We start from the raw sequence: 57,671 nt of genomic DNA on the forward strand, positions 1-57,671 counted from the left end.
GTTCTTCGGCGTTGCGTAGGGGTGACGGAACGTAGCCCCTGGGCCCTGCCGAACCCTATGAAGGCTACGTTCCGTACCTGTTCCTCACATTCAGCTCTTCTACGGTCGGTGACGATCCGATCACCGACCACAGGGGAGCCTCATGGACACCCCCGCCATGCCCACGCTGGCGTTCATCTACGACCGGCACGCCACGCTGACGACCGCCGCTCTCGATGAGCGCATAGAGCGGTGCCGCCGGTACGCCGACGAGCGGAACTGGGTGGTCGCTGGCGAGTGGGTGGACCGCGGGGACCCCGCGCTCACGAACTGGCCGCGACCGCAGTGGGACGCGCTCACCTACGCCATGCGGCAGGCCGCCACGCGCCCGGTGTGCCTGGTCGACTCGTGGGACCGCATCAGCCGGGACCGGGAGGGCCGCGCGGTCCTGCGCCGGGCCGTCCACAAGGTCGGCGGGTACTGCGCCACCGCGGCCGGGGAGGACGACCGCGAACTGGGCCACGGCAGCGTCACCGTCACCGCGCCGCTGTCGCTGCGGGGGCGTGCGTGAGCGCCGACGAGCAGCCCGAGATCCGCCGCGGCTGCCCCCGGTGGACCGGCGACCGCGCCGGCCCGCGCTCGCGGGCCTGAGCGAGGCGCCGGACTGGCGCGGCTACCCGCCCGGACGGATGCTCGCCGGCCAGGTGCACGTAACTGGGCAGAAGTCGGCCAGTGGTGGCTAGTTTGTCCCAGTTTGCGGGGAAGGTCGAGGAAGGTCGGGGCGGGTTCGACCAGTTACGTGCACCCGGTCAGTCGCGTACGGCCCGGACCTCGACCGCGTACAGCGAATAGCCGAACTTCGTCGCCCGCTCCACGCCCTGCACCCGCACGTATCGCACCTCGCGCTCGTCCATCCGCACCGACTCGCGCCCGCCTCCGCCGTCGTCCACCGCCGCCGCCGTGCGCCAGCGGCGGCCGTCGGCGGAGACCTGCACGCGGTAGCGCTTGGCGTACGCGCTCTCCCAGGCGAGTGCCACCTCGCCGACCCGCGCCGGCTCCGCCAGCCGCACCTGCACCCACGCGCCGTCCTCGACCGGCGACGACCACCGCGTCTCCGGGTCGCCGTCCGCCACTGCCGCCGCCGGGAAGTCCGGCGTCTCGTCCGCCGACGACGACGCGCGGCCGGCGCGCGCCAGGTCGGGGCCGCCCACCGGCGGGTGGGCGTGCACGGTGACCGTGCGGACCTGGGTGGAGTCGCCGTCCTCCAGGCGCACCGGGATCTCGTACGTGCCGGCCCGCACGTCGTCCGTCGCGCGGATCTCGATCGGGGCCCGGGCGGTCGTGCCGCGGGGTATCCGCACCTCGCCGGGGAACTCGGCCGTCAGCCCCTCCGGCGCCTTCGCGGTCACCGTGCCGCCCGCGTCGCCCGGCCGCCGCGCGGACAGCTCCGCGTCCACGATGACCGGTTCGCCGCCGATGGTTAGGTCGGCCTCCTCGCGGGAGAGCGAGAGCCGGGCAGCGGGCTCGTCGGCGGACCACGGCACCACCTCGTGCACGACCGGCGCCGTGGTGTCGGCGGCCCATACGAGCCGTACCGCGTCGGCCTCGGCGCGCTTCGCGGCCAGCTCCGTCCAGCCGCCGCCGTCGAGTTCGCCGAGTGGGCGCCACGTGGTCCGGCCCCCGTCCCGTACCCGGATCTGCACCTCGGCCCGGGTGCCGGTGCCGGGCTGGGTCAGTACCGTCACCGCCTGCAGCGGCCGGCGCCGGTCGAACTCCACCACCAGCGCCTCGCGGGTGCCGGGTGACGGCGGGCGCGCGGCCTCGTACGACGTCGCCGGCCTGCCGTCGGCCGCCGCCGGCACCGACGAGCCGGGCAGCGGCTCCGCGCCGCCGGCGGCGGATGCCCCACCGCCCGGGCCGCCGCGCTTGGCGGCGTCGCCCGCGCCCAGCCAGGAGTCCGAGTCGGTCAGCGCCCGGCTGAGGAAGGAGTCGAGCACGCCCGCGCCCACCACCCCGCTGCCAGGGCCGGGGCGCCCCGCCTCGCCGGCGAGGCGCTGCAGCTCCAGCCGCGCCTGCCACGCCTCGCCGTGGCGCCCGTCGGCCTGCGCGGTGACCATGTCCACCGCCCGCTCGCCGGCCTGCCCGTACCGCGCCAGCTGCGCCAGCCACGGCCGCACCTCGGCGCCGAACGTGCCGTCCGCCAGCGGCGCCAGCTCCTCCGGCGCCCGGCGCATCACGGTGAACGCGTCCCGCAGCCGCCGCGCGGCCTGCTGTGCGTCCTCCGCGCCCCGCCGCCCGCCCGACGCGCGTTCCCGCTCCCGCCAGAAGTCCGCGATCAGCGGCCGCAGGTACGCCGACTCCGTGGCGCCCAGCTCCGACGACGCGGAGTTCCCGGCCAGCGCCGCGAGCGCGGCGCCCGCGCGCTGCGGGTCGGGGGCGTCCGCGGCGAGGTCGCGGACGGCGGCGCGCCAGGCGGTGGCCGGATCGTACGCGCGCGGGTTCCAGGCGTAGTCGGCGACCGTGAAGAGCGGGATGCGCGAGGCGGCGGGCTGCTCCATGGCGCCGGCCAGCAGGCCCGCGGAGCCGGCGGCGACCGCCGGGTCGCGGCCGTCGTACGGGCCGAGGAAGATGCGGTCCCGGGCGTAGTCGTTGACGGGGTAGTTGTCCTGCGTGACCAGCGGGTGGCCGCCGAACGCGGCCTGGGCGGCGCGCAGTTGGCCGCCGCTGATCTCCCTGGGTACGGCGCCGACGCCGGACCACGCGACCTCCACCCGCTCGTCCAGCTCGCCGGCGAGCGCGGTGCGGTAGTCGGTGGCGCCGTCCTGGTAGTACTCGGTCGGCAGCAGCGACAGCGGGGGCGCGCCCGGGTGCCGGCGGGACAGGTGCGCGGCGAGCGCGTTGGCGGTCTCGGCCTGCGCGCGGGCGGCGGCCTCCGGCCCCGAGCCGTACTCGTCGGCGTCCTCGTCGCAGGCCCACTCGCTGTAGCTGACGTCCTGGAACTGCAGCTGGAACGCCCGTACGCCCAGCGCCCACATGGCGTCCGCCTTGGCCAGCAGGTCCTTGCGGTCGCGGCCGGAGGAGAAGCAGAAGTTCTGGCCGGGCGCCACCGCCCAGGCGAGCGTGACGTGGTTGGCGCGGGCCCGCTCGGCCAGCTCGCGGAAGCGGGCGCGCTGCTCGGCCGGGTATGCCTCGCGCCAGCCGGCCTGGCGGTACGGGTCGTCGCCGGGGGAGTAGAGGTAGCGGTTGAGCTTCGTACGGCCCATGAAGTCGAGCTGCGCCAGGCGCTGTTCGTGCGTCCAGGGGCGGCCGTAGTGGTTCTCGGCGATGCCGCGGACGGCGGTGCCGGGCCAGTCGCGTACGGACAGGGCGGGCAGCGTGCCCTCCGTACGGGCGGCGCGGGCCGCCTCGCGCAGCGTCTGCACGCCGTGGAAGAGGCCCTCGGCGTCGGTGCCGGCCAGGGCGACGACGTCGCGCCCGTCGTGCTGCCCGGCGGCCAGCCGGTAGCCGCCGGCGGGCAGGTCGGCCTGCTCGCCGGCGCCCAGCGCGCGCAGCGCGGCGTCGGCGGGGGAGCGCCGGGGCGGCGGACCCGCGACGCCCGCGGGGCCGGACGGCGACTCCTCGGCGTAGACCACCAGACCGGTGGCGGGCAGCGCGGCGCCGGGGCGTACCTGCGTGAACTCCCGTACGCCGACGGCGCGCAGCACCTCGCGCAGCTCGGCGAGCGCCCGCGCGTCCGCGCCCTCGGGGGTGACGAGCACCGCCTGCCCGCCCGCATGCACCTCGCCGTCGCGGGCGCGCAGCTGCTGCGGGCGCGGCCACACCGCGTCGTTGAGCGCCGCCTCCGCGGCCGGGGTCTCGGCCGACCCGGCCGACCCCGCCGACCCGCCGCCGCCGTCCGGCTGCCGCGGCTGGGCGGCGGCGTCCGACGCCCGGCCGCCGAGCAGCCCGCCGATCACGGCGGCGGACAGCGCCGTCGCCGTGGCCACCCGCCGCCTGGCAGCTCCGCCCAACTCCGCCCGCCCTCCGTCCGCTTCCGGTGCCGTACGCCGCGTCCCGGCCGGCTCTCCGACCGTAACGCCAACGCTTTCGGCAGCCCAACGCCACGGCGTTTCACCGCTGTTACGAATTCCGCTTCCGCCCCGCGGCGCGTTCGCGTGTGGGGCGCAGCGGAGAGCCCACCATCGCGGCACCGCCGCTGTCAACGCGCCGGGCGGCCCCGATCCGTCCAGCGAGCGGACCGGGGGCGTCCGCGGCGTCACGGCGCGGAATCGGCGACGCGCTCCTCGATGCCGACGTAGTGCTGCCGCACGGCCTCCCTGGCCTGCTCGGGGTCGCCGCTGAGCACCGCGTCGAGGATGCGGGCGTGCAGCTGGTGGATCACCTCCGGGTCGCGGTGCGGGGCGGTGGGCGCGGCCCGGTGGTACGCCACCCAGAACAGGTCGAAGAGCTGCAGCAGCATCGAGTTGCCGAGGTCGGCGAAGAGCAGGCGGTGGAACTCCCGGTCCAGCTCGGCGATCTCCTCCTGCCGGTCCGCCGCCGCGCGCATCCCGGCGAGCACCTCGCGCAGCGACGTGACGCTCTGCGGCGTCAGCGCCCGCATCGCGTCGGCGACCATGCCGGACTCCAGAGCCTTGCGCAGCGCGACCAGCTCGCCGAGGGCGCGGGGCCCCTGCATCAGCCCGTACGGGAGGTTGTCGAGCAGCGGGGTGAAGGAGAAGTCCCGGATGAACACGCCGCTGCCGCGGCGGGTTTCGAGCACGCCCGTGGACTCCAGGGCCTTCACCGCCTCCCGGACGGAGTTGCGGCTGACGCCGAAGAGGCGGGCCAGCTCGGCCTCCGGCTTGAGCGGGTCGCCGGGCCGCAGCCCGCGCTTGATGATGTAGTGCCTGATCTCGTCCTGCACCGTCTTGTGCAGCGGGGGCACGGTCTCCACCCGCTTGAACGCTGGTTGCACCGACGACTCCCGCCTTCTTCGCTCATCCACTCTCGAATCCCCGTCCTACCACGGCTCTTGACAGCGGCGCACCGTCAACCTACGTTCCCGAACTTGTAGGATATCTTGCAGACTCCGAACGTTCCCATAGGGGGAGCCGGTGGCCACAGACACGGGGTCGGCCCTGAGTATCAGGGACCTGACCGTTGAGTTCGACACCGCGGCCGGCGTGGTGCGCGCGGCGGACGGCGTCAGTTACGACGTCGCCGCCGGCGAGACCCTCGGCGTCGTCGGCGAGACCGGCTCCGGCAAGAGCGTCACGGCCCTGGCCGCACTGGGGCTGCTGTCCGCCGGGAACGTGCGGCGGGTGACCGGGCAGGCGCTGCTTGGCGGCACGGACCTGCTGGCGCTGCCGGCGGACGAACTGCGCACGGTGCTCGGCCGCGACGTGGCGATGATCTTCCAGGACCCCGGCTCGGCGCTGAATCCGGTGCAGCGCGTGGGCGACCAGATCGCGGAGGCGCTGCGGGTGCACGACCGGACGCTGACGGCGCCCGCCGCGCGGGCCCGGACGGTGGAGCTGCTCGACGAGGTCGGCGTGCCGAACCCCGAGGGGCGGTACGACGCGTACCCGCACCAGTTCTCCGGCGGGATGTGCCAGCGCGCGGTCATCGCGATGGCGATGGCCAACCGGCCGCGGGTGCTGATCGCGGACGAGCCGACGACGGCGCTGGACGTCAGCGTCCAGGCGCAGATCCTGGACGTGCTGCGGCGGGCGGCGCGGGAGACGGGCGCGGCGACCGTGCTGATCACCCACGACCTGGGGGTGGTGGCGGAGACCGCGGACCGGCTGTGCGTGATGTACGGCGGGCGGGTGGTCGAGTCGGGCGCGGTGCACGACGTCTTCGCCCGGCCCCGGCACCCGTACACCGCGGCCCTGCTGGCGTCGCTGCCGCGCCTCGACGCGCGCGCCGAGCGCCTCACGCCCATCCCGGGCCAGCCCCCGGACCTGATCGACCCGCCCCCGGGCTGCCTGTTCGCCCCGCGCTGCGCGGTGGGCCACGACCGCGCGCGGTGCGCGCAGGAGCGGCCGGAGCCGGTGGCGATCGGCGACGGCCTGAGCGCGTGCCACTACCCGGCCGAGGCCGGCCCGCCCCCAAGGGCGGCGGGACCCGATCGGGATGTCGCAGCGCGCGACGCGCGCGACGCGGGCGCGGCCTCCGGCGGGGCCGGGGCGCGGGGTACGGCTTCGCCGCGGCACGGTGAGCCGGAGAAGTCCGGGGTGCGGCCGGGCGATGGCGAGGGGCCGCACGCGGGTGCCGCGGGTGCCGCGGGCGATGCGGGCGATGCGGGTGTGGTCGGCCCCGGGCCCGCCCCGCCCGCGGCTGCGCCGCGTGGTGCGGCGGCGGAGTCCGCCGTCACGGGCACGGATGCGGGGGCGTTCGCGTTGCCTGCGGCGCCGGGTGCGCCCGGCGGTACCGTGGGCGGGTCGGGGGAGGCGGCTTCGTCGGAGCCTGGTGCGTCGTCGCCGGACGGCGGCCCTGCGCTCGCCGCCCCGCCGCGCGGCGCGGCGGCGAAGTCCGGTGCCCCGCCGGACGGCGGCACCACTTCGGGCGTGGACGTACCGGGGTCGCCCGCCGCGTCCGAACCGGTCGTCGCCGCGCCGCGTGGCGCACCGCCGGACGGCGGGCTCGCGCTTGACGTACGGGACGCGCGCAAGCTCTTCCCCATCCGCACCGGCGTCTTCTCCCGCACCTCCGGGTACGTGCACGCCGTCGACGGGGTGTCGCTGCGGATACCCGCCGGGCGGACGCTCGGGCTCGTGGGGGAGTCCGGGTGCGGGAAGTCGACGCTGGCGCGGATGCTGCTGCGGCTCGTCCCGCCCACCGGCGGGGAACTGGCCGTCGCCGGGCACGACCTCGTCCGCGCGAACCGCGCCGAGCTGCGGCGCATCCGGCAGCGGGTGCAGATGGTCTACCAGGACCCCTTCGCCTCGCTGAACCCCCGCCTCAGCGTCGGCGACAACGTCGCCGAACCCCTGCGCCTCGCCGGCGGCTTCAGCCGCCCGCAGCGGCGCCACCGCGTGCTCGACCTCTTCGATCGCGTGGGCCTCCGCCCCGAGCACGCCGACCGCTACCCCGCCGAGTTCTCCGGCGGCCAGCGCCAGCGCGTCGCCATCGCCCGCGCCCTCGCGCTGCGCCCGCGGCTGCTGCTCCTCGACGAACCGGTCTCCGCGCTCGACGTCTCCGTCCAGGCGCAGGTCCTCAACCTCCTCGCCGACCTGCAGCACGAGTCCGGCATGGCGTACCTCTTCGTCAGCCACGACCTGTCCGTCGTCCGGCAGGTCGCCGACGAGGTCGCCGTCATGTACCTCGGCCGGATCGTGGAGACCGGCCCCGTCGAGCGCATCTACGCCCGGCCCCGCCACCCGTACACCCGCGCGCTCCTCGATTCCGTGCCCGCCCCCGACCCCGCCGGCCGCGAGTCCCGCCGCCGGGCGCCGCTCGGCGGCGACGTCCCGAGCCCGGCCGATCCCCCGTCGGGCTGCCGCTTCCGCACCCGCTGCCCGCTGGCCGAGGAGCGCTGCGCCGCCGAGGAGCCGGCGCTGCGCGCCGTCGACGGCGGCCTGACCGCCTGCCACTTCGCCGAGACCCTCCGCGGTCCCGACGCCTCCCGCGGCCCCGCCGCCTCCCCCACGGCCGACACCCCCCGCGCCGACACCCCCCGCGCCACCGGTTCCGTACCCCGCGAGGTCCACACATGACCGCCGCCGCCCCGCACAGGACTCCCGCCGCCTGCCGTGCCGCCGAGCGCCTTCGCGGCACCGGCCCCGCGTCCTCTGTCTCCGATGTCCGCCGCGCGATCGACCCCCTACGGGCGGGTGGTGCGTTCATGAACCCTGCCGCCTGCCGTGCCGCCGAGCGCCTCCGCGGCACCGGCCCCGCGTCCCCTGTCTCCGATGTCCGCCGCGCGATCGACCCCCACGGGCGCGAGGTGCGTTCATGACCGCCGCCGCCCCGCCCAAGACCCCCGCCGCCCCGCCCGGGAGGGCGCCCCGCTTCGCCGCCGCCCGCCGCTTCGCCCGCTCCCGCTCCGCGCTCGTCGGCGCCGCGGGGCTGCTGCTGCTCGTACTCCTCGCCCTCCTCGCCCCCTGGGTCGCCCCCTTCGACCCCAACGAACAGGGCGCCGACAACCTCCTCGGCCCCTCCGCCACCCACCTCCTCGGCACCGACGAACTCGGCCGCGACGTCGCCTCCCGCGTCATCCACGGCACCCGCGCCTCGCTGCTCGTCGGCTTCGGCGCCGCCGCCCTCGGCGCGCTCGTCGGCGTGCCGCTCGGCCTCGTCGCCGGCTACGTCGGCCGCTGGGCCGACGCCGTCGCCATGCGGCTGACCGACCTGCTGCTCGCCGTGCCCGGCATCCTGCTCGCGCTCGTGATCATCGCCGTCCTCGGCCCCGGCCGGCTGAACCTCATCCTCGCCATCGGCATCGGCGCCGTACCGGAGTTCGCCCGGCTCACCCGCGCCGCCACGCTCTCCATCCGGGAGCGCGACTTCGTCGTCGCCTCCCGCGGCATGGGCGCGCCGGCCGCCGACACCATGGTCCGCACGGTGCTCCCGAACGTCCTCGGGCCCATCCTCGTCCAGCTCGTCGTCACCGCCTCGCTCGCGGTCGTCGTCGAGTCCGGCCTCAGCCTCCTCGGCCTCGGCACCCCGCCGCCCGCGCCCTCGTGGGGCGGGATGCTCCAGGAGGCGCGTTCGTACCTGCACCAGAGCCCCTGGTACGGCGTCTTCCCCGGGCTCTGCCTCGCGTTCACGGTCTTCTGCCTCGACCGGGTGGGGCGCGGGCTGCAACGGGCGTTCGGCACCGCCGTGACCGGCGGGGCGCGAGAGGGGACGATCTAGATGTACGCGTACGTCATCCGGCGGCTGCTGCAGTTCGCCCTCGTGCTCTTCCTCGGCTCCCTCGCCGTCTGGGCGTTCGTCTTCGCGCTGCCCGGCGACCCCGCGACGGTGCTCACCGGCCCCGACGCCGCCCCCGCCGAACTGGCCGCCACCCGCGAGCGGCTCGGCCTGGACGACTCGGTGGTGCAGCAGTACGTCACCTGGCTCGGCAACGCCGTCACCGGCGACCTCGGCGACTCGTACTTCTCCGCCGAATCCGTCCGCTCGACCCTCCTCGACACCGTCCCCGCCACCGGGCAGCTCGCCGCCTTCGCCATGGCGCTCACCCTGCTCATCGGCATCCCCGTCGGCACCGTCGTCGCGCTGCGCCCCCGCTCGTGGGCCGGCCGTGCCGCCGACGCGTACCTCACCGCCGGGCTCGCGATCCCCGCCTTCTGGCTCGGCCTGCTGCTCATCATCGTCTTCGCCGTGCAGCTCGGCGCGCTCCCCGCGGCCAGCGACTACGTGCCGCTGTTCAGCGACCCGGTCGGCGCGGTACGCGCCACGATCCTGCCCGCGCTGGCCGTCGCCGTGCACGCCTCCAGCGTGCTCGCCCGCTTCCTGGCCGCCTCGCTGCGCGAGGTGATGGGCCGGGACTACATCCGCACCGCGCGCGCCAAGGGCGTGCCGGAGCGGTACGTCGTACGCCGGCACGCGCTGCGCAACGCCGCGCTGCCGACCGTCACCATCGTCGGCATCCAGCTCGGCGGCTTCCTCGGCGGGACCGTCGTCATCGAGGCGGTCTTCAACTACCCGGGCCTCGGCCGGCTCCTCTACACCTCGATCGGCGAGCGCGACTACGCCGTCGTGCAGGGCGGCGTGCTCTTCGTCGTCGCCGCCTTCCTCTGTCTCAACCTGCTGGTCGACGTCCTCTACGCCTACCTCGACCCGCGGATCCGGCTCGCCTGAGCCGCCGCCTCACCGACTCCTCCGGAACCCGCTCCACCGACACCCGCGCACGCACTACATCAAAGGAGTCCTGCCATGGCACGACCCGCGCCACGGCTCAGCCGGCGCTCCCTGCTCAAGGCCGCCGGTCTGACGGGAGCCGGCACGCTGGCCGGGGTACCGCTGCTGACCGCCTGCGGCGAGGGCAGCCAGTCCGGCGGTGCGTCCGGCCGGCTGACCCTCGGCACCACGCAGATCATGCAGTTCGACCCGTACCAGACGAACACCGCCCTGCACATCCACACCTTCTACGCCTATCTCCTCGACTACACCGACGACTACACCCCCAAGCCCGCAGCGGCCTCGAAGTGGGAGTTCGCCGACGACAAGAAGTCCGTGACCGTGACCCTGCGGGAGAGCGAGTTCCAGTCCGGCAAGGCGGTCACCGCCGCCGACGTCGTCGCCGGCGTCGAGCGCGCCAAGGACCCCGAGGCGGGGTTCACGCTGGCCGCGACGACCGCGTTCATCGACAGCGCCACCGCCGAGGACGAGCGCACCGTGCGGCTGGACTTCGCCGAGACCGTGCCCGACGAGCTGGTCCTGGACTGGATGTTCGCCTTCCCGCTGGTGCCGGCGAAGCAGAACGAGGTCGCCGTGCTGGAGAAGGAGCCGGCCGGCTCCGGCCCGTTCCTGCTGGAGGACTTCCGGCGGGACCGGCTGCTGCGGCTGAAGAAGAACCCGGACTACTGGGACCGCGGCCAGCCGCGGCTGGACGAGGTCGAGTTCCGCTTCTTCCGCGACGAGGAGTCCCTCGTCAGCGCGCTGGAGTCGGGCGACCTCGACGGCGCGGTGTACCTGTCGCTGCGCAACGCCGACCGGCTGCGCGACCGCTACAAGCTGGTCCAGGGCGCCGGCCGGATGGACCTGTTCTTCATGAACGGCGCCAAGCCGCCGTTCGACGACAAGAAGGTGCGCCAGGCCCTCGCCCGCGCCGTCGACCGCGAACGGATCATCGACCAGGTCCGCTTCGGCCTCGGCAAGCCCGTCTACACCGCGTTCATGCCGGAGTCCCCGGCGTTCGACTCCGCCTACCTCGACTCCCACGGCTTCGACCTCGACGCCGCGAAGAAGCTGCTGGACGCCGCCGGCGGGCCGCGCAAGGCGACCGCCGCGTTCGGCCCCGAGCCGGGCGCCAAGGACATCGTGCAGGCGATCCAGGCGGACTTGGAGAAGATCGGCTTCGAGTTGACGCTGCAGCCGATGGAGGAGACGGCGTTCCTCGACGCGCTGTTCGCCGGCGAGCTGGAGTGCTGCATCGCCGCGCAGCCGAACAACCTGCAGAGCCCGTCGCTGATCTCCCGCGGGCGGCAGATGCTGCCCACCGAGGACAACGTGATGATGGGCGCCAACGTCCCCGCCCGCTACGCCGCCGCCGTCGAGGCCAGCCGCACCGCGCTCACGCCCGACGCGCAGGCTACGGCGTACGCGGAGCTGAACGAGGTGCTCGTCGACGAGGCGTGGGCCGTGGGCATCGCCACCCGGCCCTCGCTCGCCGCGCTGGACCGGAACATCAGCGGCTACGCCGTCGACAAGCGCGACTTCCTCGACCTCACCAGTACCCGCACCGGCTAGCGGCGGAGGGGTGCGGCGGAGACCGCCGTCCGCCGCACCCGCCGTCCGTCCGTCCGCCCGCCCGTCCGCCCGTCCGTCCACCGCCGCCCGTCCGCCCGGGGCCGGCGGCGCCGCCGCGCGCCCGTACCCGTACACCCGACTCCGATCCTCCGAGAAAGGACCCGTATGAAAGCGCTTGACTACGCCGCCGCCAGCCCTGTGATGAGCCTGCTCACCGCCGTGTTCACCCCCTTCCGCCCCGACGGCGGACTCGACCTGGAGACCGTCGGCAAGCAGGCGGACGCGGTGGCGGCCTGGGACTGCCCGGCGGTGTACGTCGGCGGCACCGCCGGCGAGGGGGCGTCACTCACCACCACCGAGCGGATGGCGCTGCTGGAGCGGTGGTGCGCGGTGGCGGAGGGGCGGATGGACGTCATCGCGCACGTCGGCCACACCAGCCTCGCCACGGCGCAGGCCCTCGCCGCCCACGCCGAGGCGAGCGGCGCCCGCGCGATCTCCGCCGTCCCGCCGTACTTCCACCGGCCCCGGGACGCCGCGGCGCTCGCCGACTTCCTCGCCCCGCTGGCCGCCGCGGCCCCCCGACTGCCGTTCATCTACTACCACATACCGTCCGTTACCGGGGTGCAGGTGCCGGCCAGCGAGTTCCTCACCGAGGCCGCCAGGCGCATCCCCACCTTCGCCGGGATCAAGTACGCGGACAACGACCTGACCGACTTCCAGCGATGTCTGGAACGGGCCGGGGACACGTACGAGATGTACTTCGGCAGCGCCCGGCTGCTGCTCGCCGCCGCCGGGGTCGGGGCGCGCGCCGCGATCGGCTCCGCGTACAACTTCGCCGCCCCCGTCTACCTGCGGCTCGTCCACCACCTGGAACGCGGCGAGACCGACCGGGCGCGCGCCTGCCAGCTCCTCGCCCAGGCCGCCATCGACGCCGCCTCCCGCCCCGCCGGCGAGCTGCCCGGCTTCAAGGCGGCCACGCGGCTCGCGGGCGTGGACTGCGGCCCGTGCCGGGAGCCGCTGGGCACCCTCGACGACGCCCAGCTCGACGCCCTGCGCGCCGACTTCGAACGCATCGGCTTCCCGGACGGGCCGCCCGCGTGACCGTACCGCCCCCCGGGCCGCACACCGCGCCGCACCCCGGGCCGCCCGGCCGTCCCGCCGCCGCCCGCCCCAACGTGCTGGTCATCCAGGCCGACCAGTACCGCTGGGACTGCCTCGGCGCCGCCGGCCACCCCGACGTCCGCACCCCCGCCCTCGACCGGCTCGCCGCCGACGGAGTCCGGCACACCGAGGCGTACTGCCCGTACCCCGTCTGCACCCCCTCCCGCTACGCCCTCCTCAGCGGCCTCTACGCCCACCAGCACGGCGCCTGGACGAACCACAGCACCCTCGACCCCGCCCTCGACACCTTCCCCCGCGCCCTGCGCCGCGCCGGCTACCGCACCGCCGCCGTCGGCAAGATGCACTTCACCCCGACCTACCTCGACGTCGGCTACGACCACCTGCAGCTCGCCGAGCAGCACGGCCCCGGCCGCTACGACGACGACTACCACCGCGAGCTGCGCGCCGCCGGCCGCGCCGACGTCGTCGACCTGCTCGACCAGGAACTCACGCTCCGCCCCCAGGCGCCGCCGGGCTACCGGGACACGTACGGCACCGGCCGCTCCGACCTGCCCGAGGAGTGGCACTCCACCACCTGGATCGGCGACCGTGCCCTGCGCGAGATCGAGGCGTGGGACGACGGCGGCGGTCATCTTCTGCACGTCTCGTTCGTCAAACCCCACCACCCCTTCGATCCGCCCGCACCCTGGGACACGCTCCACGACCCGGCCGCGCTCACGCTCCCGCCGGGCTGGACCCCCGAGATCCCCGACGCCGATCTGCCGCACGCCCGCGCGTACTTCGACTACGGGCCGCTGACCGAACCCGTGCTGCGTACCGTCCTCGCGCACTACTACGGCTCCATCGCCCAGCTCGACCACCACGTCGGCCGGCTCCTGGACGCGCTGCGCCGGCGCGGGCTCTACGACGACACCCTCGTGCTGTTCACCTCCGACCACGGCGAGTACCTGGGCTTCCACCACCTGCTGCTCAAGGACGGTCCGATGTACGACCCGCTGGTGCGGGTGCCGCTGCTGGTCAAGTACCCGGCCGGGGCCCGCGGTGGCGGCCGGCGCGGGGAGGTGAGCGCCGGGGAGGCGAGCGCCGGGGAGGTGTGCGATGCCCCGGCCTCGCTGGTCGATGTCGCCCCCACGGTGCTCGCCGCCTGCGGCGTCGCCGCGCCCGGCGATCTGCCGGGGCGCGACCTCGCCGGGCCGGGCGCCGGACACCGCTACGTCTTCGCCGAGGACCGGCGGCGCGGCCGGGTGCTCATGGCCCGCTCCCGTACGCACAAGCTGCTGCTGGCCGCCGATCCGGCCGAGGACGCGCTGTACGAGCTGGAGTCCGACCCTTACGAGCTGACCGACCGGCTCGCGGACCCGGCCTGCGCGGACGCCGCCGCCGAGCTGCGCGAGGCGCTGTGGCGCTGGGCGGTGTTCGACACTCCGGTGCCGGCGCGCCTCGACGAGAACGCCCCCCGCGTCGCGGGCGCCCCCGGCCCCGGTGCGGTGGCCGGCGGCGATCCGCGCGCCGCGGCGCGCGCGCACGACGCGGCGGCCGTGCGCCGCGCCCTCGACGCCGGCGGCCCCGCCTGGGCCGCCCCCGTCTCCACCTCTCCCGCCTCCTCCTCCGGTGACACCCACCCGTGAAGGGAGCACCATGTCCGTACCAGTCAGCAGATCCAGTCGTCAGTCCGCCCGCCGCAGGGGCCCGTTGAGAGCCGTCGGCCTCGCCGCCTGCGGCCTCCTGCTGGCCGGCGCCGTCCCGGCCGCCGCCGCGGGCGACTCCCGGCCCGGACCCACGTCGCGCATCACGTACTCCACCGTCTTCGAACGCGGCGAGGACGGCTACCACACCTTCCGCATCCCCGCCGTCGTCGAGGCCGCCGACGGCACGCTCCTCGCGTTCGCCGAGGGCCGGGTGGACAGCGCGGGCGACGACGGGAACATCGACCTCGTCCTCAAGCGGTCTCCGGACGGCGGTCGTACGTGGGGCGAGCTGGACGTCGTCGCCGACGACGGCGGCAACAAGTTCGGCAACCCCGTGCCGGTCGTGGACCGCGCCACCGGCCGCGTCCTGCTCAACACCACCCGCACCGGCGGCGGCGTCTCCGGCGAGGACGTCATCTGCGGCCAGGCGACCGCCGAGGAGACCCGGCGCTCGTTCATGCAGCACAGCGACGACAACGGCGCCACCTGGTCCGCACCGCAGGAGATCACCGCCGACGTCAAGCGGCCCGAGTGGCGGCACTTCGTCGGCGGCCCCGGCCACGGTACCCAGCTCACCCGCGGCGCGCACGCCGGCCGGCTCGTCATCCCCGGCAACCACTCCCGCGCCCCGGAGCCCGGCGGCGCCTGCCCCGACAACCGCCTCTTCGGCGGCCACGCCCTCTACAGCGACGACGGCGGCGCCACCTGGCACCTCGGCGGCGTCGACGAGGTCACCGACGGCACCGTCATCCCCAACGAGACCACCGCCACCGAGCTGTCCGACGGCACCGTCTACTTCAACACCCGCGACCAGCACGGCAGCAGCCCCGGCACCCGCGCCGCCACCCTCAGCGGCGACGGCGGCGCCACCTTCGACGCCCCGTACCGCGAGGTGCCCGACCTCCTCGCGCCCGTCGTCCAGGGCGCCGTGCTCACGCTCCCGGCCGCCTCCGACCCGGCCGAGCGGCTGGTGTTCTCCGCGCCCCGGCACGCCACCGCGCGCGAGAACCTCACCCTGCGCACCAGCCGCGACGACGGCGCCACCTGGCGGGACGGCCCGCAGCTGAACGACGGCCCGGCCGGCTACTCCGACCTCGTACCGGCCGCCGGCGGTGTCGGCGTGCTCTACGAGAACGGCGACCGCACGCCGGCCGGCGACGGCCTGCAGCCGTACCACCAGCGGATCACGTACGCGCACGTGCCCGCCGGGACGCTGGACACCCCGCCGCCGCCGCCCGCGACCACGCCCGACGCCTCCGGCCACCGCCACGACGCCGTCGTCAGCGGCACCCCGGAGCGCGTCCGCGGCACCTCCGGCCGCGGTCTTGGGCTGGCCGGCGACTACGTCGAGGCGCCGCTGACCGGCGAACTCGCCTTCGGCGAGGGGCCGTTCACCGCCGCCGCCTGGTTCCGCAGCACCGAGCGGGCGCAGCAGCAGGCCGTGCTCTGGGCGCACTCCGAGGAGGCGGCGGACGCCAAGTGGTGGATCCGGCTGGAGCCGGACCAGAACCGCATCCGGGGCCACGTGAACACCGGCTCCCAGAACACCTTCGTCTCCGCCCCCGGCGACTTCGCCGACGGCGAGTGGCACCACGTCGCACTCACCCGCGACGACACGGGTGTCACGCTCTACGTGGACGGCAAGTCCGCCGCCGCCTCCGGCCCGGTCGCGGGCTCGGTCTCCGCGGGCGCCCGCACCGGCATCCGGGCCGGCGCGCGCGTCAACGGCATCAACAACCCGCTCGTCGGCGCCGTGGACGAGGTGTGGCTGTTCGACCGCGCCCTCGACGCCGCGCAGACCGGGCAGCTCGCGGCGGACAACCGCGCGCCGCGGGGGGCGGCCGTGCTGCACCTGCCGCTGGAGCAGATCCGGCGTTAGCCCTCCGGGGCCGGCCGCCGCCCTCCCGGCTCGCGGCGGAAAAAGCGAGCCGGGAGGGCGCACGCGCCCACAGCTCTTGCGTTCCACAGGGCCCGTTACAGTGAATTCGCCCGTTGCGGGTACTGTGACGTAAGGCACGAACGCGTGTCGCCACGACTGCCGGGCCCGTGATCGGGTAGCGGCGGACGTGACCAGCCGTCGATCGAGGAGGACCCGCGGTGGCCGCTCCCGCCCCGTACGAAGTCAGCCACGACCACCACCACAAACCCGTCGAGGGCGCCGACCCCGACTACGGCCTGGCCGGCTCCTGCTCCTGCGCCGAGCTGCCGCTGACCAGCGAACCTCCGCTCGCCGCGGGCACCCCGCTGACCAGCGAGCCGCCGCTCGCCGCCGACGACAACCTGATCAGCGAGCCGCTGCCGCCCGTTCACTTCGCGTGACGGCCTGCTGACGGCGCGCTGACGGCCTGCTGACGGCGCGCGTCTGCCGCAGTACGATCACCCCTGCCGGCTCACCCCGGCGGGGCCCGTCCGGGGCCCGCGACCGGGGACGTGGGTGACGCCGGAGCCGATGACGTCACATACCACCTGGGGGTGGCATGTCTCTGGCGCGATTAGCTGCGCTGCACGGAGTCGCGACCTCGTACGAACGCTCTCCCGGCCGCTCCGTCCCGGTCCCCGAGGACACCGTCACCGCCGTCCTCGCCGCGCTCGGCGTGGACGCCTCCGGACCCGCCGCCGTCGCCGCGGCGATCGAGGCGTACGAAGCGGCCGAGCGGGACCGGCTCCTGCCCGCGACCCTGGTGCCGCCCGCCGGCACCCTCCTCGACCCCGGCCCGCTGCCGGCCGGCACCGAGACCCTCCTCGTCGGCGAGGGCGGTGAAGAACTCGACCCCCGCGACCCGCTGCCGCTGGGCCACCACATCCTCACCGCCGCCGCGCCCGACGGGCGCACCGGCACCGCCGCGGTCGTCGCCGCCCCCGCCCGGGTGCCGCAGCCGCGCCGCCGCGGCGCCGGGCTCGCGCTGCGGCTGCCCACGCTGCTGTCCCGCCGCTCCTGGGGCATGGGCGACCTCGGCGACCTCGCCGAGCTGGCCGCCTGGTCCGCACGCACCCACGGCATGGACTTCGTCCAGCCCGGCCCGCTGCACGCCGCCGTCCCCGGCCGCGGCGACCGGCCCGCCGACCCGTCCCCGTACCGCCCCTCCTCCCGGCGCTTCGCCGACCCCGTGCACCTGCGGATCGAGGACATACCGGAGTACCGCTACCTCGACCCCGCCGACCGCGCCGAGGCCGACGCCCTGGCCGGCCGGGCCGCCGCGCTGCGCGAGACGGTGCGCGCCAAGGGCGGGCTCGTCGACCACGACGAGGTGTGGCGGCTGAAGCGGGCCGCGCTGGAGCTGCTGCTCCGCGTCGAGCTGACGCCCGGCCGGCGCGTCGCGTACCACCACTTCCTCGCCGAGCAGGGCCAGCCGCTCGACGACTACGCCGCCTGGTGCGCGCTGGCCGAGATCCACGGCCCCGACTGGCGTACGTGGCCCGGCGGCCTCGCCGACCCGCGCTCCACCGCCACCACCCGGGCCCGGCACGACCTGCTCGACCGCATCGACTTCCACTGCCGGCTGGCCTGGCTCACCGACAACCAGCTCTGGCGGGCCCAGCGGATCGCCCGGGACGCCGGCATGGCCGTCGGCGTCGTGCACGACCTGGTGCCCGGCGTCCACCCCTCGGGCGCCGACGCCTGGGCGGAGCAGTCCGTCCTCGCCGCCGGCTGCACGGCCGGCACCCCGCCGGACGCCCTCGACGCGCGCGGCGGTGACCTGGGCGTGCCGCCGTGGCGGCCCGACCGGCTGGCGGCCACCGGGTACGGCCCGTACCGCTCGGTGCTGCGCGCCGCGCTGCGGCGGGCGGGGGCGCTGCGGGTCGGGGACGTCGGCGGGCTGTTCCGGCAGTGGTGGGTGCCGTCGGGACGGCCGCCGGCGGAGGGCACGTACGTGTCGTACGACGCGGCGGCGATGCTCGGCGTCCTGGCGCTGGAGGCGCACCGGGCGGGCACGCCGGTGATCGGCGCGGACCCGGGCGGCGCGGACCCGGGCGGCGGCGACCCGGCGGACCGCGGCGTACGGGACGCGCTGGCGGCCCGCGGCGTGCTGGGCACGTCCGTGCTGTGGACCGAGCGCGAACCGGAGCCGGAGGCCACCGCCGCCGTGCCCCGGCCGCTGCCGCCGGAGCGCTGGCGGGCCGGCACCCTGGCCACCGTCACCACCCACGACCTGCCGCCCACCGCCGCCCGGCTCAGCGGCGCCCACCTCGCCGTCCGCCACGAGCTGGGCCTCGTCGACGCCCCGCTGCACGCCGCCCGCGCCGCGGACGCCGTCGAGGTCGGCGCGTACCTCGACCTGCTCGACCGGCTCCGGCTGCTGCCCGACGGCCGCACCGACGAGGCGTCCGTCATCACCGGCCTGTACCGGTTCCTCGCCCGCACCCCGGCGCGGCTCGTCGGCGTCTGGCTGCCGGACGCGGCCGGCGACCGCCGCGCGCAGCACGTGCCGGGCACGGGCGCGGAGTACCCCAACTGGCGGCTGCCGATCGCCGATCCGGACGACCGCACGGTGCTGCTGGAGGAGCTGGCCGACTCGCCGCGGACGCACCGGCTGCTGACGGAGGTGATGCGCGAGCTACGCGGCGAGCCGGGGACCGGAAGCGGCGCGGAGCCGCGCACCTGAGCACGGCGGGGGAGCGGGCACCGTAGGCGCGTGCGCCCTTCGCGTGTGCGCTCCTCGTGCGTGCATCTCCTTAGGAGACCCCGGGCGCGCGGGTGGCGGCGGTGTTCGCTACGGTTTGAGCGTGGACAGGAAGAAGACCCTGCGCGCCGGTGCACTTGTCGCCGGGACGGCGCTGATCATGCTGATGTCGTCCCCCGCCGCCTTCGCGCTCGACCGCGACGACGGTGACGACCCGGGCCCCGGGCTGAGCGTCGCGGAGACCCTCGGTCTCTTCGTGCTCACCCCGCTGGTGGCTTTCGCGGTGATCGCCGGCCTGGTGGTCGCCGCCGAGAAGAAGAAGGGCTGACGGCCCCGGGCCGTACGTTCGCGCGCAGGCGCCCGCTCCGTACGCCGGGGCGGGCGCCTTTCGCGCGCGTGCGGCCCGTGCGGCCCGTCGGCCCGCTCAGGCGAACTCGGGCATCTCCCCGACCGTGCGGTGGACGTTGATCACGGTGAACGCCGCCCCCTGCGGGTCCCGCAGCGTCGCCATCCGCCCGAACGGCGAGTCCTGCGGCCCGAACGTCACCTCGCCGCCGCGCCGCCGCGCCGTCTCCACCGCCCGGTCGCAGTCGTCCACGGCGAAGCAGATGCCCACGTGCGGGGGCGTCCCGGCGGGGAAGGCGTCCCCGGACAGCTCGGCCCGGCCGAGCAGCGGGTCGCCGTCGCCGACGCTCCACACGGCGTAGTCCATCTTGTCGTCCTGCATCTTGCGCACCCGGTAGCCGAAGACCTCGGGGAAGAAGGCGTCGGCGTGCTCGGGGTGGCGCGTGTCGACCTCGGCCCAGCAGTAGGTGCCGTGCTCGCCGCCGATCGTGGCGAAGCCCTCGTGGCTGCCCGACTGCCACAGGCCGAACCGGATGCCGTCCGGGTCCTCGGCGATGGCCATCGTGCCGTACGGGCCGACCTCCATCGGGCCCGTGACGACCCGTCCGCCGTGCTCGCCGACCTGGCCGGCGGTGGCGTCGGCGTCGGGGGTGGCGAAGTACAGCGTCCAGTCCGCGGGTGCGTCGTCCGGCATGCCCGCCATCGGCGGGGCCAGCCCGGCGGCGACGCCGCTGTCCGACGACGCCTGGGTGTAGTGGCCGGCGTCCTCACCGGCGTCCTCGAAGGTCCAGCCGAAGACGTCGGCGTAGAAGCTCTTCGCGGATTCCAGGTCGGGGAAGGTCGCGTCCGCCCAGCAGGGTGCGCCTTTGGGGCGTGCGGTCATGGTGGGTCGCCTCCTCTGCGGCCGGGGCCTGGGGGTATTGCATGGATTTGTGCACTTCTCACGCTAGTGCCGCGGCCCGCAGGTCGCGCGCGGACGGGTCAGGCGCGGGCCGGGGACAGGTCCCGGGCGAGGTCAAGGGCGGCGTACCTCGTACAGAAAGCAGCCGTACTCCACGGCCCGTACGTGCACGAGTGCCACCCCCGGCACCGCGAACGCCTCCGCCAGCGCCCGCTCCACCGCCGCCCCCGCCGCCGCCGGGTCGTCCGGCAGCCGCAGTGCGGCGCCGCCTTCGATCCGGCCGCCGGCGTCGTAGCGCCGGAACGCCCGCAGCGCGCCGGTCTCCGCGAAGGGGTGCCCGGCGGGGTCGGGGCCGGGGCCGGCGCAGGGGCCGGCGTGGACGAAGACCGGGCCCTGCTCGTCGTACGCCCCGGGGTCCGCCCCGGCCTCGGCGGCCCAGCGGCGCAGCGGGGCGTACGACACGAGGGCGATCCGCTCGCCGGGCCGGCTGCGGCGCAGGCAGCAGCGCAGCGGGGCGCCGCCCTCGTCGTCGGCGAACGGGCGCGCGGGGCGGCCGGCGTCGTCCGCGGTGCGGAGGCGGGCCAGGACGGCCGGAGGGATGGGGGCGGGACGGTGGGCGGCGGGGGCCGCGAGTGTCGTCGTCATGCGTCCAGGCTGGGCGCCGCGGGGCGGAGACGCTGGCGGAAATCCGACGTCAGGTTCGCCTTTCCCTCGGGGGCCTGACGATGCAGGGGAACGGTGGGCCGGGATGTGCACACTTCCGTAAGGTGGTGTGCATGACGGAGACGACGTATTCGATTGTGGAAGCCCGTGCCCGGCTGGGCGCCATCGCCCGCGAGGTCAGCGCCACCCGTGAGCCGATCGCCATCACCGACCATGGGCATACCGTCGCCGTACTGATCAGCCCCGCCGATGCCCTGGAGCTGCAGGAGCTGCGCGCGCTGGCTGCCTACCGAGCCCGCCAGGCCCGCGGTGAGGACGCCGGCATCCCTCATGACGAGGCGTACCGCCGCGTGTTCGGCGGCGGTGAGGCGTGAGGTACGAGGTCATCTGGGAGCCCGAGGCACTCGCCCAGGCGGAGCGGTTCGCCAAGGACGACCCCGACGGGGTACGTCAGGTGTTCACCGCCGTCGACCGGCTCGCCGAGGATCCGCGCCCCGGCGGGGCGTTCGGCAGTGCCGGCCTGTTGCGCATCCACGTCGCCAACTATCGCGTGATGTACGAGATCGGCGACCGGCAGGTCCGCGTCAGCGTCATCCATCTCGGGCGCGTGCGTTGAGCGAGCACCTTGTCCCCCGTCCCGGCCACGGGCGGCCGGGACGGGCCAACGGGGCCGGGGTCAGGACCCGGCGGCTGCGGCGTCGGCTTGTTGGGCGCGGAGGGCGCGTTCTACGCCGAGGGCCTCTGGGGGGCCGGCTTCCCGGAGACCCTCACCCCGGAGAAGCTGGGCGCGGTCAACCCGGCGATGGCGACCCCGGACGCCCTCCAGGGCGTCCTGGACACCCTGGACAACCTCCGCATGCTCCCCGCCTCCCCCCGCCTGCAGCAGATCGCGGACCTGGCGGCCTTCCTCGCCTCCGACCGCGCGGGCGCGGTCACCGGCAGCTGGGTCAACGCCACGGCGATGTTCCCGGCGTGACCCGGGGCCCCGCCGGGGTCAACGGGTGCGTAGCAGCTCCGTGTTGCGGTCCGTCGCCGTGCCCGCCAAGGCGCGGCGGCGCGGCGAGTGGGGGGCGTTGAGCGCCAGTTCGCGGTAGAGGGACGCCAGGCCCGCCCGGCCCAGCTCGTCGCGGTCCACGCGGTACGGGGCCGCCGCCTCGATCAGCGTCGTGAACAGCGACACCGTCCCGTCGCCGTTGTCCGCCAGCTCCACCACCCGGGCCAGCTGCGGGAAGTCCACGTGCGAGGCCGTGGTGATCTCCCAGAGCCCGCCGCCCGCGTCGCCGTGCGCGGTGATCTCGTTGCGGTGGCTGTGCCCGTTCACCCAGGCGACCACGTTGCGGTGGGCGAGCAGCACCTCCAGCAGCTCCGCCCCCGTGTGCCGCTCGTCGTCCGGCCGGAAGGGGTCCGGCGTCGTGTTGTTTATCGACTTGCTGGTGTGGTGGCTGAAGACGATGACGTACGCGTCCCGGTGCTCGTCCAGCTTCCGCACCAGCCACCGCAGCTGCGCCGTGCCCACCGAGCCGCGGTAGTCGCCGCCCTGGTCGGTGGTGTCCAGGCTGATGCCGACGACGCCCGGGCCGGTCTCGCTCAGCGCGAAGTCGTAGTACAGGTCGCCCGACGCGCGGTTGGCCTCCGTGTAGCCGTGGCCCACGGGACCCGCCCCGGCGAAGCGCTCCTGCAGATGCGCGGCCACGTACTCGTGCGACGTGAACGGCACCCGCCGCTCGTCCGGCGTGACCGTCCGCATCAGGTGCCGCTGCGTGCGCAGCATGTCGGCGAACGCCTCCCCCTTCGGGTCCGTGCCCGCCCGCAGGGCGTCGAACAGCGGCCCGGCGATCGACTCCGGCAGCGTCATCAGCTTCCGGTCACCGGCCGCGTACTCCGCGAAGAACGGCTGCCGGGCCGCGTAGCAACCGCCGGGCAACAGGTCGTGGTTGCCGACCGTGGAGTACCACGGCAGCTGCAGCCCCGGGCTCGTCACCTCCCGGATCGCCGCCTCCAGATAGCCGTCCACGCGCGGGAACCCCAGCGCCTTGTCGGCGTCGCGCAGCCGGCTCTGCGGGTGCCAGTACCGGTCGACGCCGCTGTTCTGCACGCCCTCGTACGACGCCGGGTCACCGCTGTTGGGCACGATCCGCCCGCCGCTCATCGCGGTGAGGAACCACTCCAGCTCCAGCGAGTTGTTGTTGTCGGTGTTGTCGCCCGTGGTGACGGCGCAGCCGAGGGCGAGTCCGGTCGCGGGCCCGACGGTCAGCGAGTTGACGCGTTCGATGAGCGCGACCGCGCCCGGCACGCTCAGCGCCTCCTGCGGGCGCCAGCCGTCGCCCGCGCGCTCCCGGAAGTACTCCGAGCGCAGCGGCGTCTGCACGTCCACGATGTGCAGGTCGGTGAGCTGCACGAAGGCGGTGAGCGCGGTGCGCCGCTCCGCGCGGCGGGGGCCCGCGGGGGCGAGTTCGGTGCGTACGACACGGGGCCAGCCCGCGCCCTCCGTCAGCTGCCGGTAGCCCTCGCTGCCCACGGCCGCCGCCGTCGTACGGATCGTGGTGCCCGCCGACGACGGCGCCGGCGGCCGGCCGGGCGTCAACCCGCGCCCGCCGGCGCGCGCGGCCAGCGCGGGCGGCCCGGCCGACCGCGCGGTCGCCTGCGGCTGGCCCGGGCCGAGGGCCAGGCCGAGCCCGGCGGCCATGCCCGTGGCCCCCGCGGCGCCCAGGAGGACGGCGCGCCGGCGGGGGCCCGGGGGCCTGGTGGACGTGGTTTCGCGGTGCATCGGCGCTCCTGAGGGGACGAGCGGGAGGCTTCGACGCGGGTGCAGAGCAGCGCAGCACCCGTACACTCGGAGCCTTGGCACGCCGGGTGACCTGCTACTTAACGCAACCGGAACGACGGCGACCGGGAAGCCCACAAATACCTTCACCGGCTTAAAACACCGCGCAATGGACACGCGATCCTCGCCCGTTCGAGTGGCCACGGTCACCGTGGGTTCACCGCGGCGGGAACGTGCCTCACACCCCCGCCTGGCGGCTTTGCGCCAACGCCGCAATCCGCCACACGCAACTCCCCCCGCGCGCGTGTGACTTGCTGATAGATATGCGGACAGTCGGCACCGGATGCCGGTTTCCACACAGGTGGGGGTTAACCAGAGATGTCGATCTCTCCCAGACGCACACCCGGTCGCATACCGGGGGGCGGACGGCCGCGAGCCGCCGCCCGAATAGCCCTGGCGGCCGGGCTGGCCGCCGCGCTCACCGCGACGGGCCAGTCGATGGCAGCGGCCACCCAGGCCGCGGACGGCCCGGCGGAAGCCGAGCGGCCGAAGGCCGCGGCGGACAAACTCGGCGCGAAAGACGCCGAACTGCTCGCCGAGGCCAAGGCGGACGGCGACAAGCACGTCACGCTGCTGGTCGCCGTCGAGCCGGGCGAGGCGGCCGAGGTCGCCGGCACCTTCCGCGGCGTACGCGGCGCCTCCGTCGGCCGTACGCACGACAAGCTCGGCTACGTCCGCGCCACCGTGCCCACGCGCCGCGCCGACGCCGCCATCGAGCAGGCCACGAAGCTGTCCGCGGTCCACGGCATCGATCTGAACGAGGAGATCGAGCTGCCCGACCCGCGGCCGGACGCCGGTGCCCAGGGGACCACCGGCGGCGGCGCGCAGGGCGCGTACCCGGCGCCCGACCGCTCGACGCCGGCCACGAACCCGTACCAGCCGGCCCACGAGACCGGCGCCGTCGACTTCGTCAGGCAGCACCCGAAGGCCGACGGCCGCGGCATCACCATCGGCGTCCTCGACTCCGGCGTCGACCTCGCCCACCCCGCGCTGCGCACGACCACCACCGGCGAGCGCAAGATCACCGACTGGGTGACGGCCACCGACCCGATCGTGGACAACGACCGCACCTGGCGGGCCATGGTCACCGACGTCTCCGGCCCGTCCTTCACCTTCAACGAGCGCGAGTACACCGCCCCGCGCGGCGCCTACTCCGTCAGCCTCTTCAGCGAGAACGCCACGCTGGGCGGCGAGATGCAGGGCGACCTGAACCGCGACGGCGACACCACCGACTCCTGGGCGCTGCTGTACGACGCGCAGGCCGGCACCGTCCGCGTCGACCTCGGCGACGACGGCGACTTCACGAACGACAAGCCGATGGCGCCGTACGGCGAGGACCACACGTTCGCCTACTTCGGCGCCGACGACCCGGCGACGGCGATCGCCGAGGCGATCCCGTTCGTCGTGGAGATCCGCAAGGACGTGCCGATGGACCCGTACGGCGGGGACTGGATCGGCAAGAAGGAGGACTTCGTCAACATCGGCGTCGTCGAGGGCGCGCACGGTACCCACGTCGCCGGCATCACCGCCGCCAACGGCCTCTTCGGCGGCCGGATGGACGGCGCCGCGCCCGGCGCCAAGATCGTCTCCTCCCGGGCCTGCACCTGGAGCGGCGGCTGTACCGCGGTCGCGCTCACCGAGGGCATGATCGACCTGGTCGCGAACCGGAACGTCGACATCGTCAACATGTCGATCGGCGGCCTGCCGCCGCTCAACGACGGCAACAACGCCCGCGCCGAGCTGTACAACCGGCTCATCGACACGTACGGCGTACAGCTCGTCATCTCCGCGGGCAACGACGGCCCCGGCGCCAACACCATCGGCGACCCCGGGCTGGCCGACGACGTCATCAGCGTCGGCGCGGCCGTCTCCCGCGAGACCTGGGCCGCGAACTACGGCAGCCGCGTGGAGAAGGCGTACGCGATGATGCCGTTCTCCTCCCGCGGCCCGCGCGAGGACGGCGGCGCCACCCCGACGATCACCGCCCCGGGCGCGTCGGTCAACACCATCCCGACCTGGCAGCCCGGCTCCCCCGTCGCCGAGGCCGGCTACGAACTGCCGCCCGGCTACGGCATGCTGCAGGGCACCTCGATGTCCTCGCCGCAGGCCGCCGGCGCCGCGGCACTGCTGCTGTCCGCCGCCGAGCGGGAGGGCATCGACGTCACCCCGAACGCCCTGCGCACCGCGCTGACCTCCACCGCCGACCACATCCCCGGCGTGCAGACCTACGCGGAGGGCGCCGGCCGGATCGACATCGTCGACGCCTGGGACTCCCTGGAGGACGGCGCCACGGCGTACGAGTACGAGGTCGCGGCGCCCGTCGACACCGTGCTCGACGGCTTCCTCGCCACCCCCGGCGTGGGCACCGGCGTCTACGACCGCGAGAGCGGCCCGGCGCGGGGCGAGTCCGAGACGTACGAGATCACCCTCACCCGCACGACCGGTCCGGCCGGTGGCACGCCGCACGAGCTTCGGTGGCAGGGCAACGACGGCACGTTCACGCTGCTCGGCGACGACGACGTCACGCTGCGCCGCGGCAAGCCGCTGACCGTCGAGGTGCGGGCCGAGCCGCGGTCGGCGGGGCTGCACAGCGCCGCGCTGCTGGTCGACGGCGAGCGCACCGAGGGCATCGACCACCGGGTGCTGACGACCGTGGTCGGCTCGCAGGAGCTGGCGGAGCCGGCGTTCGCTTACCAGGTGTCGAACGAGGTGCAGCGCAACTCCACCCGCTCGTACTTCGTGAAGGTCCCCGAGGGCGCGAAGACCCTGGAGGTGGCGATGAGCGGGCTCACGGGCAAGAGCCAGACCCGCTGGATCGCCATCGACCCGTGGGGCGTCCCGGCCGACGACTCGTCAACGCCGTTCTGCTACAACAACTACGACAACCCGGCCAACACCTGCCGACCCGACCTGCGCTCCTACGAGAACCCGATGCCGGGCGTGTGGGAGATCGAGGTCGAGTCGCGGCGTACCTCGCCGGAGCTGGACAACCCGTTCACGGTCGAGGCGACCGCGCTCGGCGCGGCCTTCGACCCCGAGGTGCAGACGATCGACGAGGCGAAGGTCGGCGAGCCCAGCCCGGTGGAGTGGACGGTGACCAACGGGTTCGCCCCGCTGAACGGCAAGCTCGCCGGCGGGGCGCTCGGCTCCGGCCTGTCGGACCGCCCGACCGTCGCGGCGGGCGCGACGAACACCACGACGATCGAGGTCGCCGAGGGCGTCACCCGGCTGGACGCGGTGATCGGCGCCACCTCCGACGCCAACGCGGACCTGGACCTGACGGTCTACCGCGACGGCGAGGTGGTCGGCCAGGCGGCGGACGCCGACTCGGAGGAGGCGGTCTCGATCGCCGACCCGGAGCCCGGCACGTACACGGTGGAGGTCTTCGCCTACGACGTGCCGGCGGGCACGACGGAGTACGACTACCGCGACGTGTACTTCTCCCCGGCGCTGGGTGAGGTGAGCGTCGGCGACGAGCCGGTGCGGCTGGACAGCGGCGAGAGCGCGGAGGTCGCGGCCGAGGTCACGGTGGCGGCGCCCGGTCCTGAGGGGCGCGAGTTCTTCGGCGAGGTGCAGCTGCAGAACGACCGCGGTACGACGGCGGGCGCGGGCAGCGTGCGGATCGGGACGGTGGTGCCGTAGCGCGGACACGTTCCGTGCGGGCGCCGTGTTCCATACGTACGTCCTGAAGGAACCCGCGGGGGCGGGACGCCGGGCCACCGGTGTCCCGCCCCTGTGGCGTGCGTCTCAGTTCACTGTGCGGGTGCGCCCGGGGGCGGGCGGCCGGGCAGGGGAAACGATTGGAGTCCGCCGCCCGGCGCCCGGCATCATGGTTGGGCGGAGCCCGCAAGCACCTGTGAACGGAGTGCCATGAAGATCGGAATCGTCGGAGCCACCGGCCAGGTCGGCGGAGTGATGCGCGACATCCTCGTCGAGCGGGCCTTCCCGGTGGACGAGCTGCGCCTGTTCGCGTCGGCAAGGTCCGCGGGGCGCACGCTGCCGTGGCAGGGCGCTCCCGGCGGTACGGTCACGGTCGAGGACGCCGGCACCGCCGACTACTCCGGGCTCGACATCGTGCTGTTCTCCGCCGGCGGGGCCACCTCCAGGGCGATCGCCGAGAAGGTCGCGGCGCAGGGTCCGGTCGTGATCGACAACTCCTCCGCGTGGCGCCGCGACCCCGACGTGCCGCTGGTGGTCTCCGAGGTCAACCCGCACGCGGTGGCCGACCGCCCCAAGGGCATCATCGCCAACCCGAACTGCACCACGATGGCCGCCATGCCCGTGCTCAAGCCGCTGCACCGGGAAGCGGGCCTGGTCGCCATGGTCGTCGCCACCTACCAGGCGGTCTCCGGCTCCGGCCTGGCGGGCGTGGAGGAGCTGTTCCAGCAGGTCCGCGCCGCCGGCGACGAGGCGCCGAAGCTGACCCGGGACGGCTCGGCGGTGGACTTCCCCGAGCCGGCGAAGTACGTGGCCCCGATCGCGTACAACGTGCTGCCGATGGCCGGCTCCCTCGTCGACGACGGGCTCGACGAGACCGACGAGGAGCAGAAGCTGCGCCACGAGACGCGCAAGATCCTGGAGATCCCGGCGCTGAAGGTCTCCGGCACCTGCGTCCGCGTCCCCGTCTTCACCGGGCACTCGCTGCAGGTCAACGCCCGCTTCGCCGAGCCGCTGAGCCCCGCGCGGGCCGCGGAGGTGCTGGCCGGTGCGGAGGGCGTGGCGCTCGCGGACGTGCCCACGCCGCTGGGCGCGGCGGGGCGGGACGTGTCGTACGTGGGCCGCATCCGGCGCGACGAGACGGCGGAGAACGGGCTCGCGCTGTTCCTCTCCGGCGACAACCTGCGCAAGGGCGCGGCGCTGAACGCGGTGCAGATCGCGGAGCTGGTGGCGGCGGAGCACCGGCCCTGAGGCTGAGGCGGTGTGACTCGATCGTGTGATGGTCGGCTTGTGGGCTTGCGGTGTCCTCGGCCGTTCGGGCTACGGTGATCGTGCGATCTGGGACGCCGGGTAGGGCGCCAGCGTGCGGGGCCCCCGCTCCACCGGAGTGATGGTTCGGGGCCTCCCCGTCGCCTCTGGCCGTGCCCATATGGCCAGGTCGTGAGGGAACCGGCCTCCCGGGATCGGACCACGGACAGGATCCGTGTAGCTGCCCCGGGGTTGAGTACGCCGGGGACCAGTACGCTCAAGACCGTTCGGGGCGTGCGGCTGAGTAGAGCCACTCCCGCTCAGTCCATAGGAACGGTAAAGGAGTAGCCCAGGTGCCTGGCACGAATCTGACCCGGGAAGAGGCGCAGGAGCGCGCGCGCCTGCTGCAGGTGGACGCGTACGAGATCGACCTCGACATCTCCGGCGCCAAGGAGGCCGAGGAGGGGGGCACCTTCCGGTCGGTGACGACGGTGCGGTTCTCGGCCGCCGAGGAGGGCGCGGAGACCTTCGCCGACCTCGTCGCCCCCGAGGTGCACGAGGTGGTGCTCAACGGCACCGCGCTCGACGCCGCCGAGGTCTTCGCCGACTCCCGGATCGCCCTGCCGGGGCTGCGCGCGGGGGAGAACGAGCTGCGGGTCGTCGCCGACTGCGCGTACACCAATACGGGTGAGGGGCTGCACCGCTTCGTCGACCCGGTGGACGGGGAGACGTATCTCTACACGCAGTTCGAGGTGCCCGACGCGCGCCGGGTGTTCGCGAGCTTCGAGCAGCCGGACCTCAAGGCGACGTTCGCCTTCACGGTGACCGCGCCGGAGGGCTGGCAGGTCATCTCCAACTCCCCGACGCCGGAGCCGGCGGACGGGGTGTGGCGCTTTACGCCCACGCCGCGGATGTCGACGTACGTCACCGCCCTGATCGCCGGGCCGTACGCCTCGGTGCACGGCACCTGGGAGGGCGACGGGCGGACGGTGCCGCTCGGCGTGTACTGCCGGCCCTCGCTCGCCGAGTTCCTGGACGCGGAGGCGATCTTCGAGGTCACGCGGCAGGGCTTCGACTGGTTCCAGAAGCGGTTCGACTACCCGTACCCCTTCGAGAAGTACGACCAGCTGTTCGTGCCGGAGTTCAACGCCGGCGCGATGGAGAACGCGGGCGCGGTCACCTTCCGCGACCAGTACGTGTTCCGCTCCAAGGTGACGGACGCCGCGTACGAGATGCGGGCCGACACGATCCTGCACGAGCTGGCCCACATGTGGTTCGGCGACCTGGTGACCATGGAGTGGTGGAACGACCTCTGGCTGAACGAGTCGTTCGCCACCTACTCCTCCACCGCCTGCCTCGCCCAGGCCCCCGGCTCGCGCTGGCCGCACGCGTGGACGTCGTTCGCGAACCAGATGAAGACGTGGGCGTACCGGCAGGACCAGCTGCCTTCCACCCACCCGATCATGGCCGAGATCACCGATCTCGAGGACGTGCTGGTCAACTTCGACGGCATCACGTACGCCAAGGGCGCCTCCGTGCTCAAGCAACTCGTGGCGTACGTCGGCGAGGACGAGTTCTTCCGCGGCGTGCAGGCGTACTTCAAGCGGCACGCCTTCGGCAACACCCGCCTGACCAACCTCCTCGGCGCGCTGGAGGAGACCAGCGGGCGCGACCTGGCGGCCTGGTCCAAGGCGTGGCTGGAGACCGCCGGGATCAACGTGCTGCGGCCCGAGCTGGAGACCGACTCCAACGGTGTGGTCACGTCGTTCGCCATCCGCCAGGAGGCCCCCGCGCTGCCCGCCGGTGCCAAGGGCGAGCCGGTGCTGCGTCCGCACCGCATCGCCGTCGGGCTGTACGAGCTGAAGGACGGCCGGCTGGTGCGCACCGACCGGCTGGAGCTGGACATCGACGGCGAGCTGACCGACGTGCCGCAGCTGGCGGGCCGGCCCCGGCCGGCGGTCGTCCTGCTCAACGACGACGACCTCACGTACGCCAAGGTCCGCCTGGACCCCGCCTCCCTGGACGTCGTGACCCGGCACCTCGGCGACTTCGAGACCACGCTGCCGCGGGCGCTGTGCTGGGCGTCGGCATGGGACATGACCCGCGACGGCGAGCTGGCCACCCGCGACTACCTGGACCTCGTCCTCTCCGGCATCGAGAAGGAGAGCGACATCGGCGTGGTGCAGTCCCTGCATCGCCAGGTGAAGCTGGCCCTCGACCTCTACGCCGCGCCCGACTGGCGCGCGACCGGGCTGGCCCGCTGGTCGGCTGCCGCGGAGACCCGGCTGCACGCCGCCGAGCCCGGCGGTGACCACCAGCTCGCCTGGGCCCGCGCGTTCGCGGGCACCGCCCGCACGGACGGCCAGCTGGACCTGCTCGCCGGCCTGCTCGACGGCTCCCGCACCCTCGACGGCCTCGACGTCGACACCGAGCTGCGCTGGGCACTGCTGCACCGGCTGGCCGCCACCGGCCGGGCCGACGACGACGCCGTCGCGGCGGAGCTGGAGCGCGACAAGACCGCGGCCGGCGAACGCCACGCCGCCGCGGCCAGGGCGGCACAGCCGACGGCGGCGGCGAAGTCGCGGGCGTGGACGGACGTCGTTGAGGAGGGCAACCTCGCCAACGCGGTGCAGGAGGCGGTGATCGGCGGCTTCGTCCAGACCGACCAGCGCGACCTGCTGGCGCCGTTCACGGCGAAGTACTTCGACACGGTCAAGGACGTCTTCGAGTCCCGCAGCCACGAGATCGCCCAGCAGATCGTCGTCGGCCTCTACCCGGCGCTGCAGGTCTCCCAGGCCACCCTGGACGCGACGGACGCCTGGCTGGCCGAGGCCCAGCCGCCCCCGGCGCTGCGCCGCATGGTCACGGAGTCCCGCGCCGGCGTAGAACGCGCCCTCCGCGCCCAACAAGCCGACGCCGCAGCCGCCGGTTCCTGACCCGACTGCCGAGGCCCGCTGCGGTACCCGACTGCCCCGGGGGTGGGCGGCTTCACCGAGGCCGCCCCCCCCGGCGCACCCGCTGCCTCGGCGAGGTGACCGAGATCCACGACGGCGTCATCCTGGACGACCTGCCGGGCCGGTGTCCGGACGCGGTTCGGCACCACACCGTTGCCGTATGCGCGAGAGGTGGCCGGCGCTGGTGCGCCGGCCACCTCCTGTCGTGCTCTGTGGCCCTACGCGGACGACGCGGCTGCGAACTTCTCCGCCGCGGCCGTCAGGGTGTGCTGGTGGTTCCATGAGGGCAGGTGCTCGTAGATGATCTCGCCGACGGCGGGTGCGAGGGGCTGGTCGACCCAACCGCGCAGGATCTCGGAGGCGACCGCGACCCAGTTCACCGGCACCGCGCCGGCCTGGACCAGCCGCATGACGGCGGTGTCGTGGGTCTCCCTGGTAGTGGCACCCGAGGCGTCGACCACGATGTAGACCTCGTAGCCGCGGTTGAGCGCGGTCAGTGACGTGAAGGCGAGGCAGACATCGGTCTGGATGCCGGCCATGACCAGCTTCGTGCGTCCGGTCGCCTCGATCGCCGCCGCGAACTCCTCGTTGTCGAACGCGTCGAACACCGGGGCGCGGTGGATGACGGGGTGGTCGCCCAGGACCTTCTTGAGTTCCGGGTACAGCGGGCCGGCCGGGTCGCTCTCGCGGGCCGCGGTGACCACGAGCGGCAGATCGAAGACCTGGGCTGTCTTGGCCAGCGCGACGGTGTTGTTGACCGTCTCCTCGATGTTGTGGGACTTGACGAGGTTGGAGAAGCCCACTTCGTGGTCGATCAGGACGACTGCGGCGTTCTGCGGGGTGAGAGGTGTCGTAGGCATGGCATTTCCTTCGGTGAGTGCCTTGTGGGCATCGGGATGACGGGCGTCGCGTAAACCTCCGGCACGGCCGGCGGCGCTGCGGCTCCCCTGTGGTTGCGTGGTCATGGATGATCTTGGAGAAGGCTCCGGAAGCTGATCCCGGCGGGCGTCGGGACGGCATCCTGCGAGGTGCCGTCAGATCAGCTTCCTCGCCTCGTCTTCGGTGACGGTCCTGCCGGAAGGGAACTTCTGTGTCCTGACGGTCTCCGCAGGCCGTTCCCGTGTGGCCGGGCGGCCGTCAGGGCACTGACCGCTGTGCAGGGATCAGGAGCCGTCAGGAGTCGTCGTTCGACTCCTCCCACTCCTTCGGGAGGTCCCAGATGTCGCTGACCAGCGGGAAGCCGGCGGGGTCGATGTAGGCACCGTCGTGCGCGATCCGGTTGTGCGCGTGCCCCAGCGTGTGCAGGCCGAAGGCGGCCTGCAGCGCGTTCCACTGGCCCTGGATCTCCAGGGTCTGGTTCACGGCCTTCTTGGCCATCTTCAGGCCGGCCGTGGGGCGGGTCGCGATCCGCTCGGCGAGGGCCAGCGTGGCCGGCTCCAGTTCGTCGCGGGGGACGACCCGGCTGACCATCCCCAGCTCCTTCGCCTCGGGTGCGGTGAGGACGTCTCCGGTGAACAGCAGTTCCTTCGCACGCCGGGGACCGAACTCCCACGGGTGCATGAACAGCTCGACGGCGCTGATGCCGAACGCCGTGACCGGGTCGGCGAAACGCGCGTCCGCACTGGCCACGATGAGGTCGGCGGGCCACATGAGCATCATGCCGCCCGCGAACACCCGCCCCTGAACTGCGGAGACGGTCGGCTTGGGGAAGTTGCGCCAGCGCCAGTGCAACTGCAGAAAGACCTCGGTCTCCCAGGCCATGTCGCCCTCGACACCGCCGAGACCAAGGCCGCCCTCCAGCGTCACCTGGTTCATCCCGTCGGTGCTGAACAGCGATTCGACGTCATGCCCGAGCGAGAAGTCATCGCCCTCCGCGGCGAGCACGAACACGGAGATCGAGTCGTCCGCCGCGGCGCGGCGGTACGCGGCGTCGAGTTCGTAGAAGAGGTGGACATCCGCCAGGTTGCCGGCTTCGGACCGGGTGAGCGTCGCGCGGGCGACGCGCTCGGCGGGCACGTCGTAGGTCACCCGCTCACCGAGCTTCACCGGCTGAGGCAGAGAGCTGCGGATCATCGCCATCATCCTTCGCTGTGTCGTGGGGTCGGGAACCTCGCGGTCGGATGCGCGAGGACTTTTTGCCAACGTACGCCCGTGAGCCAGATCTTATAACCTGTCTGTGCAAGCAACTATATGCACGTGGATTCCTCTCTGATCACGGCTTTCACCAGGGAATTAATGTCCATGCCGACCGGCGGGCGGATCGCGTGATGGGTGATGCGTGTCGACCCGTCAGACCGGAATGGACTTGCTGCACAGACAGGTATACGGGTCCGGGCCATCGAGGCCGCCCGCAGGTGTGTGTCAGGGGCTGCCCTGCACCGGGCCGCCGTCCTGGGCTGCCGCCGGGGCCGTGGCCCGCGCGTGGAGAAGATCCACCACGTCGGTCAGGCCGATCTCGATGCGTGCGTAGACGCGGGGATTGAGCAGTGTCGTACCGTCGAAGTCCCCCGCGGACGCGAAGAACGCCACCGGGACCGTCAGGGCTTGGAGAATGCCGAACAGTGGCCGCAGGGCATGTTCCAGGACAAGCGCGTGATGGTCGCCCCCGCCTGTCGCGGCGAGGAGGACGAGCTTGTTCGCGAGCGCGTACTGGTCGATCAAGTCGAAGAAGTGCTTGAACAGACCGGGGTACGAGCCGCGGTACACCGGAACGGCTGCGATGAGCAGATCGGCTTCCTCGGCAAGACGGAGCTTCGCCTGCACCTCCTCCGGGGCCTCGTCGCGCTCGGCGGTGCCGGTGAATGCCGGGCCCAGAAGGTGGACGTCGATCTGCGACGTCTCGACCGGAAGCAGGCCTCCGAGCGTGTCGAGGATCACGCGGACGAGCCCCATGGTCTTGGACGGCCGGCTGGGGCTGCCGTTGACGACCACGACCCGGAGCGTCGGGCCGGTGGTGCGGACGGCAGCGGGTGCGCCGATACCGGGCAGTGTCGTCATGACGCCTTCCCCTCCCGGATCGCCGTCTCGCGGCGCACGATCGGTGCGACCTCGGTGCCGAGCAGCTCGATTGCCGCCAGGTGTTCCTTCTGCGGCATCCCGCCGAAGCCCATCTGGATGATGACGCGGTTCAGGCCGTACACCTCGTGGTAGGCGAGGAGCTTGTCGATCACCTCTTGCGGGCTGCCGACCAGAAGTCCGGCCGACGGCGACGTCTGTGGCAGGAACGCGGCCCGGGAGAGGGGGAAGCCCACGCCGCCGACGCCGAACACGTCGAGGCCGACCTGGTCGGCGACCTGCGCCTGCTCGATCGTCTCGCGGACACGCTGCCGCGGGGACGGGAGGGCGCCGGTGGCCGGGTCCTTCGTGATCTCGGCAAAGGTCATGACACCAATCTCGAATGACATGAGGTTTCCTCTCTCCGGTCGGCTACGTCGCGCGCCCGGTCCGGCTGCTCCCCATCTCTAACCTGTCTGCGCAAGCAAGTATTCCCACCGTCGGCAGGCCCTCCGTCCGGTCGGGCCGACGGCGGCCCGGGGCGGGCTCGCGGACGTCCGATGTGCTCCTGGTCCGCGCCGGTCACGCAACGAGGTCAGTGCGTGCACAGGCAGATACTTTGACTGGTTCCGGAGCCCTCCCGCCGTTACCGTGCTGCTCATGGCGACCGACAAGCTGGGAGAACTCGAGTACGCGGCGTGGCAGGGATTCCTGCTCACCCATCATCGGATCTGGCGTGCGATCGAGGCCGGGCTCGCTCCGCTCAACGTGAGCATGGCCGAGTACGGCGTGCTCGCCGTGCTCGCCGAGGCCGGCCGGCACGGGATGCGGATGTCAGACCTCGCCCAGCGAAGCCTGATGACCAGCGGCGGGTTCACCCGGCTCGCCGATCGGCTCGAGAGCCGGGGGCTGATCGAGAGGCGGCGGTCGGCCAGCGACGGCCGCGGCTTCGAGGCCGTCCTCACCCGCGAGGGGAGGGCGCTCATGCGCAAGGCGTGGCGCCAGCAGCACGGTGATCTGCGGACCCTCTTCTTCGACCGGCTCGACGACGAGCACCTGCGCAGCCTCGCCGAGATCTGGACGAGGCTCGACCCGGACGAGGGCGCCGAGCAGGGTGAGAACTCCTCGTAGTCGCGTCAGTCCAACTCGGGCGGGCCGGCCCGCGATCCCGCTGGCGCGGGCTTTCGGCCGCCTCCCGGTGGCGCTCCGCCCCGGTCGCCGGGCGCGGTTGCGTCGCCTGGCGGCCGGTCGGGGGCGGTGGGGCAGTCGGCGGAGGGGCGGGGCGGTCACCTGGGCAGGCACACCACGTGGACGGGCTGGGTACGGGCCGCCGCCGCCAGCATTGCGGCGCGTACCACCTCCGCCTGCTGCTCCAGGGACTCGCGCAGCTTGCGCGGGGTGACGTGGACGACCGTGATGCCCAGGCGCTCCAGGATCTCCCGCTTCTTCGCGTACTCGGACCACTGGGCCGCTTCGTCGGAGGAGGCACGGCGGGGGGCGCGGGCGTCGATCTCCAGGGCGACCGCGTGGTCCGGCCAGTAGGCGTCGACGCCGCCGAGGTGGGGACCGCCGGGGAGGCGGAGGTCGACGTTCCAGAGGGGGTCGGGCAGGGCGTGGGTGTGAACCATCTCGTAGAGGCGGCCCTCGGCCATGGCGCGGCCCTCGGCGATCAGGGTGTCGACCGCGTCGATCACGTGCGGGCGGCCCAGCAGCCGGGCCTGGCTCAGCTCGCGTACCACCGCCGCCGCCTCGCAGTGGCCGCCGCGGACCGCCTCCGTCAGCAGCCGGTGGACGCCGGCCGCGTCGGCGAGCACCGCGACGGTGTCGGCGAGGGCGCGGGGGACCGGGGCGACGGGCAGGCCCGTGATGCGGTCGGGGCGGGGGAGCGTGTGGGCGCGGATCAGGCGGGCGAGGCCGGTGGAGCGCAGCCGGCGGGTGCGCGGGAGCAGGACGTCGATCCGGTCGAGCGCGAGCAGCGGCGGGGCCGCCGCGAATCCGTGCAGCGCGAGCGCCGCCAGCCCGGTGATCATCGCGTCGCCGTACGGGGCCGGGGCGGCGTCCTGCGCCGGGGCGGACGCGGAGGTGGCTGAGGTGGCGGCGGTTGGCGTGGAGGTGGGCGCGGGCGAGGTGGGCGCGGGTGACGCGGGCGTGGGCGAGGTGGGCGCGGGCGAGATGGGCGTGGGCGGCGTGCCCCGGGACTGGCCCGGCACCGTGGCCCGGCCGGCCGGCGCCCGGCCCGCGTAGAGCAGCGCCGCGTGCAGCCGCTCGTCCGGCGTCGGTGGCCCCGCGTGCAGCAGGTAGACGCCGGGGAGGAGCTGCTGCCACGGGCCGCCGGGGCGGCAGCGCCGCGCCGCGTCGGTGGCCGCGACGCCGTGCTCGCGCAGCTGCCGGACGGTCATCACCTGGCGGCGGGCGCCGGCGGCGTGGCTGAGCGGACGCGGGCTGAGCGGTGCGGGGGAGGGCGAGTTCGTGTTCATGGCCGCTGGATTCCCGGCCGCCGGCCCTCGCCTAACCGCTGTTACATGCCCGTCGAAGAATACGGACAAGCCAGGGCTAAAGTGCACACGTTCGACTGTCGATCAGGGGGGTCACTGCTCCGTTCGGGGCACGTCCAGGCACGCTCCGGCCGGCACGGCTCGGCCGACGATCAGCCCTGACCGTCCCGCGCCTGCGCGCGCAGCGCCCGCGCCAGGTCGTCGCGCGCCTCCCACACCAGCCGCCGCAGCGCCGGCGGCGCCGCGCCCTCGGTGTCGCGCAGCCACGCGTCCGTCGCGTCCAGCGTGCCCCGGTGCGCCTGCAGCGCCGGGTAGAGGCCGCGTACGACCGCCATCGCGCTCTCGATCGTCCGCTCCCGCCAGATCCGCTCGATCGACGCGAAGTACCGCGGCGCGTACGGCGCGAGCAGCTCCCGCTGACCGGGCCGGGTGAAGCCGGAGATGGTCGCCTCGACGATCGCGTTGGACAGCTCGTCGGTGTCGACGACCGCCGACCACGCCTGCTCCTTGACCCGCGCGTCCGGCCGGGCGGCCAGGCAGCGCACCTGGTGCCGCTTGCCGGACGCGGTGTCGTCGCGGGCCAGTTCGGCGTCGACGGCGGCCTGGTCGGCGACGCCGTGGGCGGCGAGCGGGAGCAGCAGGTCCCAGCGCAGCTCCTGGTCGACGTCCAGCCCGTCGATCTTCGCCTGCCCGTCGAGGAGGCCGCGGAGCAGCTGCAGGTCCTGTTCCGTACCGGCGACGGAGGCGAAGAAGCGGGCCCAGGCCAGCTGGTGGTCGCTGCCGGGCGGGGCGAGCCGCAGCTCGCGCAGCGCGCCCTCGGCGAGGCGCTGTTCGGCCCCGTCGCGGTGGCCGGGGGCGGTGTAGTGGTCGACGGTGTAGTGGGCCTGCTGGTGGAGTCCCTGCAGCACGCCGATGTCGGTCTCCCGGCCGGCGAAGCGCTGCACGAGGTCGAGGTAGTCGCGGGCGGGCATGAGGCCGTCGCGGGTGAGGTCCCAGGCGGCGGCCCAGGCGATGGCGCGGGAGAGGGGGTCGGTGAGGTCGCCGAGGCGTTCGCGCACGGTGTCGAGCGAGTCCTCGTCGAAGCGGGCCTTGCAGAAGGTCAGGTCGTCGTCGTTGACGAGGATCAGCTCCGGCCGCGGCTGCCCGGCCAGTTCCGCGACGACCGCGTGCCCGTCGACGACGTCGACCTCGGCGCGCGCGTAGCGCACCAGCTCGCCGGTCGCGCCCGGCTGCGCGTACAGCCCGACGGCCACCCGGTGCGGTCGCGGCGGCGCCCCGCCCGTAGCCCCCGCCGCGGCGCCCGGGCCGGTCTCCGGGCCCTCCCGCAGGATCGCCAGCTCGGTGATCCGGTCGCCCGCGTCGTACGTCGCCCGCGGCGTGAGGGTGTCGACGCCGGCGGTCTGCAGCCACGACCGGGACCACGCCGACATGTCCCGCCCGCTGGTCTCCGCCAGCGCCGCCAGCAGGTCGGCGAGCCGGGTGTTGCGGAAGGCGTGCCGCTTGAAGTAGCGCCGGGCGCCCTCCATGAAGGCGTCCCGGCCGACGTACGCCACGAGTTGCTTGAGCACCGCGGCGCCCTTGGCGTACGTGATGCCGTCGAAGTTGAGCTTGGCCGCCTCCAGGTCCTGGATGTCGGCCGTGATCGGGTGCGTCGTCGGCAGCTGGTCGGCCCGGTACGCCCACGCCTTGCGGCGGTTGGCGAAGGTGATCCAGCTCCCCGTGAACCGGGTGGCCTCGGCCAGCGCCAGCGCGCCCATGTAGTCGGCGAACGACTCCTTGAGCCACAGGTCGTCCCACCACTCCATGGTCACCAGGTCGCCGAACCACATGTGCGCCATCTCGTGCAGCACGACGTTCGCCCGGCGTTCGTACGCGGCGTCGGTGACCTTGCCGCGGAAGACGAACTCCTCGCGGAAAGTGACGAGACCGGGGTTCTCCATCGCGCCGATGTTGTACTCCGGGACGAACGCCTGGTCGTACTTGCCCCACGGGTAGGGGTAGTCGAAGTGGTCGTGGAAGAAGTCCAGGCCCTGCTTGGTGACGGTGAAGACGTCGTCGGCATCGAAGTGCCGGGCGAGCGACCTGCGGCACAGCGCGCCGAGCGGCACCACCAGCTCCCGCCCGTCGTCGAACGTGCGCGTGTAGCGGTCCTCGACGCGGGCGTACGGGCCGGCCACGACGGCCGTGATGTACGTGGAGATCGGCTTGGTCGGCTCGAACCGCCAGGTCGCCGACGCCGCCCCGGAAGGATCGGTGCGCGCCTCCGGCCGGCCGGCCGGCGCGCCGCCGGAGAGCACGGTCCAGTGCTCCGGGGCCGTCACGGTGAAGGTGAACGGGGCCTTGAGGTCGGGCTGTTCGAAGGTGGCGAACACCCGGCGCGCGTCGGCCGGCTCGTACTGCGTGTAGAGGTAGACCTCGCCGTCCTCCGGGTCGACGAAGCGGTGCATGCCCTCGCCGGTACGGCTGAACGCGCAGCGTGCGTCGACCACGACCTCGTTCTCCGCCGCCAGATCCGCAAGCTCGATCCGGGAGCCGTCGAAGACCGACCCGGGGTCCAGGTCCCGGCCGTTGAGGGTCACCGCGGTCACGTCCGTCGCGATGAGGTCGAGGAAGCTCGCCGCGCCCGGCTGCGCGCAGCTGAACCGCACCGTGGTCACCGACCGGAAGGACTCCGGCGCCGGGGCCACCGCCTCACGCAGGTCCAGCTCGACCTCGTACGCCTCGACGTCCAGCAGCCCCGCCCGCTCCCGGGCCTCCTCGCGGGTCAGGTTCTCACCGGGCACGGGGGGACTCCTTCGTCTCTCGCAGGTCCGACAGCGAAATCATGTCATGCGGGTTCCGCGCGGCGGTGCTGACGTGCCAGGCCCACGAGCGACGGCGCCACATCGGGGAGTGCACACCGCGCCCGGCGCTCCGGCGCTCCGCGATCGCGACGCGGCGTTGGAGAGGTTCCACAGCGGGACTCGGGCGCGCGGCCGGGAGTTCGGGCCGTGACGAAACCTCAAGCCGGTGTGGTGAATCTCACGTGACCTGCTCGGATGCCGGAATCACGGCCCCCGGGCCGGTGGCGGCGGGAGCGTGGGGGAGTGACAGGTATGTGCGGTGCGGATTGGCACCTTCCCACGGTGATCGGTTCCCTGCCGTCGGCTAGCGTACGCAGCGTCCCCGTCCCCGTACCCCACGACGGACCCCACGACGTACCCCCACAACGGACCCCACGACGTACCCGCGAACCGAGACCGGAGAACCCGATGAGCACAGCCGCCGTCTCCTCCCCGCACCCGGCCCGCCCCGGCGCCGTACTCGCCGACGTGCTGCCCGCCTCCACCGCGGCCCGCGCCCGGCTGCGCGACGTCGCCCTCGTCGCCGGCGGCGCGGCGCTCACCGGCGCCGCGGCGCAGCTGTCGGTACCCGTGCCGGGCTCGCCGGTGCCGGTCACCGGGCAGACGTTCGCGGCGCTGCTCGTCGGCGCCTCGCTGGGCACCGGGCGGGCGTTCCTCTCGCTCGCGCTCTACGCGGTCGCGGGCGTGGCCGGCATGCCGTGGTTCGCGGAGGGCTCCTCGGGGTGGGGCATGCCGTCGTTCGGCTACGTCCTCGGGATGCTGCTCGCCGCCGTGGCGGTCGGCGCGCTGGCCCGCCGCGGCGGCGACCGCGACGTGTGGCGCACGGCGGGCACGATGGTGCTCGGCAGCGTCGTCATCTACGCCGTGGGCGTGCCGTACCTGGCCCTCTCGCTGAACCTCTCCCTCACCGAGGCGGTCTCGCTCGGCCTCACGCCGTACCTCCTGGGCGACGCCCTGAAGGCCGCCCTCGCGATGGGCGCGCTGCCCGCCGCGTGGCACCTCGCCGGCCGCACGCACCGCGGCTGAGCCGAGCCCACCCCCCACCCCTCGGCGGCTTCCGTGGCCAGGGCGCAGCTCCAACGCTGGGGCAGGCAAGGTCACGGGGCGGTCTTCCTCTCCGCCGCGAGGCCGACTTCATGCTGTACCGCCCGGCAGCGGCGGAGTTCGACGACGAGCTGGGACGCGAGGAACCAGGGAGCGGCCGGGTGACTGTAGGGGAGGCATTCGTCGGTCGGTGACTGGACAAGTGTGCCGTCGGCGGCCGGGGTGATCAGGCCGCCGAACACGCCCCAGACGCGGGGCTTGCGCACCCGGACCGCGAGGGGATCGGTCAGATGCGGGCAGTGCCGGAGGGCCAGGCGAGCGCACGGTGGGCACACCGGCGGCTTGGCGGACAGCGCGCCCTCCGGCCAGTTGGCCGCATGTTCGCCGGATGCGGGCCGCTGGAGGAGGAACAGCCAGCCCCGTGCCGTACGCCCGGCCGGGGCGCCGCAGACCTGACACAGCATGCCGAGCATGGCGCGCCGCTGCCGATGGGAGTGCAAAGAACGGAAGTTGGGCCGCCCCACCCCGGGCGCCCCGCCGAGCCGCGCCCACAGCACACCGTGCCGATCACGATCGAGGGGCGCCTCATCCCGCTAGGCCAGCCCCGAACCGTCCGCGCGAACGGTCAACGCACCGCCGACAGCGGGACTCTCGCCGCTCCATGCGGCGGCGTTAGGGACGGGTAGGTTGTTCCGGCCCCATGTCAGAGGCGGCACGGGCGCGGAGGCGTCCGTGGGACGGGGCGTCGTGTCCGACCCCGCAGCCATCGTGACCACGAGCCGCGACAAGCTCCGGGCCTTCGTGCTCGGTGTCAAGGCCGGAGAATTCGATCACCTGATCGGCGCCCGGACTTGAGACAGCCACGCCGCGGGGTGCGCGTCCCACACACCACGCCGTGGGGCATGGCCGTGTCTACCTGAGGACCCGCGTTCTATGGTGCCTGGCCAATACTTCAAACGTGTCCTATATCACAGCGCCGGGGGCATTGCCGCAAAGGGTAATGACGTAGCAGCGCATTTCACCTCTTTAGGGATGCATGCTGTTCTGTATGTCATCATATATAGTGTAAATGTAGGAAGCTTGAGCCCCCTTTCTCTGGGTTGGCTGGCTTGGTTACGTTCTTTCACGCCGCAGAACGTTTGAATGTGGCGTGACCGAATTCACCACGCTTTCACAGGAGGTGCACGAATGACAGCCGAGGAAACGATGGCGGCGGAAGGTGCACAGGTGGTCAAGGACCCGACCACCGGCATGCAGTTCAGTGTGGCCGTACACCCCAGCTCCGACGTCGAGGCCATTCTGGAGCTCCAGGACCCCGACAACGAGGTCTTCCATATTCAGGAGATCAACGTGGGCAACCAGGAATTCACCATGGGTCTCGGCCGCAGCCAGGCCACCTGAGTAAAGGAAGAGCGATGCAATTCATCGGACTCAGGCGTGACGTCCTGTGCATGCGGGATCTTGGTTTCGTCTACCTCGACAGCGGCGGCTCGACGCTGCGGCTGAGCGGTAAGTCTTTCGATGAGTTGCTCGCTGCAGAGGCCGACAGCGGCTTGTCGGCCTCTGCAGCAACGCATTCGCAATTCTTCACCTGGTACCCGAGCAGGCGTGAGGCAACCGAGAGCGTGCGGACGGCGATGTGGCATCCGGGAGAGGCAGGAACTTGATGAAGGCTGTACTTCTGTCCGCGCCCTACGGCGAAGGTCCTCAGCTCATCATGCCACTGGGCATGATGAACATCGCCGTCTATGTCGAGTCCCAGCTAGGGCCTGCCATCGACATCGAAGTGCAGGACTTCTCGGGACGCTTACCGGAAGAACGGAACCTGCTGGCCCACATCGACTGGTCCGACGTGGAGGTCGTCGGATTCTCCGTCTACTCCTCGCACCTGGAGACTGTGGAGTCCTGGGCGGCCTGGCTCAAGGAGCGCTTCCCTGATATCTGGCTCGTCGCCGGCGGCCCGCACGCCACGCTCGTCTGGGAGCACTTCACCCAGACGCAGGCGAAGCTGTTCGATGCCGTCGTAGTGGGTGAAGGCGAACGGCCCTTCACCAGCATCGTTCAGCGTCGGCTGGCTGAGCTTCCACTACACGAGCCCCAGATCCCCGGCGTCGCCCGGCTCGTGGATGGCAGTCCTTACCTCGAGCCGCTCGCTCCCACCATCGAGCCGGAAGCCTGGCCCAATCCGTTCAAGGCCAAAGTGACCGCAGAAGGCTCCGCCCCCCTCGTCTATACCGATGCGGTGACCGGCCTGGACCGCGTGGCCGTTGCCTGCACCACCAGCCGCAGCTGTCCCATGCGCTGCTATTTCTGCTCTATCATCGCCATGCCGGACAAGTACCGCTCCGCGACTCCCGAGCAGGTGACGGGGTGGCTCGTGGAGCAGTGGGCCTGCGAGCCGTTCGAGCATGCGTATCTCATGGACGCGGACTTCTTCACGACCAGGCAGCGCGTCCTGGGCTTTGCCGAGGCCATGCACGCGGCGCTGCCCGACCTGACCTGGAGCACCTCGGCGACCGTAGGGCATCTGTTGAGGCTGGAAGACGACCTGCCTCGTCTTTACGAATGCGGCCTGAGACTCGTGGAGATGGGCATCGAGGCGGGTTCCAACGAACAGCTGGAGTTCCTGGGCAAGAAGAACTTCGGCAAGCCTGCCACATGGCAGCAGAGCGTCCAGGCGACCCGTGCGCTGCAAAGCAACAACATCGCCATCGGTGTCGACTACATCATGTTCTACCCTCACCAGTCGCTCACCGCACTGGCCGAGAACCTCGTTTTCCTCAAACGCGCAGCGCTCCTGGATGAAGAGGTCGACGATCACTACTTCAACCAGTTGGTGCTCTACCAGGGCACCCCGTTGCGTGAGTTTTACGAACAGCTTCGGGGTGAGCCGTTCGACCCCGCCGAGCTGCCGGACACGACGGACCTCTACCTCGACCGTGATGTGCTCACCATCCGTGAGACGTATCTGGGTGAATATCGGCGGCGATGGCATCCAGAGGTCGTGCGGCTGCGCAGCGAGCTCAAAACATCGGCCGAGGCAACGGACGACCAACTCCTCGCCACGAAGCTGCGGCTCCACGGCACCTGGCTGCTGCATACGCCGTACCGTGTGTTGGAGGCACTGCTGCGCAATCCTTCCGCCAGTATTCCCGACGCCTGCCCCTGGCTGCCGAATGCCTTGAAACGAGCGTGTCGAGCCGTCTCGACCACCGCTGGAGAGCCTGTTGCCCATGCGTAGGGTGAACGTACCCGAGCGCTTTCTGAATGCGCTCCCGTGGAGGGCCGGGGAGCACTGGGACGTCGTTGTCGTGGGTCTGCCCTTCGCCGGGGGGAGCTTGTCCGGAAGCCGTTCCTCGCTCGGCCCGGGCATGCTCCGCTCGGTCTCACGCATCATCAGCCCGCGCCCTCTTGCAGAGAAGGCAGAGGGCTGGTGGGACTACCGCGGGCAGCACCTGCTGTGCGAGGGGCTGCGCATCGGTGACGCCGGCGACCTCACCGTCGACCCGCTGCACGCGGCGGCCGACCTCGAACGACTACCCGATGTGTTGGCGGCTCTCCGGGCCACGTGCTCGCTGCTCGTGGTCCTGGGCGGCGACGACTCGTTGTCGTACTGGATCCACCGGGGTTTCGAAGGAGTCCTCGTCCACGTGGACGCGCACGAGGACGGCCACCCCGTGCGCGAGGGAGCGGGACCGCATCACGCCGACTTCATCAGCCACCTGGAACGCCACTCCGCGCCTTACATCGTCCAGTACGGCATGCGCGGGATGGTTCAGGGACGTCCACAGCTCCCTGGAGAGCGTCGCACCATCGCCGTCGACCTGCGGCAACTGGATGCGCTGCTTGTTGCGGCACCCACCACAGACTGCGCCGTGAGTCTCGATGTCGATGTCCTGGAACCGGAGTTGATGCGGAGCGTCACCGCGCCCGTCCCCGACGGCATGACCACCGAAGCGGTGTTAGAGGCGGTGCGGGCGGTGGCCACCTCGGGGAGGAGAGTGCGGCAGTTCTCCGTCATGGAATTCGCTCCCCATCCTGATAGCGGACGCGCCGATGCCATGCGGCTGATCCACCTCGTACTCCGCTCTCTCGACATGTGGCACGGCGGAGACGACCGTGGCTGACCCAGCGCCCGGCCCTCTGCAGACCACCCCTGAACCGCTCCATGAGTGGCTGGGCTTTGGGCGTATGCTCCTCACCCCCTCGGGCACCGCAGCGCTGACGGCGGGAGTGCGCGCACTCGCCCGCAGGGCTGGATGCGCTCCCGGTGCCGTTGACGTCCCGGCCCTCGCCTGCTGGACTCTGACCACAGCGGTACGCCAGGCTGGGGCCAAGCCCCGCTACCTCGACATCGATACGGCGCTCGGTCCACGCATTCCACCCGATCGTGAGCCGAACCCGCTCGGCGTCACCGTCGCACCGTGGAGCGGCCGGCTGAGCGGGGGCGAACAACTGGTCCCGCAGACGATCATGGACGCGTCCGTAGGGGTATTCGCCCCGCTGCCCGGCGGAACCCGCGGCCCGGATATCGCCGTCATCAGCCTCGGCGCCGGGAAGCCGCTGCACCGCCCCGGAGGAGGCGGACTGGTCCTCTTCGACGACCCTGCGATCGCGGAGTCACTGCGCTTCGATCTCGCCCACGGCCGGTCTGGGCAGATGTGGCTCGCTGACGGCCCTCGTCTCGTACCCGGTTCGACAGACGTCACGCAACTGGGCGTTGCGATCACCGACCTGGCCGTTTCAGCCAATGAACGCCGCCACTCCCAGGCCAGGGCGATCAGCGAACTGACCGCCATCTGCCCGATGTTGCGGGCGGCACTCCCGCAAGGGCCCGTTGAGGGCACCGGGGTGAGCACCGTGCTCCCGGTCCTTCTCGACCGTGACTACCCGCTGAGCGCGCGAGATGTGCACCGCGCCGCCGTCGCGCACGGCATGCCGCTCGCGGTGCAGCCCGTCACGCCTCCCTATCTGGAGCCGGCCGGCCGCGACCTCACCGGTGACTGCCCTACCGCCGAATCGGTCGGCCGGCGCTTGCTGTTCGTCCCCGCCGAACCTCTGCCTGACTTCATACGGTCCGGGATCGCCTCGCTTCTCGACGTTCTCGCCACGCGCCCTGCCGAGCACACCTATCCCTACGGGCTCTCTCCGTCCGACGCCCCGCCGCCGGAGCAACTGCGCGGGCCGGTCACTCTGGCCCGTCGGCTCGACCGGCGGTTTGTGGCGGCAGACGAGCTGACCGGGAAGACGTACGCCGTCTCTGCCGACGTCGCCGCCCGGATACTGGGACGGGCAGAACGAGGGGTGTCCTGGTGAGGCCGCTGTTCCTGGGCCGTGGCGCCGCGGACTGTGCCGCGGCACTTCTGCTCGCCTCCAGCCGCCAGGTGGCAGTCTCCGTGCCCGTCGGCTCGGCACGCAGCCGTGTTCTGGTCCGCGCCGGCTTCACCCCCGTCGTCGACGGGCTGCACTGCCTGCACCGTACGACGGGCGACCGATCGCACCTGCCGCGCAAACTCCGCCAGACACTCGCTCGCTCCCAGGCCGCTTGGCAGCGCGAAGAACTGCATCTGGCCCTCACGACACCTCAGGACTACGGCGTCGAGAGGCTCGTCGAAGAAGTCTATTACCCTATTCTGGTACGGCACTTGTACACTGCCGGGCGCTCCCCTTTCGGTACGCACAATCTTCCCCAATTCAAGGCGCTGTTGGGTCGGCGCAGTGTGCTCGCGGTCGTGAGCCGGGCGCGGCGGACCGTGGGGGCGGCCCTGCTACAGGAGGAGTCGCTCTGCCGCCTGTGCGTACCAGGTGGTGAAGCAGTCGAGTTGGATAAATCGCTCGTGGGGATGGTCTATTGCCTGACCCCAGAGTTCTACCCCGCCAATCGCGCCTTCCTCGAAATTCTCCGGCAGGCTGTCGGATACGCGGGGTGGAGTTGTCTGTCCATGGGCGAGGACACCGGCTGGATCGATCTCGGTTATCTTCCCATCGTCAACGATAAATTGCGCTGGAGCGACGCGGTCGGGCTCCGGCTTACCCGGTTTCCCATGCACCTGAAGCTTGCCCCGCGCCGTCCCATGCGCCGGGACAGGCTGCCAGGCGCACTGCTGACCTGGGATGCGCTAGGAGGGCAGTTGCACGTACGCCACCTGGGCGTGCCCGAGGGCGACATCAAGAAACTGCGCAGAGGCATAGCGCAGCATACCGCCGACCGAGGAATCTCATGAAGTTCCTTCCTGCCGTACCCCCCGAGGCTGATTTCCGCATCCTCATCTCGTCCCGGCTGATGACGGCTGTCGCGGGTGCGGCCACCCCGGTCTTGCTGATCTTCACGCTGTTGGATCGCCCTTCGGGCGACCGGGAACTCGGCTGGGTCCTCGGAGTAGGCGCCCTTCCCGCCCTTGTCGTCCTGTTGTTCTCCGGACTCGCCACCGACCGACTCTCGCGCCGTGGGCTTGTCTTCACCGGCGATCTGCTCAACGCACTGCTGTGCGCAGGCGTCGGAATCATGCTGCTGACCGGGCACTCGCTGCTGTGGTTCATCGTGGCGGCGGCCGTCCTGTCGGCTGGCACCCAGGCTCTTCTCTACCCGGCGTACGGCGCGCTCCTGCCCGCCACCGTGGCCGACGAACACGTCCAGGAGGCCAACGCTCTGCGGAGCGTCATCACCACGACGTCCTCCATTGCCGGCCCCACCCTGGCCGCCGCGGGCTCGACCCTTGCCCCGCTCTGGGCGGCCTGGCTGACGGCCGCCGCCCTCTTCGCTCTGGGCGGTCTCCGCGTCCGCGCCGTGGCGACCGACGGCAGTGCTCCGGAACGCGACGACGGTCTGCTGCAGCAGATCCGGGCGGGCTACCGCTACTTCCGTGCGCATCGTTGGCTCACCGTCATGACAGCCTATTCGGCGGTCTGGCACCTGGTGGTGTGGGCGCCGCTCATCGTGCTCGGCGCGGTATCTATGCGTGAGGACTACGGCGGGGCAGCACGCTGGGGCTATGTCGAGACTGCCCTCGGGGTGGGCGGCCTGTGTGCGGGCCTCGTCATTGGACGGTTGCGCCCCCGCCGCGTTCTGCTGGCCGCCATGACCGGCCTCACACTCGCCGCCGCCGCGGCGCTGGCGATCGGTCTGCACGCGCCCTACGCCCTCGTGCTGGCCGCCGCCTTTCTCTCTGGAGCAGGGCTGTGTGCCGCGGATGTCTTCTGGTCCTCTTCCCTGCAGAAGCGGGTTCCTTCTGACCTGCTGGGCCAGATTCTCAGCTACGACTACCTCGTGTCCGTGGCCCTCCTGCCCATCGGATACGCCCTCGCCCCATTCCTCTCCGACTGGATCGGCACGGGAACCTACCTGGTCTCGGGGATGGTGATCGCGGTCCTGGGCTTTGGGGTCGTGGCTCTGGAACCCACGGTCCGCGAATCCGTACCCCGTGATCTGCCCATGGCAGACCCCGTCACCTGACACCGAATTCCGCCGCCGGGACTCATGGCGGCCTCGCGGGGCCCGTAGCCTCCGGGCCATGCGCGTGTACCTCGGCAGCGACCATGCCGGCTACGAACTCAAGAACCATCTCCTCGCCTGGCTCCGGGAGCATGGGCACGAACCCGTCGACTGCGGCCCGTTGATCTACGACGCCGACGACGACTACCCGCCGTTCTGCCTGCGCGCCGCCGAGCGCACCGTTGCCGACCCCGGCAGCCTCGGCGCTGGAGCACAAGTACGGGGTGGGCGGCCGGAAGCCCCTATAGATCGTCAGGCGTTGAAGACGGCCTCGGCGCGGTCGCGGTTTTCGTGCAGGTCCCAGTACAGGGGGGCGATCTGCTCGGGCGTGGCCGTCGGGCTGCCTTCCGGGCCGCCTCCGCCGATCCAGACGTTGATCGCCACGTGGGCGGCGTGCACGCCGCTGCCCGCCAGTTCCTTGTTCAGGTTGATCACCCAGTTGCGCAGAGCCGCCTGGGCCGCGTTGACGTTGCCGAACATCGGCACAGGGTCCACGGAACCGCCGCCGGTGGTGAACAGCAGAGTCCCGGCGCCCGCCTCGCGCATCGCGGGCAGTACCGTCCGGGCCGCCGCGATGGCGCCGTAGCAGGCGTACTCGATCATCGGCTGCAGATTGTCCACCGTGACCTCCGAGGGAACGGCCAGGGTGAGGCCGGGCACCGGGGAGTGCGGGGCAGGCGAGTACTCCAGTACGTCGATGCCGCCGAAGCGGGCCCCGGCCGTGTCCAGGGCATCGGTCAGCGAGGCGCGGTCGAGGACGTCGGCGGGGAACGCGGCGGCCGTGATGCCTTCCCGGCCGAGCTGGGTGACCAGCGTTTCCAGCTTCTCCTTGGTACGGGCGATCAGGGCGACGTCGAAGCCGCGGCTGCCGAAGGTGCGGGCGATGGCCAGGCCCATGCCGGAGCCGGCGCCGACGATGGCGAGAGTGGGCACAGTGAGATCTCCTCCGTGTGGTGACCGCCGGGACATGCGGAGACCGGATGCCCGGCCGGCGTGTGGATCAGGCGTGGGCGGCGTGGTCGGCGGGAACCGCGCAGCCGTCCGGGCCGCAGATCGCCGCGTCGTTGCCGGCACCGAGAACGGTCGGGTGGGTCTCGGCCCAGACCTGGCGCAGGATGTCGAGCAGGGTTTCGGTGTCCTGCGCTCCCGCAACGGCGTACCGGCCGTCGATGACGGTGAAGGGAGCACCGGTTGCCCCGAGCCGCTGCGCCTGGTGTGCGTCTTCCTGTACCTGACGGCGGTAACGCCGGTCGGTGAGCACCTGGCGGGTCTGTTCGCGGTCCAGGCCGAGCCTGTCGGAGTACCCGAGCAGGTCGTCGAGCGTGAAGAGCGACTCGGCTTTGCCGAAGTAGGCGCGGAAGAGCATGTTCCAGGCTTCGCCGTTCTTGCCTTCGGCGGAGGCGTGGGCCAGCAGTTCGTGGGCCAGGTCGGTGTTTCCGACCCGGTTGTCCAGGACCCGGTAGGGGGCCAGGCCCTCGGCGGCGGCCATGCCTTCGAGGTCCGGTACGCCGGCCTGCCCGGGGAGTGCGCCGTACTTGGCCAGCACGAATTCGCGGACGCTGAGCGTGCGGTCCTCGGGGAGGCCGCTGCCCAGAGGGAACGAGCGGTGGACCACCTCTACGTGGTCGCCGTGCTCGAATCGCTCCACGGCCCGGTCCCACCGATGGCTGCCCAGACCGCACCAGGGGCAGGTGATCTCGGACCAGATCTCTACCTTCATGGCCTGTCCTCCAATTCCTACTGTTTGTTCGTAACGCCATGATGAGCCAGTATGGAAGGCGATACAAAAGGCACATCGGTGTGCGCGACGGAGAGGAACGGGCGCCATGCAGGACAGTGCGGGTATAGGGATGGCGGCTTCGGTCGGGCCGTGCGCGAGCATCCCCGCCGATCACATGGACTTCATCCGCCAGGTGCTCGACCGGGTGGGCGACAAGTGGAGCATGTTGATCATCGCCGTCCTGGAGGGCGGCCCGACGCGCTACACCGACTTGCAGCGCCGGATCCCGGGCATCTCCCAGCGCATGCTGACCCACACCCTTCGCCAACTCACCGAGGACGGGTTGATCAGCCGTACCGCCTACGCGGAGGTGCCCCCGCGCGTCGAGTACGCGCTCGCCCCGCTCGGCGGCGGCCTGAACGAGATCGTCAAGCAGCTGATCGGCTGGGCGGCCGACCACCACGACGAGATCCGCGCCAACCGCTCCCGTGCCGGCACCAACGGCCCCTCCGCGCCCCGGCCCTGAAGGCGCCACGCTTCGCACTCGCGGCGCCCCGGCGCCCGGCGGGGCCCGTAGACTCCGGGCCATGCGCGTGTACCTCGGCAGCGACCATGCCGGATACGAACTCAAGACCCACCTGCTCGGCTGGCTTCGGGAGCATGGGCACGAGCCCGTCGACTGCGGCCCGTTGATCTACGACGCCGCCGACGACTACCCGCCGTTCTGCCTGCGCGCCGCCGAGCGCACGGTCGCCGACCCCGGCAGCCTCGGTGTCGTCATCGGCGGCTCCGGCAACGGCGAGCAGATCGCCGCCAACAAGGTGGCGGGCGTGCGGGCGGCGCTGGCGTGGAGCGAGGAGACGGCCCGGCTGGCGCGTGAGCACAACGACGCCAACGTCCTCGGTGTCGGCGCGCGGATGCACACGCGCGACGAGGCCACCAGCTTCGTCGAGGTGTTCCTCGCCACCCCGTACGCCGGGGAGGAGCGCCACCGGCGGCGGATCGACATGCTGAGCCGGTACGAGCAGAGCGGCGAGCTCCCCGACGTGCCGGCGCACCACCCGCAGCCGTAGCGGCCACGACCAGCGGTAGAGGACCGGACGTATGCCTGAGGGCCACACCATCCACCGCCTGTCCGTCGAGTACGGGGTCCGCTTCGGCGGCCGGGTGGTGCGGGCGGCCAGCCCGCAGGGCAAGTTCGCGGACGGCGCCGCGCTCATCGACGGCTGCCGGCTCACCGGCACCGACGCCCACGGCAAGCACCTGTTCCTCGGCTTCGGCCCCGTCGGCCACCTCCACGTCCACCTCGGGATCTACGGCAAGGTCGGCTTCGGCGACGGCCCCGCCCCCGCACCCGTCGGCGCCGTCCGGCTGCGGCTCGCCACCGGCGCCGGCTACGCCGACCTGCGCGGCCCGTCGGCGTGCGAGCTGGTCACCGAGGAGGAGAAGGACGCCGTCCACGCCCGGCTCGGCGACGACCCGCTGCGCGCCGGCGACGACGGCGAAGGGTCCTGGGCGCGGATCTCGCGCAGCCGCGCGCCCGTCGCCACGCTGCTCATGGACCAGCGGGTGATCTCCGGCGTCGGCAACATCTACCGCACCGAGGTCCTCTTCCGGCACGGCATCGACCCGTACCGCGCGGGCCGCGACCTCGGCCGGCCGGCCTGGGAGGCCGTCTGGGCGGACCTCGCGGTGCTGATGCGCGAGGGCGTACGCACCGGGCGCATCGACACCGTACGGCCCGAGCACCTCCCCGAGGCGATGGGCCGCCCGCCGCGCGTCGACAGGCACGGCAGCGAGGTCTACGTCTACCGCCGCGCCGGGCAGCTCTGCCACCTCTGCGGCACCGACGTGCGCGCCGCCACCCTCGCCGCCCGCAACCTCTTCTGGTGCCCCACGTGCCAGCCCACGTGACGCTTGTCCCAACTGCGTCTGCGCAGGCCCACCTTCGTTCCAAACTCCGGGAATTCGCATACGATTCCGGCAGTGCCGCCCGAAGGGTGCGGTCGGCACGCCGTGAATCGACGCCCGGCGCGGCGGGTGGATAGGGTCCCGGGGCATGGCCGGAGGTGCGGGTTCCGCCTCGCAAGCGGCCCGGTGGCACAAGGCGCTGCACCGGGCCCGGATCGGCGTGCGCAGGGCCGGTGTCGACTACTTCCGCGGTGAGGGCTCCGACTGGCTGGCCCTGGCGGTCCTGCTGCTGACCATCCCGGCGCTCGCCGCCGGCACGGTCTACTCGCCCGCCTGGATCTCACCGGCCGCGCTGGCGCTGCCGATCTTCGTCGGCGGCCTGGTGCTGCGGCCGGCCAGCCTCCTTGCGCTGTACGCCGTGGCCGCCACCGCGCTCATCGTCGAGGCGATGATCCTCGGCCCGTACGCCGACGGCCCGGCCCGGGTGACGCCGGGCACCGTGCTCGTGATCGCCTCGGTGGGTCTGACGGGGCTGACCGTCGCGCAGTTCCGCAGCCGCGTGGGCGTGCCGTGGCGGCGCGGCGGCACGATGCTCTTCGACCTGCGCGAGCGGATCCGGGTGCAGAGCAAGCTGCCGCGGCTGCCGCGCGGCTGGCACGCCGAGATGTCGCTGCGCCCGGCCGGCGGCCAGTCCTTCTCCGGCGACTTCGTCGTCGCCGCCCGCACCCACGGCGGCCACATCCTGGAGGCCGTGCTCACCGACGTCTCCGGCAAGGGCATGTCGGCCGGGTCGCGGGCGCTGCTGCTGTCCGGCGCCTTCGGCGGGCTGCTCGGCTCGCTGCCGCCGCACGACTTCCTGCCGGCCGCCAACGGCTATCTGCTGCGCCAGGAGTGGGAGGAGGGCTTCGCCACCTCCGTGCACCTAGTGCTGGACCTGGAGTCCGGGGACTACGAGCTGTTCTCGGCGGGCCATGTGCCGGGCGTGCAGCTCAGCGCCGGCACGGGCCGCTGGGAGGAGAAGGGCGCGGAGGGGCCGCTGCTCGGCGTCGTGGAGGGCGCGCAGTTCGACCCGCTGAAGGGGACGCTGCGCCGCGGGGACGTGCTGATGCTGTTCTCGGACGGCCTGGTCGAGGCGCCGGACCGGGACCTGACCGAGGGCATGGACCGGCTGATAGGCGAGGCCGACCACTACGCGTCGAGCACGTTCCGGGGCGCGGCGTGGCATCTGATCGAGAAGGTGGCGAAGGACGTCAAGGACGACCGGGCGCTGCTGCTGATCTGCCGGGAGTAGGGCGCGCGGAGCCGGGACGTACGGGGCCGGGGGGGTACGGGGCCGGGGGGTACGCGCATCGCGGTGGTGCGCGTACGCCCCGGCCCCCCGGGTCAGTTGGCGGCTGCCGCCGTCGGGGCGGCCCGGGCCGTGCTCCGGGCCGGACTCAGCGGTCGGCGGTCGCCCGCTCCCGTTCCGGGGCGTACTCCTCCGCCACCGGCCGCGACCGCGGCGAGCCGCCGCGGTCGCCCTCGGATTCCGACTTGAACAGCCAGTTCATCTTCGGCTCCATGGACCACCGGAACATCTGCCGCACCGGCGGGGTGCACAGCACCGTGATGATCACGACCGCGATGGCCGTCACGACGACGGCGCCGAGCGGCGTGTGCACGAAGTCGTGGTCGTACCAGTCCCAGAAGCGCGAGCCCTTGGCGAGGAACCCGTGCAGCAGGTACCCGTACAGGGTGCCGGCGCCCAGCACGGTGAACCACATCGTGCGCCGCGGCACCCAGGCCAGGAAGCACACCGTGAGCACCAGCGCGCAGCCGAACATCGCGAACGTCATCGCAGGCCCGGCCCAGATGGGCGCGCCCAACTCCTGTGCGGAGTCGCGGTGGTAGAACCAGCCGGCGTTCATCCGCGGCACGGCCCAGTACGCGACCACCGCGGCCACCAGGCCCACCGGCAGGGACAGCAGCCGCACCTCGCGCCGCCGCACCAACTGGAAGTGCTCGGGCTTGAGCATCAGGCCCAGCACGAAGAAGGGCATGAACTGCAGCACCCGCTGCAGGTCGAGGTCGTTGCCGACGGTGTCGCTCATGGACGCGGCGGTGGCGATGAGCAGCGCCAGCGGGACGGGCCAGCGCACCGCCTTCCACAGCGGTGCCGTCATCCGCCAGACGAACAGCGCGATGAGGAACCACGTCAGATACCACGGGTCGAGGATGCTGATGCGGTAGTCGGGGACCTCGCCCGCCCAGCGGTTGAAGAACGTGTACGCCGTCTCGAAGATCACGTACGGCACGAGCACGCCGGTGACGAGCCGCTGCACGCGGCCGGGGCGGCCGAGGTCGAACGAGCGTGACATATAGCCGGAGATGAGGATGAACGCCGGCATGTGGAAGGAGTAGACGAGCATGTAGAGCGCGGACGCGGCACGGCTGTCGTCGCGCAGCGGCTCCCAGGCGTGGCCGAGCGCGACCAGCACGATGGCCAGGTACTTTGCGTTGTCGAAGAAGGGGTCGCGGGATTTCGGCTTGCCGGAGTCGCCGGCCGGACGAGCCGCGGTCTGCGGCGGGTGGGTCACGAAGCCTCCTGGTACGAGTCCGGCGGCGGAACCCGGAACCGCACCGGCGGGTTGGGGTCGAGGGGGGATCGAAACATCGTCGGCACCATAGCGTCCGAGTGTCTGGCCCGTAAATTCGAAGTCAGCGTCGGGAATTTCATTGTCATCGGGACGGTCGGCGTGGTCAGTTGGCATCACCGTATGCCAGTTTTGTCCTGAATGAACCGGACATAGAGGCATGAACCATCCGCGTGTCTCGCGGTCTTCTTTTGGCCAGTTCCGATTCGTTCACGCGCGGCGTGAATGGGGAATTGTGACGGCCGCAACACCCGTCCCCGCACCGCTCATTGCGTATATGCCTGCCGCCGGATCGCGAAATTCGGATTCGCCGGCGGTTTCCCGCGGCCCGCCGCCGGGGATGGACCGCATGGGCGCGCCACCGGCGCGGAGGCCGTACGGCGTCCGCGTGCACCGAAGGCGCACATCGGTGTAAGGGGCGCGAGATGTCAGCCAGTTGGGCATCCCGCGCACCGTCGTGCGCCTCTTGGTGGCACGATGGATCCACCGGGGTGTGCGGGCGGCGGGTGCCCTGGGTGGGTGAACGAGAACCTATGGGGTGATCAGGGCGTGGCTATCTCACTGTCCATGGTGCTGCTGATGGGGATCATCCTGGTCGTGCTGATCCGTGGCGGCTCGGTCAAGATAGGTCCGGCGATCGTGGCCGTGCTGTTCGGCTTCTTCCTGGCGTCCAGCAGCGCCGCTCCGGACATCAACGAGGCACTCGACGAGATAACCCAGAGCATCAGCGACATCGGCACCTGACCCCCGCGGGGGTCAGGCCGACGTGCACACGGCAACGGCCGGGACACCGGCCTGCGCCCGTCGTGACCGACGTGGCGCGGCCATGATCCCGGCCGTCTGCTCACCGAGCGGGTGACGGGAATCGAACCCGCGTAGCCAGCTTGGAAGGCTGGAGCTCTACCATTGAGCTACACCCGCAAGCGCCACCCGGCGCGGGCGGCACGCCTGCATCGTAGCCGCTGCGCCCCCGGTCCCGCACGCCGCTTCCCCGAGGCGCCGACCGGCGCGTACACGCGCGCGTACCTCCACGCGTCCGGTACGGGGACGAAGGCGGCTCCGGTACGGGCCGGGCCCCGGGCGCGTACGGCGTCACCAGGGGCGTAATCGGCGGCGGCGCGGCTGTGCGGCATGTACCCTACTGCTCGCACCAGCGGGGTGTGGCGCAGCTTGGTAGCGCGTCCGCTTTGGGAGCGGAAGGTCGTCGGTTCGAATCCGGCCACCCCGACCGCGGCGGGGACCTTCGGCGCGAAGGTCCCTTTATGGGGAGTGGACCCGGCACCGGTACTATGCAAGCTGCGTTCCTGCGTGCCTGGACCGGGCCGCTCCCCGGCTTCAGCCGAAGCCCGGACGCAGCCACAAGAAGTCCAGAAGAAGTACAGCACTTCCCAGACGCCATCCCAAGGAGACCGACCGTGAAGAGCGCCGTGGAGACCCTGAACCCGACCCGGGTTCGGCTCACTGTCGAGGTGCCCTTCGAGGAGCTCAAGCCCAGCCTCGACGCGGCGTACAAGAAGATCAACCAGCAGGTCACGGTGCCGGGCTTCCGTAAGGGCAAGATCCCGGCCCGCATCATCGACCAGCGGTTCGGTCGCGGCGCCGTCCTGGAGGAGGCCGTCAACGACGCGCTGCCGAAGCTCTACGACGACGCCGTCAACGAGAGCGAGCTCAAGCCGCTGGGTCGGCCCGAGGTCGACATCACCGAGCTGAAGGACAACGAGACGCTGACCTTCACCGCCGAGGTCGACATCCGTCCCGAGTTCGAGATCCCGGACTACTCCGGCATCAGCGTCGAGGTCGACGCCATCGAGGTGCCGGACGAGGACGTCGACAAGTCGGTCGAGCAGCTGCGCGAGCGCTTCGCCTCCACCACGCCGGTGGAGCGGGCCGCGGCGGAGGGCGACGTCGTCACCATCGACCTGGAGGCGAGCGTCGACGGCGAGGTGCTGGAGGACGGCGTCGCCAGCGGCGTGTCGTACACCATCGGCTCCGGCGAGCTGCTGGACGGCATCGACGAGGCCGTGACCGGCCTGGAGGCCGGCGGCTCCGCGACGTTCGCCTCCGAGCTGAAGGGCGGCTCCGCGGCCGGCCAGGCGGCGGAGGTCAAGGTCGAGGTCACTCAGGTCGCCGAGCGCGAGCTGCCCGAGCTGGACGACGAGTTCGCCCAGATGGCCAGCGAGTTCGACACGCTTGAGGAGATGCGGGCGGACAGCCGGCAGCGGCTGGAGCAGATGAAGCGGTACGACCAGGCGCAGCAGGCCCAGGAGAAGGTGCTGGACGAGCTGCTGGGCCTGGTGGAGATCCCGGTGCCGGAGAAGCTGCTGGAGGAGGAGATCTCCACGCGCAAGCACAACCTGGAGAACCACCAGCTGGCCCAGATGGGGATGAACCTTGAGGGCTACCTGAAGCTGCAGGAGAAGACCGCCGAGGAGCACGAGGCGGAGCTGAAGGAGCAGGCGGAACGCGGCATCCGCACGCAGTTCGTCCTCGACGAGCTGGTGGGCAAGGAGCAGGTGAACGTCGGGCAGGAGGAGCTGACCGAGCACCTGATGCGCCGGGCGCAGTCCTCCGGCATGAGCCCGGACCAGTTCGCGCAGGCCGTCGTCGAGGGCGGCCAGGTGCCGGTGCTGGTCGGCGAGGTCGCCCGCGGCAAGGCGCTGGCGGTCGTGGTCGAGGCCGCGACGATCACCGACACGAACGGCGAGGCCGTGGACCTGTCGGACGAGGACGAGACCGGTGAAACGGTGACGCCTTCCGCTGAGGAGACGGCGGAGGCCGGCGAGAAGGCGCCGGAGGCCGAGGCGGAGCCGGCCGAGAAGGCGGACGCCTGAGGCGAGGTGTACGAGCGTCACGGCGGGCCCTGCCGCACATGCGGCGGGGCCCGCGGCACGCCGGGCGCTGCGACGGGCGGGCGGCCGTCGGCCGAGCAGCCGGAGGCGTACTCGGCCCGGTGGGCGGCCCCGTTCACGGCCTTCGGCGCGGATGCGGCGACTCCGGGCTCGTCACGCGCGCCTTGCGCGCCATGGTGGCCGCGTGGCCCTGGTTCGTACCCCGTCGCGCACCGGTCGGCGGAGCGGCGGAGCCTGGTACCCACCGCCCCCGGAGGGCCCCGTGCGCTGCGGGCGCGTGCGGGCGGGCC

At 72.7% G+C, this 57,671-nt stretch carries 48 protein-coding genes, 2 tRNA genes and 1 pseudogene (1 of these 51 only partly in view); 35 read left to right on the forward strand and 16 right to left on the reverse strand.

The features are described 5' to 3' along the window. On the forward strand, nt 1-19 hold the 3' portion of the coding sequence (locus T328_RS17075) for a helix-turn-helix domain-containing protein (RefSeq protein ID WP_496496919.1). It extends 1,199 nt beyond the left edge of the window; only the last 19 of its 1,218 coding nucleotides appear in the window; its start codon lies off the left edge, out of view; it ends in the stop codon at nt 17-19. 123 nt (nt 20-142) lie between these two features. Beyond that, complete coding sequence (locus T328_RS17080; protein WP_496496920.1) at nt 143-550, forward strand: recombinase family protein; 408 nt, start codon at nt 143-145, stop codon at nt 548-550. A 238-nt stretch (nt 551-788) separates the two neighbouring features. Here the strand turns inward: T328_RS17080 and T328_RS17085 are convergent, their stop codons facing one another. Next, nucleotides 789-3,965: a glycoside hydrolase family 84 protein gene (locus tag T328_RS17085; protein ID WP_496496921.1), complete on the reverse strand. Its 3,177-nt coding sequence runs from the start codon at nt 3,963-3,965 to the stop codon at nt 789-791. A gap of 269 nt (nt 3,966-4,234) precedes the next feature. Further along, nucleotides 4,235-4,933, reverse strand: a complete 699-nt coding sequence (locus tag T328_RS17090) for a FadR/GntR family transcriptional regulator (RefSeq protein ID WP_496496922.1) — start codon at nt 4,931-4,933, stop codon at nt 4,235-4,237. A 139-nt stretch (nt 4,934-5,072) separates the two neighbouring features. Here T328_RS17090 and T328_RS17095 point away from each other — a divergent pair, with 139 nt between their 5' ends. The 10 genes from T328_RS17095 to T328_RS17140 all read left to right on the forward strand — a co-directional run bounded on the left by T328_RS17095 (nt 5,073) and on the right by T328_RS17140 (nt 19,136). Next, nucleotides 5,073-7,676, forward strand: a complete 2,604-nt coding sequence (locus T328_RS17095; RefSeq protein WP_496496923.1) for a dipeptide ABC transporter ATP-binding protein — start codon at nt 5,073-5,075, stop codon at nt 7,674-7,676. A 238-nt stretch (nt 7,677-7,914) separates the two neighbouring features. Then, nucleotides 7,915-8,817 (forward strand): ABC transporter permease, encoded by a 903-nt coding sequence (locus tag T328_RS17100; RefSeq protein WP_496496924.1) that lies wholly within the window; start codon nt 7,915-7,917, stop codon nt 8,815-8,817. After that, the gene (locus T328_RS17105; RefSeq protein ID WP_496496925.1) at nt 8,818-9,765 is read left to right on the forward strand and encodes an ABC transporter permease; all 948 of its coding nucleotides are present in this window, start codon (nt 8,818-8,820) and stop codon (nt 9,763-9,765) included. Nucleotides 9,766-9,840: 75 nt separating this feature from the next. Next, the gene (locus tag T328_RS17110) at nt 9,841-11,376 is read left to right on the forward strand and encodes an ABC transporter substrate-binding protein (protein ID WP_496496926.1); all 1,536 of its coding nucleotides are present in this window, start codon (nt 9,841-9,843) and stop codon (nt 11,374-11,376) included. 165 nt (nt 11,377-11,541) lie between these two features. Next, nucleotides 11,542-12,477: a dihydrodipicolinate synthase family protein gene (locus tag T328_RS17115; RefSeq protein ID WP_496496927.1), complete on the forward strand. Its 936-nt coding sequence runs from the start codon at nt 11,542-11,544 to the stop codon at nt 12,475-12,477. Next, on the forward strand, nt 12,474-14,126 hold the full coding sequence (locus T328_RS17120; protein WP_496496928.1) for a sulfatase family protein: 1,653 nt from the start codon (nt 12,474-12,476) through the stop codon (nt 14,124-14,126). Before T328_RS17115 ends, T328_RS17120 begins: the two co-directional genes overlap by 4 nt. Before the next feature lie 10 nt (nt 14,127-14,136). Then, nucleotides 14,137-16,065 (forward strand): exo-alpha-sialidase, encoded by a 1,929-nt coding sequence (locus tag T328_RS17125; protein WP_496496929.1) that lies wholly within the window; start codon nt 14,137-14,139, stop codon nt 16,063-16,065. Between the two features lie 218 nt (nt 16,066-16,283). Beyond that, nucleotides 16,284-16,505, forward strand: a complete 222-nt coding sequence (locus tag T328_RS17130; RefSeq protein ID WP_496496930.1) for a hypothetical protein — start codon at nt 16,284-16,286, stop codon at nt 16,503-16,505. Nucleotides 16,506-16,663: 158 nt separating this feature from the next. Next, nucleotides 16,664-18,790 carry a 4-alpha-glucanotransferase gene (locus T328_RS17135; protein ID WP_496496931.1) on the forward strand — a complete coding sequence of 709 codons (2,127 nt, stop codon included), beginning with the start codon at nt 16,664-16,666 and terminating at the stop codon, nt 18,788-18,790. A 121-nt stretch (nt 18,791-18,911) separates the two neighbouring features. After that, on the forward strand, nt 18,912-19,136 hold the full coding sequence (locus tag T328_RS17140) for a hypothetical protein (protein ID WP_496496932.1): 225 nt from the start codon (nt 18,912-18,914) through the stop codon (nt 19,134-19,136). A gap of 96 nt (nt 19,137-19,232) precedes the next feature. Here the strand turns inward: T328_RS17140 and T328_RS17145 are convergent, their stop codons facing one another. Both T328_RS17145 and T328_RS17150 read right to left on the reverse strand, forming a co-directional pair. Then, nucleotides 19,233-20,036 (reverse strand): VOC family protein, encoded by an 804-nt coding sequence (locus tag T328_RS17145; RefSeq protein WP_496496933.1) that lies wholly within the window; start codon nt 20,034-20,036, stop codon nt 19,233-19,235. A 132-nt stretch (nt 20,037-20,168) separates the two neighbouring features. Then, nucleotides 20,169-20,699, reverse strand: a complete 531-nt coding sequence (locus tag T328_RS17150; RefSeq protein WP_496496934.1) for a DUF1203 domain-containing protein — start codon at nt 20,697-20,699, stop codon at nt 20,169-20,171. A 131-nt stretch (nt 20,700-20,830) separates the two neighbouring features. On the opposite strand from T328_RS17150, the gene T328_RS17155 reads away from it, so the two are divergent. From T328_RS17155 to T328_RS17165, 3 genes are all read left to right on the forward strand, one after another. After that, nucleotides 20,831-21,091, forward strand: coding sequence for a type II toxin-antitoxin system Phd/YefM family antitoxin (locus tag T328_RS17155; protein ID WP_496496935.1), 261 nt, complete (start codon nt 20,831-20,833; stop codon nt 21,089-21,091). Continuing rightward, on the forward strand, nt 21,088-21,333 hold the full coding sequence (locus T328_RS17160) for a type II toxin-antitoxin system RelE family toxin (protein ID WP_496496936.1): 246 nt from the start codon (nt 21,088-21,090) through the stop codon (nt 21,331-21,333). Before T328_RS17155 ends, T328_RS17160 begins: the two co-directional genes overlap by 4 nt. Before the next feature lie 87 nt (nt 21,334-21,420). After that, entirely contained in the window at nt 21,421-21,693 is a 273-nt protein-coding gene (locus T328_RS17165; RefSeq protein ID WP_496496937.1) for a hypothetical protein, read from the forward strand. An 18-nt stretch (nt 21,694-21,711) separates the two neighbouring features. On the opposite strand, the gene T328_RS17170 is transcribed toward T328_RS17165, so the two are convergent. Further along, the gene (locus T328_RS17170; RefSeq protein WP_496496938.1) at nt 21,712-23,484 is read right to left on the reverse strand and encodes a TIGR03767 family metallophosphoesterase; all 1,773 of its coding nucleotides are present in this window, start codon (nt 23,482-23,484) and stop codon (nt 21,712-21,714) included. A 375-nt stretch (nt 23,485-23,859) separates the two neighbouring features. Here T328_RS17170 and T328_RS17175 point away from each other — a divergent pair, with 375 nt between their 5' ends. From T328_RS17175 to pepN (T328_RS17185), 3 genes are all read left to right on the forward strand, one after another. Next, nucleotides 23,860-27,183, forward strand: a complete 3,324-nt coding sequence (locus T328_RS17175; protein ID WP_496496939.1) for a S8 family serine peptidase — start codon at nt 23,860-23,862, stop codon at nt 27,181-27,183. Nucleotides 27,184-27,411: 228 nt separating this feature from the next. Next, nucleotides 27,412-28,449: an aspartate-semialdehyde dehydrogenase gene (locus tag T328_RS17180; protein ID WP_496496940.1), complete on the forward strand. Its 1,038-nt coding sequence runs from the start codon at nt 27,412-27,414 to the stop codon at nt 28,447-28,449. A gap of 350 nt (nt 28,450-28,799) precedes the next feature. Then, nucleotides 28,800-31,382, forward strand: a complete 2,583-nt coding sequence (gene pepN, locus T328_RS17185) for an aminopeptidase N (RefSeq protein ID WP_496496941.1) — start codon at nt 28,800-28,802, stop codon at nt 31,380-31,382. Between the two features lie 236 nt (nt 31,383-31,618). On the opposite strand, the gene T328_RS17190 is transcribed toward pepN (T328_RS17185), so the two are convergent. The 4 genes from T328_RS17190 to T328_RS17205 form a co-directional block, all read right to left on the reverse strand. After that, nucleotides 31,619-32,260: an isochorismatase family protein gene (locus T328_RS17190; RefSeq protein WP_496496942.1), complete on the reverse strand. Its 642-nt coding sequence runs from the start codon at nt 32,258-32,260 to the stop codon at nt 31,619-31,621. Between the two features lie 313 nt (nt 32,261-32,573). Beyond that, entirely contained in the window at nt 32,574-33,473 is a 900-nt protein-coding gene (locus T328_RS17195) for an enoyl-CoA hydratase (protein WP_496496943.1), read from the reverse strand. 288 nt (nt 33,474-33,761) lie between these two features. After that, nucleotides 33,762-34,397 carry an NAD(P)H-dependent oxidoreductase gene (locus T328_RS17200; protein WP_496496944.1) on the reverse strand — a complete coding sequence of 212 codons (636 nt, stop codon included), beginning with the start codon at nt 34,395-34,397 and terminating at the stop codon, nt 33,762-33,764. Further along, nucleotides 34,394-34,804 (reverse strand): hypothetical protein, encoded by a 411-nt coding sequence (locus tag T328_RS17205; protein ID WP_496496945.1) that lies wholly within the window; start codon nt 34,802-34,804, stop codon nt 34,394-34,396. Before T328_RS17205 ends, T328_RS17200 begins: the two co-directional genes overlap by 4 nt. Nucleotides 34,805-35,054: 250 nt before the next feature. On the opposite strand from T328_RS17205, the gene T328_RS17210 reads away from it, so the two are divergent. Next, the gene (locus tag T328_RS17210; protein ID WP_496496946.1) at nt 35,055-35,525 is read left to right on the forward strand and encodes a MarR family winged helix-turn-helix transcriptional regulator; all 471 of its coding nucleotides are present in this window, start codon (nt 35,055-35,057) and stop codon (nt 35,523-35,525) included. A gap of 155 nt (nt 35,526-35,680) precedes the next feature. Here T328_RS17210 and T328_RS17215 read toward each other — a convergent pair whose 3' ends face one another. Together T328_RS17215 and pepN (T328_RS17220) are read right to left on the reverse strand one after the other, a co-directional pair. After that, nucleotides 35,681-36,871: a hypothetical protein gene (locus tag T328_RS17215; RefSeq protein ID WP_496496947.1), complete on the reverse strand. Its 1,191-nt coding sequence runs from the start codon at nt 36,869-36,871 to the stop codon at nt 35,681-35,683. Between the two features lie 170 nt (nt 36,872-37,041). After that, a complete protein-coding gene (pepN, locus tag T328_RS17220) occupies nt 37,042-39,672 on the reverse strand; it encodes an aminopeptidase N (protein WP_496496948.1) in 2,631 nt (876 codons plus the stop codon). 468 nt (nt 39,673-40,140) lie between these two features. On the opposite strand from pepN (T328_RS17220), the gene T328_RS17225 reads away from it, so the two are divergent. Then, the gene (locus tag T328_RS17225; RefSeq protein ID WP_496496949.1) at nt 40,141-40,758 is read left to right on the forward strand and encodes a biotin transporter BioY; all 618 of its coding nucleotides are present in this window, start codon (nt 40,141-40,143) and stop codon (nt 40,756-40,758) included. Between the two features lie 71 nt (nt 40,759-40,829). Here the strand turns inward: T328_RS17225 and T328_RS17230 are convergent, their stop codons facing one another. Then, nucleotides 40,830-41,249, reverse strand: a complete 420-nt coding sequence (locus tag T328_RS17230) for a hypothetical protein (RefSeq protein ID WP_496496950.1) — start codon at nt 41,247-41,249, stop codon at nt 40,830-40,832. Between the two features lie 715 nt (nt 41,250-41,964). Here T328_RS17230 and T328_RS17235 point away from each other — a divergent pair. The 8 genes and pseudogenes from T328_RS17235 to T328_RS17270 form a co-directional block, all read left to right on the forward strand. Continuing rightward, nucleotides 41,965-42,177, forward strand: coding sequence for a hypothetical protein (locus tag T328_RS17235; protein WP_496496951.1), 213 nt, complete (start codon nt 41,965-41,967; stop codon nt 42,175-42,177). Between the two features lie 14 nt (nt 42,178-42,191). Continuing rightward, nucleotides 42,192-42,443 (forward strand): hypothetical protein, encoded by a 252-nt coding sequence (locus T328_RS17240; RefSeq protein ID WP_496496952.1) that lies wholly within the window; start codon nt 42,192-42,194, stop codon nt 42,441-42,443. 62 nt (nt 42,444-42,505) lie between these two features. Further along, on the forward strand, nt 42,506-44,017 hold the full coding sequence (locus T328_RS17245) for a B12-binding domain-containing radical SAM protein (protein ID WP_496496953.1): 1,512 nt from the start codon (nt 42,506-42,508) through the stop codon (nt 44,015-44,017). 1 nt (nt 44,018) lies between these two features. Continuing rightward, nucleotides 44,019-44,903 (forward strand): arginase family protein, encoded by an 885-nt coding sequence (locus T328_RS17250; RefSeq protein ID WP_496496954.1) that lies wholly within the window; start codon nt 44,019-44,021, stop codon nt 44,901-44,903. Nucleotides 44,904-44,967: 64 nt separating this feature from the next. Continuing rightward, a complete protein-coding gene (locus tag T328_RS17255; protein ID WP_496496955.1) occupies nt 44,968-46,092 on the forward strand; it encodes a PLP-dependent aminotransferase family protein in 1,125 nt (374 codons plus the stop codon). Further along, on the forward strand, nt 46,089-47,000 hold the full coding sequence (locus T328_RS17260) for a hypothetical protein (protein ID WP_496496956.1): 912 nt from the start codon (nt 46,089-46,091) through the stop codon (nt 46,998-47,000). Before T328_RS17255 ends, T328_RS17260 begins: the two co-directional genes overlap by 4 nt. Then, nucleotides 46,997-48,229, forward strand: a complete 1,233-nt coding sequence (locus tag T328_RS17265) for an MFS transporter (protein WP_496496957.1) — start codon at nt 46,997-46,999, stop codon at nt 48,227-48,229. The genes T328_RS17260 and T328_RS17265 overlap by 4 nt, the downstream gene beginning before the upstream one ends. A gap of 58 nt (nt 48,230-48,287) precedes the next feature. After that, nucleotides 48,288-48,473, forward strand: a pseudogene (locus tag T328_RS17270) (RpiB/LacA/LacB family sugar-phosphate isomerase); the annotation flags it as partial. Between the two features lie 47 nt (nt 48,474-48,520). On the opposite strand, the gene T328_RS17275 reads toward T328_RS17270, so the two are convergent. Then, entirely contained in the window at nt 48,521-49,201 is a 681-nt protein-coding gene (locus tag T328_RS17275; protein WP_496496958.1) for an SDR family NAD(P)-dependent oxidoreductase, read from the reverse strand. 67 nt (nt 49,202-49,268) lie between these two features. Then, nucleotides 49,269-49,988, reverse strand: coding sequence for a DsbA family oxidoreductase (locus tag T328_RS17280; protein WP_496496959.1), 720 nt, complete (start codon nt 49,986-49,988; stop codon nt 49,269-49,271). Between the two features lie 106 nt (nt 49,989-50,094). On the opposite strand from T328_RS17280, the gene T328_RS17285 reads away from it, so the two are divergent. The 4 genes from T328_RS17285 (at nt 50,095) to T328_RS17300 (ending at nt 53,190) form a co-directional block, all read left to right on the forward strand. Next, nucleotides 50,095-50,514, forward strand: coding sequence for a winged helix-turn-helix transcriptional regulator (locus tag T328_RS17285; RefSeq protein ID WP_496496960.1), 420 nt, complete (start codon nt 50,095-50,097; stop codon nt 50,512-50,514). A 61-nt stretch (nt 50,515-50,575) separates the two neighbouring features. After that, nucleotides 50,576-51,061 carry a ribose-5-phosphate isomerase gene (locus T328_RS17290; protein ID WP_496496961.1) on the forward strand — a complete coding sequence of 162 codons (486 nt, stop codon included), beginning with the start codon at nt 50,576-50,578 and terminating at the stop codon, nt 51,059-51,061. Nucleotides 51,062-51,092: 31 nt separating this feature from the next. Continuing rightward, on the forward strand, nt 51,093-51,902 hold the full coding sequence (locus T328_RS17295) for an Fpg/Nei family DNA glycosylase (protein WP_496496962.1): 810 nt from the start codon (nt 51,093-51,095) through the stop codon (nt 51,900-51,902). A 145-nt stretch (nt 51,903-52,047) separates the two neighbouring features. Further along, on the forward strand, nt 52,048-53,190 hold the full coding sequence (locus T328_RS17300) for a SpoIIE family protein phosphatase (protein ID WP_496496963.1): 1,143 nt from the start codon (nt 52,048-52,050) through the stop codon (nt 53,188-53,190). A gap of 145 nt (nt 53,191-53,335) precedes the next feature. Here the strand turns inward: T328_RS17300 and T328_RS17305 are convergent, their stop codons facing one another. Continuing rightward, a complete protein-coding gene (locus T328_RS17305; RefSeq protein WP_496496964.1) occupies nt 53,336-54,475 on the reverse strand; it encodes an acyltransferase family protein in 1,140 nt (379 codons plus the stop codon). 606 nt (nt 54,476-55,081) lie between these two features. Here T328_RS17305 and T328_RS17310 point away from each other — a divergent pair. Then, the gene (locus T328_RS17310) at nt 55,082-55,276 is read left to right on the forward strand and encodes a hypothetical protein (protein ID WP_496496965.1); all 195 of its coding nucleotides are present in this window, start codon (nt 55,082-55,084) and stop codon (nt 55,274-55,276) included. Nucleotides 55,277-55,382: 106 nt separating this feature from the next. Here the strand turns inward: T328_RS17310 and T328_RS17315 are convergent. Next, nucleotides 55,383-55,453 (reverse strand) — tRNA-Gly (locus tag T328_RS17315). A 233-nt stretch (nt 55,454-55,686) separates the two neighbouring features. On the opposite strand from T328_RS17315, the gene T328_RS17320 reads away from it, so the two are divergent. Next, nucleotides 55,687-55,760 (forward strand) — tRNA-Pro (locus T328_RS17320). Between the two features lie 187 nt (nt 55,761-55,947). Beyond that, the gene (tig, locus tag T328_RS17325) at nt 55,948-57,363 is read left to right on the forward strand and encodes a trigger factor (protein ID WP_496496966.1); all 1,416 of its coding nucleotides are present in this window, start codon (nt 55,948-55,950) and stop codon (nt 57,361-57,363) included. Nucleotides 57,364-57,671 lie beyond the last annotated feature (308 nt).

It is taken from the genome of Streptomyces sp. CNX435 (assembly GCF_059570575.1).

Coding starts and splice junctions, on each gene's coding strand:
- T328_RS17135 (WP_496496931.1), top strand. CDS start 16,664: ATGTCTCTGGCGCGATTAGCTGCGCTGCACGGAGTCGCGACCTCGTAC.
- T328_RS17105 (WP_496496925.1), top strand. CDS start 8,818: ATGTACGCGTACGTCATCCGGCGGCTGCTGCAGTTCGCCCTCGTGCTC.
- T328_RS17175 (WP_496496939.1), top strand. CDS start 23,860: ATGTCGATCTCTCCCAGACGCACACCCGGTCGCATACCGGGGGGCGGA.
- T328_RS17230 (WP_496496950.1), bottom strand. CDS start 41,249: ATGCTCGGCATGCTGTGTCAGGTCTGCGGCGCCCCGGCCGGGCGTACG.
- T328_RS17080 (WP_496496920.1), top strand. CDS start 143: ATGGACACCCCCGCCATGCCCACGCTGGCGTTCATCTACGACCGGCAC.
- T328_RS17225 (WP_496496949.1), top strand. CDS start 40,141: ATGAGCACAGCCGCCGTCTCCTCCCCGCACCCGGCCCGCCCCGGCGCC.
- T328_RS17100 (WP_496496924.1), top strand. CDS start 7,915: ATGACCGCCGCCGCCCCGCCCAAGACCCCCGCCGCCCCGCCCGGGAGG.
- T328_RS17235 (WP_496496951.1), top strand. CDS start 41,965: ATGACAGCCGAGGAAACGATGGCGGCGGAAGGTGCACAGGTGGTCAAG.
- T328_RS17145 (WP_496496933.1), bottom strand. CDS start 20,036: ATGACCGCACGCCCCAAAGGCGCACCCTGCTGGGCGGACGCGACCTTC.
- T328_RS17290 (WP_496496961.1), top strand. CDS start 50,576: ATGCGCGTGTACCTCGGCAGCGACCATGCCGGATACGAACTCAAGACC.
- T328_RS17240 (WP_496496952.1), top strand. CDS start 42,192: ATGCAATTCATCGGACTCAGGCGTGACGTCCTGTGCATGCGGGATCTT.
- T328_RS17125 (WP_496496929.1), top strand. CDS start 14,137: ATGTCCGTACCAGTCAGCAGATCCAGTCGTCAGTCCGCCCGCCGCAGG.
- T328_RS17295 (WP_496496962.1), top strand. CDS start 51,093: ATGCCTGAGGGCCACACCATCCACCGCCTGTCCGTCGAGTACGGGGTC.
- T328_RS17205 (WP_496496945.1), bottom strand. CDS start 34,804: ATGTCATTCGAGATTGGTGTCATGACCTTTGCCGAGATCACGAAGGAC.
- T328_RS17210 (WP_496496946.1), top strand. CDS start 35,055: ATGGCGACCGACAAGCTGGGAGAACTCGAGTACGCGGCGTGGCAGGGA.
- T328_RS17285 (WP_496496960.1), top strand. CDS start 50,095: ATGCAGGACAGTGCGGGTATAGGGATGGCGGCTTCGGTCGGGCCGTGC.
- T328_RS17190 (WP_496496942.1), bottom strand. CDS start 32,260: ATGCCTACGACACCTCTCACCCCGCAGAACGCCGCAGTCGTCCTGATC.
- T328_RS17265 (WP_496496957.1), top strand. CDS start 46,997: ATGAAGTTCCTTCCTGCCGTACCCCCCGAGGCTGATTTCCGCATCCTC.
- T328_RS17255 (WP_496496955.1), top strand. CDS start 44,968: ATGCTCCTCACCCCCTCGGGCACCGCAGCGCTGACGGCGGGAGTGCGC.
- T328_RS17150 (WP_496496934.1), bottom strand. CDS start 20,699: ATGACGACGACACTCGCGGCCCCCGCCGCCCACCGTCCCGCCCCCATC.
- T328_RS17245 (WP_496496953.1), top strand. CDS start 42,506: ATGATGAACATCGCCGTCTATGTCGAGTCCCAGCTAGGGCCTGCCATC.
- T328_RS17300 (WP_496496963.1), top strand. CDS start 52,048: ATGGCCGGAGGTGCGGGTTCCGCCTCGCAAGCGGCCCGGTGGCACAAG.
- T328_RS17155 (WP_496496935.1), top strand. CDS start 20,831: ATGACGGAGACGACGTATTCGATTGTGGAAGCCCGTGCCCGGCTGGGC.
- T328_RS17170 (WP_496496938.1), bottom strand. CDS start 23,484: ATGCACCGCGAAACCACGTCCACCAGGCCCCCGGGCCCCCGCCGGCGC.
- T328_RS17115 (WP_496496927.1), top strand. CDS start 11,542: ATGAAAGCGCTTGACTACGCCGCCGCCAGCCCTGTGATGAGCCTGCTC.
- T328_RS17215 (WP_496496947.1), bottom strand. CDS start 36,871: ATGAACACGAACTCGCCCTCCCCCGCACCGCTCAGCCCGCGTCCGCTC.
- T328_RS17110 (WP_496496926.1), top strand. CDS start 9,841: ATGGCACGACCCGCGCCACGGCTCAGCCGGCGCTCCCTGCTCAAGGCC.
- T328_RS17180 (WP_496496940.1), top strand. CDS start 27,412: ATGAAGATCGGAATCGTCGGAGCCACCGGCCAGGTCGGCGGAGTGATG.
- T328_RS17200 (WP_496496944.1), bottom strand. CDS start 34,397: ATGACGACACTGCCCGGTATCGGCGCACCCGCTGCCGTCCGCACCACC.
- T328_RS17280 (WP_496496959.1), bottom strand. CDS start 49,988: ATGAAGGTAGAGATCTGGTCCGAGATCACCTGCCCCTGGTGCGGTCTG.
- T328_RS17195 (WP_496496943.1), bottom strand. CDS start 33,473: ATGATCCGCAGCTCTCTGCCTCAGCCGGTGAAGCTCGGTGAGCGGGTG.